39 protein-coding genes and 4 pseudogenes (2 of these 43 cut by a window edge) are annotated in these 57,671 nt (G+C 60.9%); 20 read left to right on the plus strand and 23 right to left on the minus strand.

Annotated elements, in window-relative coordinates:
- Window positions 1–1,631: the 3' portion of an urease subunit alpha gene (gene ureC / locus JBO08_RS19380; protein ID WP_065874314.1), read on the plus strand. It extends 70 nt beyond the left edge of the window; the window shows 1,631 of its 1,701 coding nt (coding positions 71–1,701); the start codon falls outside the window, past its left edge; it ends in the stop codon at window positions 1,629–1,631.
- A 100-nt stretch (window positions 1,632–1,731) separates the two neighbouring features.
- Here the strand turns inward: ureC and JBO08_RS19385 are convergent, their stop codons facing one another.
- From JBO08_RS19385 to JBO08_RS19395, 3 genes are all read right to left on the minus strand, one after another.
- Window positions 1,732–8,742, minus strand: coding sequence for an NEL-type E3 ubiquitin ligase domain-containing protein (locus JBO08_RS19385; RefSeq protein WP_220074861.1), 7,011 nt, complete (start codon window positions 8,740–8,742; stop codon window positions 1,732–1,734).
- Between the two features lie 70 nt (window positions 8,743–8,812).
- Window positions 8,813–15,748: a dermonecrotic toxin domain-containing protein gene (locus tag JBO08_RS19390; protein ID WP_220074862.1), complete on the minus strand. Its 6,936-nt coding sequence runs from the start codon at window positions 15,746–15,748 to the stop codon at window positions 8,813–8,815.
- A gap of 116 nt (window positions 15,749–15,864) precedes the next feature.
- Entirely contained in the window at window positions 15,865–16,803 is a 939-nt protein-coding gene (locus JBO08_RS19395; RefSeq protein ID WP_065874317.1) for a DnaJ C-terminal domain-containing protein, read from the minus strand.
- A gap of 239 nt (window positions 16,804–17,042) precedes the next feature.
- On the opposite strand from JBO08_RS19395, the gene JBO08_RS19400 reads away from it, so the two are divergent.
- On the plus strand, window positions 17,043–18,311 hold the full coding sequence (locus tag JBO08_RS19400) for an Hsp70 family protein (RefSeq protein ID WP_186754648.1): 1,269 nt from the start codon (window positions 17,043–17,045) through the stop codon (window positions 18,309–18,311).
- A gap of 433 nt (window positions 18,312–18,744) precedes the next feature.
- Here the strand turns inward: JBO08_RS19400 and JBO08_RS19405 are convergent, their stop codons facing one another.
- From JBO08_RS19405 to JBO08_RS19415, 3 genes are all read right to left on the minus strand, one after another.
- Complete coding sequence (locus tag JBO08_RS19405) at window positions 18,745–19,758, minus strand: AI-2E family transporter (protein WP_065874318.1); 1,014 nt, start codon at window positions 19,756–19,758, stop codon at window positions 18,745–18,747.
- Window positions 19,759–19,954: 196 nt separating this feature from the next.
- Window positions 19,955–20,257, minus strand: a complete 303-nt coding sequence (locus JBO08_RS19410) for a PsiF family protein (protein ID WP_065874319.1) — start codon at window positions 20,255–20,257, stop codon at window positions 19,955–19,957.
- 70 nt (window positions 20,258–20,327) lie between these two features.
- On the minus strand, window positions 20,328–21,116 hold the full coding sequence (locus JBO08_RS19415; RefSeq protein WP_065909668.1) for a helix-turn-helix transcriptional regulator: 789 nt from the start codon (window positions 21,114–21,116) through the stop codon (window positions 20,328–20,330).
- Between the two features lie 97 nt (window positions 21,117–21,213).
- Here JBO08_RS19415 and JBO08_RS19420 point away from each other — a divergent pair, with 97 nt between their 5' ends.
- Window positions 21,214–22,089, plus strand: a complete 876-nt coding sequence (locus JBO08_RS19420; RefSeq protein ID WP_220074863.1) for a DMT family transporter — start codon at window positions 21,214–21,216, stop codon at window positions 22,087–22,089.
- Between the two features lie 19 nt (window positions 22,090–22,108).
- On the opposite strand, the gene JBO08_RS19425 is transcribed toward JBO08_RS19420, so the two are convergent.
- Both JBO08_RS19425 and JBO08_RS19430 read right to left on the minus strand, forming a co-directional pair.
- Complete coding sequence (locus JBO08_RS19425) at window positions 22,109–22,999, minus strand: triacylglycerol lipase (RefSeq protein ID WP_220074864.1); 891 nt, start codon at window positions 22,997–22,999, stop codon at window positions 22,109–22,111.
- Between the two features lie 100 nt (window positions 23,000–23,099).
- Entirely contained in the window at window positions 23,100–23,741 is a 642-nt protein-coding gene (locus JBO08_RS19430) for an FMN-dependent NADH-azoreductase (RefSeq protein WP_220074865.1), read from the minus strand.
- Window positions 23,742–23,877: 136 nt separating this feature from the next.
- Between JBO08_RS19430 and JBO08_RS19435 the strand changes: the two genes are divergently transcribed.
- From JBO08_RS19435 to JBO08_RS28535, 6 genes and pseudogenes are all read left to right on the plus strand, one after another.
- Window positions 23,878–24,777 carry a LysR substrate-binding domain-containing protein gene (locus JBO08_RS19435; protein ID WP_220074866.1) on the plus strand — a complete coding sequence of 300 codons (900 nt, stop codon included), beginning with the start codon at window positions 23,878–23,880 and terminating at the stop codon, window positions 24,775–24,777.
- 98 nt (window positions 24,778–24,875) lie between these two features.
- Entirely contained in the window at window positions 24,876–25,406 is a 531-nt protein-coding gene (locus JBO08_RS19440; protein ID WP_065874325.1) for a bacterioferritin, read from the plus strand.
- Window positions 25,407–25,882: 476 nt separating this feature from the next.
- Window positions 25,883–26,392: pseudogene (locus JBO08_RS28520) on the plus strand (MCP four helix bundle domain-containing protein); the annotation flags it as partial.
- 609 nt (window positions 26,393–27,001) lie between these two features.
- Window positions 27,002–27,523 (plus strand): annotated as a pseudogene (locus tag JBO08_RS28525) (methyl-accepting chemotaxis protein); the annotation flags it as partial.
- Between the two features lie 160 nt (window positions 27,524–27,683).
- Window positions 27,684–28,370: pseudogene (locus tag JBO08_RS28530) on the plus strand (PAS domain-containing protein); the annotation flags it as partial.
- Window positions 28,371–28,472: 102 nt separating this feature from the next.
- Window positions 28,473–28,907, plus strand: a pseudogene (locus tag JBO08_RS28535) (methyl-accepting chemotaxis protein); the annotation flags it as partial.
- A gap of 86 nt (window positions 28,908–28,993) precedes the next feature.
- Here the strand turns inward: JBO08_RS28535 and JBO08_RS19455 are convergent.
- Window positions 28,994–31,063, minus strand: a complete 2,070-nt coding sequence (locus JBO08_RS19455) for an AsmA family protein (protein WP_065889084.1) — start codon at window positions 31,061–31,063, stop codon at window positions 28,994–28,996.
- 359 nt (window positions 31,064–31,422) lie between these two features.
- Here JBO08_RS19455 and JBO08_RS19460 point away from each other — a divergent pair, with 359 nt between their 5' ends.
- Both JBO08_RS19460 and JBO08_RS19465 read left to right on the plus strand, forming a co-directional pair.
- Window positions 31,423–31,875, plus strand: coding sequence for a hypothetical protein (locus JBO08_RS19460; RefSeq protein WP_065874329.1), 453 nt, complete (start codon window positions 31,423–31,425; stop codon window positions 31,873–31,875).
- A gap of 149 nt (window positions 31,876–32,024) precedes the next feature.
- On the plus strand, window positions 32,025–32,657 hold the full coding sequence (locus JBO08_RS19465; RefSeq protein WP_049710266.1) for a TetR family transcriptional regulator: 633 nt from the start codon (window positions 32,025–32,027) through the stop codon (window positions 32,655–32,657).
- Between the two features lie 5 nt (window positions 32,658–32,662).
- On the opposite strand, the gene JBO08_RS19470 is transcribed toward JBO08_RS19465, so the two are convergent.
- Window positions 32,663–33,160 carry a C40 family peptidase gene (locus JBO08_RS19470; RefSeq protein WP_065879915.1) on the minus strand — a complete coding sequence of 166 codons (498 nt, stop codon included), beginning with the start codon at window positions 33,158–33,160 and terminating at the stop codon, window positions 32,663–32,665.
- 277 nt (window positions 33,161–33,437) lie between these two features.
- On the opposite strand from JBO08_RS19470, the gene ureE reads away from it, so the two are divergent.
- From ureE to JBO08_RS19495, 5 genes are all read left to right on the plus strand, one after another.
- A complete protein-coding gene (ureE, locus tag JBO08_RS19475) occupies window positions 33,438–33,938 on the plus strand; it encodes an urease accessory protein UreE (RefSeq protein WP_010213559.1) in 501 nt (166 codons plus the stop codon).
- Window positions 33,935–34,609 carry an urease accessory protein UreF gene (locus JBO08_RS19480; RefSeq protein ID WP_065874332.1) on the plus strand — a complete coding sequence of 225 codons (675 nt, stop codon included), beginning with the start codon at window positions 33,935–33,937 and terminating at the stop codon, window positions 34,607–34,609. The genes ureE and JBO08_RS19480 overlap by 4 nt, the downstream gene beginning before the upstream one ends.
- Before the next feature lie 12 nt (window positions 34,610–34,621).
- Window positions 34,622–35,236, plus strand: coding sequence for an urease accessory protein UreG (gene ureG / locus JBO08_RS19485; protein WP_065874333.1), 615 nt, complete (start codon window positions 34,622–34,624; stop codon window positions 35,234–35,236).
- 22 nt (window positions 35,237–35,258) lie between these two features.
- Complete coding sequence (locus tag JBO08_RS19490) at window positions 35,259–35,831, plus strand: HupE/UreJ family protein (protein ID WP_065874334.1); 573 nt, start codon at window positions 35,259–35,261, stop codon at window positions 35,829–35,831.
- A gap of 173 nt (window positions 35,832–36,004) precedes the next feature.
- On the plus strand, window positions 36,005–37,114 hold the full coding sequence (locus JBO08_RS19495; RefSeq protein WP_220074868.1) for an AGE family epimerase/isomerase: 1,110 nt from the start codon (window positions 36,005–36,007) through the stop codon (window positions 37,112–37,114).
- A gap of 119 nt (window positions 37,115–37,233) precedes the next feature.
- Here the strand turns inward: JBO08_RS19495 and JBO08_RS19500 are convergent, their stop codons facing one another.
- From JBO08_RS19500 to JBO08_RS19540, 9 genes are all read right to left on the minus strand, one after another.
- Entirely contained in the window at window positions 37,234–38,139 is a 906-nt protein-coding gene (locus JBO08_RS19500) for a cation diffusion facilitator family transporter (protein WP_065874336.1), read from the minus strand.
- A gap of 166 nt (window positions 38,140–38,305) precedes the next feature.
- A complete protein-coding gene (locus tag JBO08_RS19505; RefSeq protein ID WP_049710274.1) occupies window positions 38,306–39,073 on the minus strand; it encodes an SDR family oxidoreductase in 768 nt (255 codons plus the stop codon).
- Between the two features lie 730 nt (window positions 39,074–39,803).
- Complete coding sequence (locus tag JBO08_RS19510; protein WP_065874337.1) at window positions 39,804–40,520, minus strand: ABC transporter ATP-binding protein; 717 nt, start codon at window positions 40,518–40,520, stop codon at window positions 39,804–39,806.
- Window positions 40,517–41,392 carry an ABC transporter ATP-binding protein gene (locus JBO08_RS19515; RefSeq protein ID WP_049710276.1) on the minus strand — a complete coding sequence of 292 codons (876 nt, stop codon included), beginning with the start codon at window positions 41,390–41,392 and terminating at the stop codon, window positions 40,517–40,519. Before JBO08_RS19515 ends, JBO08_RS19510 begins: the two co-directional genes overlap by 4 nt.
- Window positions 41,389–42,666 (minus strand): high-affinity branched-chain amino acid ABC transporter permease LivM, encoded by a 1,278-nt coding sequence (gene livM, locus JBO08_RS19520; protein WP_065879912.1) that lies wholly within the window; start codon window positions 42,664–42,666, stop codon window positions 41,389–41,391. The genes JBO08_RS19515 and livM overlap by 4 nt, the downstream gene beginning before the upstream one ends.
- 2 nt (window positions 42,667–42,668) lie before the next feature.
- Window positions 42,669–43,583, minus strand: a complete 915-nt coding sequence (locus JBO08_RS19525; RefSeq protein WP_048727385.1) for an ABC transporter permease subunit — start codon at window positions 43,581–43,583, stop codon at window positions 42,669–42,671.
- A 235-nt stretch (window positions 43,584–43,818) separates the two neighbouring features.
- Window positions 43,819–44,955: a branched-chain amino acid ABC transporter substrate-binding protein gene (locus JBO08_RS19530; RefSeq protein WP_065874340.1), complete on the minus strand. Its 1,137-nt coding sequence runs from the start codon at window positions 44,953–44,955 to the stop codon at window positions 43,819–43,821.
- Window positions 44,956–45,329: 374 nt separating this feature from the next.
- Window positions 45,330–46,613 (minus strand): FAD-binding oxidoreductase, encoded by a 1,284-nt coding sequence (locus tag JBO08_RS19535; protein ID WP_220074869.1) that lies wholly within the window; start codon window positions 46,611–46,613, stop codon window positions 45,330–45,332.
- 170 nt (window positions 46,614–46,783) lie between these two features.
- The gene (locus JBO08_RS19540) at window positions 46,784–48,274 is read right to left on the minus strand and encodes an aldehyde dehydrogenase family protein (protein ID WP_065874342.1); all 1,491 of its coding nucleotides are present in this window, start codon (window positions 48,272–48,274) and stop codon (window positions 46,784–46,786) included.
- 154 nt (window positions 48,275–48,428) lie between these two features.
- Here JBO08_RS19540 and JBO08_RS19545 point away from each other — a divergent pair, with 154 nt between their 5' ends.
- The 3 genes from JBO08_RS19545 to nadE all read left to right on the plus strand — a co-directional run bounded on the left by JBO08_RS19545 (window position 48,429) and on the right by nadE (window position 51,572).
- Window positions 48,429–49,319, plus strand: a complete 891-nt coding sequence (locus tag JBO08_RS19545; protein ID WP_065874343.1) for a LysR family transcriptional regulator — start codon at window positions 48,429–48,431, stop codon at window positions 49,317–49,319.
- 207 nt (window positions 49,320–49,526) lie between these two features.
- A complete protein-coding gene (pncB, locus tag JBO08_RS19550) occupies window positions 49,527–50,741 on the plus strand; it encodes a nicotinate phosphoribosyltransferase (RefSeq protein ID WP_012721934.1) in 1,215 nt (404 codons plus the stop codon).
- A gap of 3 nt (window positions 50,742–50,744) precedes the next feature.
- On the plus strand, window positions 50,745–51,572 hold the full coding sequence (nadE, locus tag JBO08_RS19555) for an ammonia-dependent NAD(+) synthetase (RefSeq protein WP_065874344.1): 828 nt from the start codon (window positions 50,745–50,747) through the stop codon (window positions 51,570–51,572).
- A gap of 195 nt (window positions 51,573–51,767) precedes the next feature.
- Here the strand turns inward: nadE and azu are convergent, their stop codons facing one another.
- Window positions 51,768–52,214 (minus strand): azurin, encoded by a 447-nt coding sequence (azu, locus tag JBO08_RS19560; RefSeq protein ID WP_065874345.1) that lies wholly within the window; start codon window positions 52,212–52,214, stop codon window positions 51,768–51,770.
- A 332-nt stretch (window positions 52,215–52,546) separates the two neighbouring features.
- Here azu and JBO08_RS19565 point away from each other — a divergent pair, with 332 nt between their 5' ends.
- Complete coding sequence (locus tag JBO08_RS19565) at window positions 52,547–52,729, plus strand: hypothetical protein (RefSeq protein WP_065874346.1); 183 nt, start codon at window positions 52,547–52,549, stop codon at window positions 52,727–52,729.
- A 46-nt stretch (window positions 52,730–52,775) separates the two neighbouring features.
- On the opposite strand, the gene JBO08_RS19570 is transcribed toward JBO08_RS19565, so the two are convergent.
- The 3 genes from JBO08_RS19570 to JBO08_RS19580 all read right to left on the minus strand — a co-directional run.
- A complete protein-coding gene (locus tag JBO08_RS19570; RefSeq protein WP_065874347.1) occupies window positions 52,776–53,666 on the minus strand; it encodes a transglutaminase family protein in 891 nt (296 codons plus the stop codon).
- Complete coding sequence (locus tag JBO08_RS19575) at window positions 53,666–56,152, minus strand: circularly permuted type 2 ATP-grasp protein (RefSeq protein ID WP_065874348.1); 2,487 nt, start codon at window positions 56,150–56,152, stop codon at window positions 53,666–53,668. Before JBO08_RS19575 ends, JBO08_RS19570 begins: the two co-directional genes overlap by 1 nt.
- Window positions 56,153–56,313: 161 nt before the next feature.
- Window positions 56,314–57,671, minus strand: partial view of a DUF2126 domain-containing protein gene (locus JBO08_RS19580; protein WP_065874349.1) — the 3' portion only. It continues 1,933 nt past the right edge of the window; only the last 1,358 of its 3,291 coding nucleotides appear in the window; its start codon lies off the right edge, out of view — the gene reads right to left on this strand; its stop codon occupies window positions 56,314–56,316.

A 57,671-nucleotide genomic window follows, 5' to 3' on the forward strand; every position in this document is an offset into this window, starting at 1 on the left:
ACACTGACCTGTTCCTCGAAGTCGAACAGGACTTCACCGTCTACGGCGAAGAAGTCAAATTCGGCGGCGGCAAGGTCATCCGCGACGGTCAGGGTCAAAGCCAATTACTCGCCCATGAAGTCGTCGACACGCTGATCACCAACGCGCTGATCATCGACCACTGGGGCATCGTCAAGGCCGATGTCGGCCTGAAGAACGGGCGCATCCACGCCATCGGCAAAGCCGGCAACCCGGACATCCAGCCCGGCGTGACCATGGCCATCGGCGCCAGTACCGAAGTGATCGCCGGTGAGGGCATGATCCTCACCGCCGGCGGCATCGACAGCCACGTGCATTTCATCTGCCCGCAGCAGATCGAAGAAGCGCTGACCAGCGGCGTCACCACCATGATCGGCGGCGGCACGGGGCCGGCCACGGGCACAAACGCCACCACCTGCACCTCCGGCCCCTGGCACTTGGCGCGCATGCTCCAGGCCAGCGATTCGTTCCCGATGAACATCGGTTTTACCGGCAAGGGCAACGCCAGCCTGCCGGAGCCGTTGATCGAACAGGTCAAGGCCGGCGCCATCGGTTTGAAGCTGCACGAAGACTGGGGCACCACACCCGCGAGCATCGACAACTGCCTGAGCGTCGCCGACCAATACGACGTGCAGGTAGCGATCCACAGCGACACCCTCAACGAATCCGGCTTCGTTGAAACCACCCTGGCCGCGCTCAAGGGCCGCACCATCCACACCTACCACACCGAGGGTGCCGGTGGGGGGCACGCGCCGGATATCATCAAGGCCTGCGGCTTCGCCAACGTGCTCCCCAGCTCCACCAACCCGACGCGGCCGTTCACACGCAATACCATCGACGAACACCTGGACATGCTGATGGTCTGCCATCACCTGGACCCGAGCATTGCCGAAGACGTAGCCTTCGCGGAAAGCCGCATCCGCCGCGAAACCATCGCCGCCGAAGACATCCTGCACGACCTCGGCGCGTTCTCGATGATCAGCTCCGACAGCCAGGCCATGGGCCGTGTCGGCGAGGTGATCACGCGCACCTGGCAGACCGCCGACAAGATGAAACGCCAGCGCGGCGCCCTGCCTGGCGATGGCCCGGGCAACGACAATTTCCGCATCAAGCGCTACATCGCCAAGTACACCATCAACCCGGCGATCACCCACGGCGTGAGCCATATCGTCGGGTCTATCGAAGTCGGCAAATGGGCCGACCTGGTGCTGTGGCGCCCAGCTTTTTTCGGGGTCAAGCCGACACTGATCCTCAAGGGCGGCGCGATTGCCTCGAGCCTGATGGGCGACGCCAACGCCTCAATCCCGACGCCACAACCGGTGCACTACCGCCCGATGTTCGCCAGCTTCGGCAGCTCCCTGCACGCTACCAGCCTGACCTTTATCAGCCAGGCCGCCCAGGACGCCGGATTGCCCGAAGCCCTGGGCCTGAAAAAGCAGATCGCCGTGGTCAAGGGTTGCCGCTCGGTGCAGAAAACCGACCTGATCCACAACGATTACTTGCCTGACATCGAGGTCGACCCGCAGACCTATCAGGTCAAGGCCGACGGCGTACTGCTGTGGTGCGAACCGGCCGAGGTGCTGCCGATGGCGCAGCGTTACTTCCTGTTCTGAGCCCCCCATGAGCGGGTGGATAACGGAGCACAGGGTGTTGATGCGCCCCTCGCCGAGGGCGTACATGTGCGAGTGACACTCACCGTTGCCCATCATCTGCTCAGGAGAATTGGTTTTTTATCATGCCGTCGGTGTACTGATAATCCCAGCGCAGTTCGACGCCCGCCGGAATGTCTTCGGTCGCAAACGCGGCATTCAACGAAAACGCCTCGCGGGCACCGGAGCGGCTGGTTGCATACACCGCTTCGGCCCGGAAAGGCACCACTTCGACGTTATATCCCCCTTCTGCCTGGCGTATGGGTTTGCCGTCGGCGTCGTATTCAAAGTGGGTGTTCATCCTGGAAATAATGTTGTCACCCACCAGCGTGATCGGCTCGACTTCCGGTGCCTTGGTGTGGCCAACGACCATGCCAAAGGTGCTGCTTGCGTCCGCAACGAGCCCACGAGGGAGAATCGTCCCCCCGTAAACCCCGAGGATTTCACCTTTTGCAATTCGCCGATTCGCCACCACCATGGACTGGCCGATCAACCCCCGTTCACCGGGCACCTTCACATCCTCGGCGGTAAAGGTGCGCAATTGCAGCTTTTCGTCATACAGCGCCGCGACGCGCTCATAGCCTTCGAATTGGATGTAGGGTTTGATTTGCGCCGAGCTATAGCGATGGCCCTCAGCGGTTGTAACCCGACTCTCCAAGCCTCGAATGCGAATCGGCCGGCCCTGGTAATCCCTTAAAGGGTACTTGCCGTTATTGGCACGGTTATACGTGCCCAGGCGGTTGTCCAGGTTGATGAAGTGGGTTTCATGCCGCATGAAATCCAACTCGGCACGGGTGTAGGGTTTGACCTGCATTGATTCCGAAGCCAATTCGAACTCGTCGTCGGGAACGTCCGCTTTCATTCCCCCCGACAAGCCCCTGCGCTTCCAGGCACCGGCTATGTCCGGCTTGGCGACGATACCGGCGCTGACCAATACAAACGGATTCTTCGGGTCCTGGACGCGCAACACATAGTGCAGCCCATCACCGGCATCAGGCAGACTGGCGATGAAGTAAGGCTTGCCCTCGTACTCGATCTTCTCGGCCTCGGAAAGCCGCAACACCAGCGAGGGTTCGGCCAAGGTTTGAATCTCGCCATGGGGCATCAGGTATTCGGCGATTTCCTGGCGACTCAGGCGCTCCATCAAGCTCGCTTCCTCGATCGCCAGTTGCGCCTGCATGTCCTTGGCCCGGGCCTCGTAGTTGCCCTCGGACAGCGTGCCCGCATCGACCCTGTCACGCAGCTGCGCTAAACGTTCCTGGTATGGCAGGCTCTGGGCACCGAATTGCGTACGGTATTTGTGGGTCACGTAGTCCTGCCAGAACTCCCGCGACATCAAGGCCTGGAATTCCTGCGGCGACTCGTTGAGCTGGATGATCCGGTCGTAGGTGGCATCTAGCGTCGCCTGGCTGACCCCGACCATGTTGGTAAACCGTGCGATGTGCGGCTGGCCAGGCAGGTCCAGTTGCTTGGCGCCGGGCGCCTCCGGCCCCTTGAGCCCCATGCGATAGGCCAGTCGAATTTCCACCTCTTCGAGCAGGTCGATCTGGCGTTGCTTCTGGCTGGCGGACAAGCCCTTTGCGTTGTTGATGCGCGCCTTGCGTGCCTCGATATCGGCCAGGGCGGTTTTTTCCACTTCGTCCAGGCGCAACAGGCCCCTGGACAACTTGATCAGCGCCGCCCCCTGGGTTTCATCGGTCGCCAAGGCGCGTGCCCGATACACCATGGCCCTGATTTCCAGGTTGCTGAACGACAAGGCCGCACGATCACAACACGCAGCGCGCCCGGCCCAGTCGAACATCTCCTGGCGCAGTGCATGGGATTCAGCCGTGTTCTCGGTGATGGTATCGATCACCTCCCACACCCGCTGTTGCAGCTCATCGCCGTCACCCTCGGGCCTGATCAGGTCGTCGAGCATCTGGAAAAATCCATCCGAACCTTCTTGCTCGCGCAACGCCAGCCACTGCTGCTGGCGCGCCGCGATTTGCTCGGCGGACAGCCCACGGGTCCAACGCTGGATCCGTGCATCCACGGTCGGCGCCATACGGAAACTTGCGCCCGAGGTCCTGGCAGTCATCACCAATAAGTTGATGTCACTACCTTGCGTGATCCCGGCCTCGTGCAGGCGCTCGCTATAGGTGTTCACGCGCGCCAACGTCTCGGCAGTGAAGGCGTTATCGGTGACATTGGTGATGTTGTTGAGGCGTGCCGATTGCGCCAACTGATCGTCCGGTGGCGCGATCACCGAGTCGGGAATGTTGGTGAGCCTATTACTGCGCAGGTTGATCTTATCCAGCGCCGGTTGCGCCCCCAGGCCGGTGGGCCAGGTGTCAATGCCGGTAGCGTCCAGACTCAGGGAGCGCATATCGGTTATCAAGCTGAAATCCGGGGTCAGGCCCAGTGGATTGTTGTCCATCCATAACGCACGCAGCGTGGTGCGCTGCGCCAGGATCTGCGCGCTCTCAGGGGTCAGGCGGATCAGGTTTTTCTGCAGGAACAACCGCGTCAACCCATGCATCTCGCCCAAGGCCGGCGGCAGTTCGCGAAGGCGGTTGTTGGACAGGTCCAACCAGCGCACGCCGCGAAAGCGCGACAGGAACTGCTCAGGAGAAACGGTCAGGTTCATGTTGTTCAGCTTCAGCGACCCCACATGACCGAAATCGGCTTCCAGCTCCGGCAGGGCCGGCAGGTTCAAGCCGCTGAGGTCGAGCTCCAGGCCGATGGGGGTGCCGTCACTCGCCAGTTTCTGCGCGGTTGCCCGCCGCCAGCAGTTGAGGATACGACTCTTGGCTTCGAAACGATCGATCTGTACATCGGCGTTGAGCCGGCGTTGATAGGCCCGCACATAGGTATTGGGCGCGCGGGCATTTTCATTGGTGCCGGAAAACGCCCAACCGTTGAGTTGCTGGTTCAAGCCGATGAACTCGACTTCGCGTTGTTGCAACTGCTGCGCGGCGTCTTCCCCCAAGGCCCAGATATAGTCCCGGGCCTGGGCAATGCTGTAGTGGGGGTACATGCGCCGCACCTGGGCGATCTGCGGCGTCTCGATGGCAAATGCATCGTCGATGCCGCTGTCAGGCAGTGCCGGTTCACGTCGCTTGAGGCGGCGCCAATACTGGTCGAGTTCGGCAGCCGTCTCGAGGGAAAACGGATTGCCGAGCATCACGGTCACGCCGTTGATGCGGGCAATGCGCTCGAGGTCCTCAGCGGGCGGGTTCAAGTGCTCGGGTGGTATGTTCCTCAACCAATTGTGGCTCAGGTCCAGGCGTTGCAAGGCCGCCTGATCGCGCAGGCCCCGGGGCCACTGGGTGATGCTGGTATGGCTCAGGTCGAGGTTTTTCAAATGCGGCATGCCGCTGACATCCGGCGTGATGCCCAGCGGGTTGCCGGATAGGTCGAGGGTTTCCAACGCACGCATGCCAGCCAGTCTCTGCGCACTTTCAACGGTCAGGCACACGTTATTGGATCGCAACCATAAGTGGGTCAGGTCACCCATGGCCGTGATCGACTCAGGCAGTTCGTTGAGGCTGGCCTCGGCCATACGCAGATGCTTGAGCCGGGGGAAATTGGCCAGGAACCGCTGCCCTGAGGGTGCCCAGGCGATACGGGTCAGTTCGAGTTCGTCGACATGGCTGAAATCGGCGCTCAAGGCCGGCAGCGGCAGGCCTTCACTGCCGCTGATGTGCAGGCTGCGTCCGGTTTCCCGGCGCCAGCAGCGCTTGATCTGGTTCGCCAGGTTGCCCACATACCCTCCCCGTCGATCAAAGGCCGTGGCCGTCATTTGCGGGGCGTGGGTACGCACCCAGCTTTTGAGGTCGTGCTCAAGGCTGGCATATTCGCTTTCCAGGCGCGACAGGCTGCCACGTACATCAGGCCCCAGGTTCTGGATGAAGGCCCCTACATCGGCGTCGCCGAAGGTCGGATACAGGCGCCGTACCCGCACCTCGGGGGTGCGAAACACGTTGGTGGTCGAGGTCACCAGTTGCTGCAGACCGCGCCCGCCACCCAACAGGCGCAACGACGGATCATAGGCCGGTTTGCGGATCGGATTATCCAGCAGCACCGTGCGTAATGCCGCCCGTGGCAATGGCTTTCGCTGGATCGCAGCCTTGAGCTGGGCGCTGTCGGCGATTCCCAGGTTTTGCCGTTCGCTGGCCGACAACAATTGCCAGGCCGCCGTGTAGAAATCCCCGTGTTCATCAAGCACCAGGCTGCGCGCTGCGCCATGGTCCGGGGAGCCGATGGCATCCAGCACCTTGCCTTGGGCCGAGTGGTAGCGCAGTTCCACGCGCGTACCCCGGCGCCAGCCGGGCAGGGTTTCAAGGGTGCGCAGGGCCAGGCGCTGGCTGTCAAGATCGCTGGGGGTACCCAGCAGCACCCCCTCATAGGCGCGCGCGGCGCGGGTTTCTTGTTCGTACCAGCGTACCTGTTCGGCCAATGGCTCGGGCAAGCGTTCGCTGTCGCGAAACAACTGGCGTTCTTCAGGGCTCAAGCGCTCCAGTACCCGCGAGGCGATGGCCGACGGCAGGCTGCGATGCTCGGCAAGCAGGCGCTGCACATCGGGGTCGGCGCTACGGGTGCGAGCCGTATAGCGTTCCTCGACCAGCGCGGCCTTGATAGTTTCGGCGCTTTGCGCGAGATAGCTGCGTAGTTTGCCGGCGCGGGATGCCAGGGCGTCGGCGGACGAACCGGGCATTTCCTTTAAGACGTCAGGGTAACCTTCCAGGCTGAATAGCAACTGATCGAGGGCCTCGCCACGCGCCAGATGCGTCGGGCTGAGCACCACCACATGGCGTTTGAGGGTGCTGGCCGTCGGGTCGTCCCATAGCACCTTGCCGGCGCGGTCCATCACGCGCAGCTTCGGCGCACCGGAAAGCAGGCCACGGCGCTGCATCAGGTGCATCTGCAAAGCCACATCGGCCTTGGCGTACACCGCAGGCTCGGCACTGGCGAGTTGCTCGATAAAGCCCGTCATTTCGCGGTGGATGGCAATACGCTGCAGGCTATCGGCAAGCAATAACGGGACGGACTCATGGTCCACGTGGGCGGCGCGCAACACGTCGGTATCAATCCCGCTGCTGACTTGCGCCAACTGCACGGCATCGCTCGAATAGCCAAGGCGACGCCGTACGGTCGCGTCATCCCAGGTCAACGGTGCTTCACCTTCGTGGTGCCAGGCGCCCTCTTGGTTGTGCTCAAGCCCGGGCGCATAGGCGTCCGGCCGCGTGGGGTGCTGGATACGGTACTCGCCATTATGCGGGTCGTGCTGCACCGCATAATGCTCGCCTTCCAGCGGCAGCAGCGCCTGACCTTCATGGTGATACAGGCCCAGTTCATCGGGTCGCGCGTCGGGGGGCAGCTCGACGTTGGCCTTGTAGGGTGTCAGGTCGTTTTTCCACAGTTTCTGCTCACCGGACGGCAAGGTCACCGGCTTGAGGTTTTCGATCACCGGCGGCGGGCGCAGTACACGCCCGAGCACTGCGCCACCGCCGGCCATCAGCGCCATCTGCGCAAGATTTTCCGCGACGTCAGTGATATGCCCGACCGCGGCTTCGCGATCGCCTTCGCTCCATTCGATTGCGCCGTCAAAGGTCTCATATAGCAGTTGCCCGGCCATCACCCCTAGCATCACCTCGCCCAACACCGGCACGAACATCGACACCAGGTTCAGCCCGAACAGACCCGCCTGCTCAAGCGCGGCGATCTTGCGGGCCCGCGCACGCGCATCCACATCGGCGGTGGGTACCGCGTGCTGGCGGGCATCGGCGATCAGCTTGTCACGCAGCCGGTCGGCGTTGTGCTCCCACAGTGCGACGTTTTCTTCCCACAGGCCGCGCTTTGAAATCACCCGGATGTAGAAATTCGGGTCCTTGATCGGCTCCCGGGGTGCCGGCGACTTGGGCGGCAGCTCTTTGGGCGCGAGCAGGATCGACACGGTGGCCGACACAAAGGGCAGCACGTATTGGTTGATGGCCGAACCGACAGTCGACAGGATTTGAGCCTTGGTGGTGCTGCCCTCCTGGGTCAAGCGACTGTAAAATACCGGCTGGTCGGCATAGGCCAGGAACTGCGCGAAATAGCGCGGGTAGCGGCCAGGCCCCTTGCTGTCGGCGGCCATCAACTGGCGCGTCAACTCGCCTTCCAGGGCATGGGAGTTGGGGTATTTTTTCAGCGGGTGCACGGGATCATGGGGCAGGTAGACCAGTACTTCAGAGGAATACTGGTACTTGTCCACCGGCACGAACACGGTGCATCCGCTCAGGCGCAGGCCCATGATGCTCAGGTCGCTGAACCACACCGGCTTACCGCCTTGCTGCACATCGCGGTGGCCGGCGAGCACTGCTTCGATCACAGCATAATCGCCAGGGCCAATGTCCTGCTGCAGCAGGGCCAGGTAGGCCGCCGCCTGCAGCGCATCTTTTTCGGCGCGGATCACCAATGGCCGCAGCGTCGCTTCGTTGCTGTCGAAGAATGCCTTGAGATGGCGCTGGTACAGGTCGCCAATGTCGACGGCGCGACAGAACCGCAGCAAGCGTTCTACAGACATCGAGGAGGTGACTGCTGCGCTGTTGTCCGCATCGCCGACGCGTAAGCCCGATGAGCTGTCAAAGGCACCCTCCACGCACTCGCGCTCTTCAAAGTTGTGCAAGGCGGCCTGCAGCAGGGTGAGCTTGAGCACGGAATATTCACCGATCTTGATTTCCAGCGCGCCCAGGGCAATCGGTTTGCGCAGGTGCAGCCAGGTGGTGTCCAGATCCAGTTCGATGTTGAACGTTTTCTTGAGCCGTTCGGCCAGTATGGGTTTGGCGAACGCCTCGACCGTCTGCAACGGCGCCATGGCCTGGTCCAAGGCATTTTGCGATTCGGCGCTGGCCTCGTTGTAGCGCTTGAGCTGCTGGCGCTGGTCGTCCGGAAGGCTTACGAGCCACTCCAGGGGCTGGGTGGAGGCGCTCTTGAACGCCTCGCGAGTGGGTGCGGCGGCCTTGATCAACCACTGCGGCGTGTTCTGTTTGATCAGCGCATATTCAGCCGTGAGCGGCTCGGTCTGGGCGGCCGGGGGGGTGCCTGCGGGCATGGTGTCTCTCCAGTTAATGTAAGAGTCACAGCACACCACGCCCGCAGGCAGGTTCAGCGGTAGATAGCTATCAGGCGCCGGTCTCGCGGCGGGACAGCTCGATCAGTTTCTGATTGCGCTGGGTGGACAGCTCGATTTCAAGCGCGTTGGCAGCCTCGCCGTAGGCTTCGTCGATCTGCTCGTGAGCGGCCTCAAGGCTGCTGCGCCGGCGCGTGGTGATCTGGCTCAGGGTGTTGAACTCATCGGGGTATCGCTCCGTCAGGTACTGCACCCAGTAGTCGCGGCTGATCAGGTCCTCGTAGAACGCATCGGTGCCCTCCAGGCGCAGTATTTCGGCCCGGGCTTCATTGAGCAGCTCGCCAGCAATTGGCCGCCCATACGACATGTGGCGGGGTTGAGCGGGCAACACCAGGCCATCCGGCCAGCCGTCAGTCAGGCCTATGCGGTACTCCAGGCGCCTCTCTGCCATATCCACAGAGCCCTCGGTAGTCGCCAACGCCTCGACCTTGCCCAGGCGAAACAGCTGGCGCGACAGGTTCAACAGCGCCTGGCCCTTCAAGTCCAGACGTTCGGGGTCCAGGCCGAGCAACGCATTGTATTCATACACCTTGACCTCAATGCCGCTGAACGTGAGGATGCGCCCGTCGATACAGGTGCCGTGGGTGTTGGCCATGGCGAACAGGATCTCCCGCAACTGGCTGTTGCCGGCGGCGGCGCTTACCACGTCCCACACCCGTCGCGTCAGGTCGGCGCGGGCCACGCGAAACTCCAGGGTGTCCTGCAACCGCGCAAGCAGGTGGAAGAAGGCCTGGTTATCTGGCTCGGCGTGCAACTGCTCCCACAGCTCGATGTGGCCCTGTACGGCGTCGGGGTCGATATTTTCCAGCCATGCGGCGCGTTGTGGCGACTCACCCTGGGCCTCGACGATATCTTCGTCTTCCTCTACGCCACTGTTGCCATTGGCGTCTTCGGTATCGCTGTCCAGATCGTGCAGCAGTTGCTCGATATCGCTACGCGTAAGCCCCAGCGCGCGATCGCGCCGACCAGCCACCAAGTAGTCGCGCAGGCGCTCAAGGCTGTCGAGGGACAAACTCACGTTGTCGGACAGGTCGACCCCATCGAGCAACGTATCGTGCTGACCATTGAGCGCATGATCGGGGATCAACGAGATTTCATTGTCACTGAGGTTCAGGCTGCGCAGGTTCGGGGCGGTCAACACGCCGTCTGGCCACTGCACCAGGCGGTTGTTGCGCAGGTCCAGGGTGTGCAGCGTGTGCAGGTTGTCGACACTGAAGGTTTCCAAGTTGTTGTAGCTCAGGTCCAGCCATTGCAACTGGGTCAGGTTTGCCAATGTGCGATACAAAGGCTCGGGGTCGGCGAGGCTGTTGCTACCCAGTTCCAGGCGTTCCAACTGGCTCATCGCACCCACCGGCGCGGGCAGCAGTTGCAAGCCGTTGCCGCTGAGTTCCAACACGTGCAGTTGGGGGAACGCGCTCAAGAAGCCGTTGGAACCCAGCTCGGTGACGCGCACACCGCTGAGGTCCAGGGTGCCAACGTGGGCAAGTGATACCGGCAGTGGTGGCAAGTCGCCGAGTTGCAACCCGTTGAGGGTCAACACGCTATCGGCCTCGCGACTCCAGGCCAGGATGCCGTCGCGCCAGCAGGCCATGATGCGCCGCGCCGCCATGCCACGACTTTGTGCCGACAGGATCCAGTTGCCCCCGCGAGTCCAATCGATGCCCCGGGTTTCGCGCAGGTACATCCAGCCATTCAAGCGCCGCGTCAGGTCTTCGAAGTCACGGTTCCAGGCATCGACACGCTGATGCAGTAGGGCATCGCCAACCCCATCCTCGCGCAACTTGGCCAGCCACTGCGCGGCGCCATCCTCGTCGAGCGCCGGGCACAGACGATGCAGCCGCTGCTCCAGGGATGCGCCTTGGATTTCGGCAGGCAGCAACGGCAACAAGTGTCGGGCAATGGCTCCCCCGCTCTCCGCAGGAGGGAAATGATCGGGCACCTGATTCTCGGCAAACCGTTGCAAGGTACCTTCGGGCAAGCCACGCGCTTGCTCTACCCGGTGCATGGCCGTCTTCAGCGCGGTGTGCGCCTCGGGTGTCAGCGGCGTATCGGTAAGGTTGGCGTTGAGCAGCACGCGGTCCTGGGCCAGGGCCGAGGCTGGTACGCGGGTGAGCTGGCTGCTGCGCAAATCCAGCCAGGTGAGCTGCGACAGGTGTTCGACGCCGGTCGGCCAGGCTGTCAGTGTGGTTCCCCGCAGACTCAGTGATTGCAAACGCTCCAGGCCGCGCACATCCAAGCTGTGCAGTGGGTTGTTACGCAAGTTGAGGTGTTCAAGGGCTGGTAAATCGCGGGTTTCAAACGGCAGTTGCGTCAGGGCGCTGCCGCTGAGGTCGAGCATCTGCACCGATGGAAACGCCCGGATAAACACCTGGACCTGATCCGCCGGCACCCGCAGGTTGCGCATGCGCAAGGTGCGCACATGGGTAAAGCCCGCCGCAGGCAGATGCGGCAGCGTATCCAATTGCATGTAAGGCAGGTCCAGCACCGAGGAGTCGCTCATGTGCCCGTACAACCGGTCCAGGCTCGGCTCGCCGGTGGATGAACCGTACTGGCGGTAGACGCCATTACGCCAACAGGTTCTCAGCGTGGAGGCCAGGGTGGAGCGTGCATAGCCGCCACCCTCCAGCGTCATCGAATCGCCCACCCAGGCCTCCAGCAGGCCATTGATTTCACGGCATTGCGCACTCAGCGCCTCGATCGCCGCAAACCGCGTTTCGGCGCCCGGCCATTGTTCGGCAAATCGCGTGAACAGGATGTCGGGGGACTGGGGGCCCATCTCGGTCAGGCGCTTGAGTTCGCCACGGCAGTAGTCACTGACCATTTCCTCCAGGTCCATCAAATGTTCAGCGCGGCTACTGACAAACTCATACGCCGGCTTGAACACCTCACGCGGGAACCGCGACCAGTCCAGGGACAACCCGGCAAACAGCCGTTCATGACCGTCGTAGATTCCGCCGGGCAAGGCGTCGATGGCGGTTTGGCGCAGGTTCAGGCGTTCCAGGGCCGGCAGGTCGAGCACGCCGGTCGGCCACTGCTTCATCCAGGGGTCGATGATTTCCAGGCGACGCAGGTGATTGAATGCGCTCACATCCAGCGGCGGGCTGGGCAGCGCCGGTCCGTCGAAGCGCGCCGACACCAGGCTCAGCTCCTCGATGTGGGTCAGGGTGCCGAGCCTGGACAGGATGGGCGGCGTCAGCGGCACCGAAATGCTCAGGCTGCGCAGTTGGCGCAGGTTGCGCACGTGTTCGAAAACACTGTCTAGCTGGTCAGAGCTGCCGGCCATGTGCAGTTTTTCCAGGTTGGGGAACAGGGCCAGCAAGTCATCGGCGCTGGAGGTAACCAGTTGCAGGTCGCGCACATGGGAAAAGTCGGCGCTCAACCGAGGCAGCGGCGGCAGCGAGGAGAAATGGATGATGCGCAACTGCGCGTAGCGTGGGTCTTCGCCGGCCAATGGGGCATTGCGCCAGGAGTCTTTGATGCTGTCGGCCACTGCCCTAGACCCGAAGGACGACGACTGCAGCCCTTGGGGCTGGGGACCGACCCACTGGTCGAGGCTGGCCTCCAAGCTTTGCCATTCACGCGTGCGCGCTTGCAGCAGGCCGTAGATCTGCGCATCGCTCTGCCCGGCCAGGCGCTGCTCGAGGATGAACCCGTTGGCCTGTTGCTCGGTGAGTTGGGGGTAAAGGTCCTGCACCCGCGAGACCAGTGACGGGTCGACGCCGCTGCCGCGGCCGCTGGCGAGGTAGCCCACCTGGCTGGCGCTGATACGTGTCGGCGCCTTGATGCGTTGACGGGTGGCGGCGTGGCGGTCGAGACGTGCGGCCATCTCGCCACGATGGCCCAAGGCATAGTCGATGATCGCGCGGCGCAGGTCGGCGCTCTGGCTGACCTGGGGCATGCCCAGAGCCTGGCGCGCCTCGTCGGGCAAGGCGTGCATGATCGAGGCATAGAAGTTGTCGCCATGGCGCGGCAGGCTGTTGAGGCTTTCACCACGCGCGTTGAAGGCCTGGTAGACCGGGCCGTGCTTGACCAGGTATTTGCGCTGAGGCGCGGTCTCGCTCCCGATGCCATCGAGCAGGGCCCCGCTGATGCTGCCTTCGCGCACTTCCAGGCGCAGTTGATCGGACCAGCCCGGCAGGCGTTGCAGAGCGTGCAGGGCCAGGCGCGTGCTGTCGCCGGCGGCCATGTTTTCCAGGTGCAATCCGGCGTAGGCGTGGCCCAGGCGGCCTTGGCGGGCGTACCAACGGCCTTGTTCCAGCAGCGGCAAGGGCATGCGCCCGGTGCTGTGCAGGCGTGCCAGTTGCTCAGCGTCGGCGAGTTCGATCACGTTACGCGCAGCCGGCTCGCTGAGGCCTGGGCAGAGCCGTTGCAGCTTGGCGATATCCGGGTGCGATGCGGCGTGGCCGTTGTACAGGCTTTCAAAGATTGCCGCCTGGCGGGTGCGTGCGAAGTCGGCGATCTGCTTGCGAAACTCCGTGGGTCGCTCGGCCACCACGCGCGCCGGTTCACCGCCCAACAGCGCGGTAATTTCCGTTTCATTCAGGGCGGCGAGAATCCGCGTCGGCAGCTCGCCGCTGAGCACGTCGGCGCGGCTGATGCGGATCGGTGCCTTGGCCTCGATCCCGGCAAACCACCGCTCGGAGCCGTACTTGATCGAGCGCCCGGTCAATGCACGGCTGTCGAACACTTCGAGCACGCGTCCCAGCGGCCAGCGCGGCAGTTCGGTGATAAGAGGCAAGGTGAACAGGTAGCGTCCGTTGGTCGATTGCCCGGTCCGGATCTGCTCGATGACCTGGTCCACGCCTTGGTCAGCCTCGATCAGGCGCATTGCGTCGGTCAACTCAGGCGCAGGTGACCGGTTGTCCATGTGCATGCGGCGCAGTTGGTTATCGGTGACGCCGCTGATGTCGGCGGCCTTGAGCAATTGCGCATCGGTAAACCCTTGGGTGCTGTGGCCCATGCGGCGCAGCAGGGTCAGGCGGTCCCAGGCCAGTGGCCGCTCCAGGCTATGGCGCCATGCGCCCTGGCCGTTGTGGCTGAGCAGCGGTTGATAGGCACTGGCGTCGCTGGGGTGCGCGATGCGCCAGCGTTGCACAGTGGCGTCGTAGCGCTGCTCATAGGCCTTGTCTCCCTGGCGAATGTAGGTCTTGCCGCCCTTGAAATACTGGCCCTGGGCATTCGGTGAGCCTTCAAGCAGCACCGGGCTTTCGTAGCCACGCAGGTCGGCTTTGCCCAGGCGGACCTGGCCGTCAGGCAGGCTGACCGGGTGCAGGTTTTCTATCACCGGCTCGGCCTTGGCCGCCGTCAATTTGGCCAGGGCCTTGCCGCCGGCGACCATCAATGCCAGCACCGCGAGGTTTTCCGCCACATCGATCAAATGGGCCTTAGCCGCCCGGCGGTCGCCTTCACTCCATTCGATCACACCGGTGAAGGTCTCGTGCAACAGTTGGCCGGCCATCACGACCATCATCACCTCCCCCAGCACCGGGACGAACATCGACACGGCGTTGAGCACCAGCAGGCCGATGTTGAGCAACGCACTGAATTTTTCCGAGCGCACCCGCGCATCCACATCGGCAGTGGGCACGGCGTGGCTGCGTGCGTCATTGATCAGTTTGTCGCGGTACTGTTCGAACAGGTAAGTCCACAGGTCGATGTTCTCTGCCCAGATGCCATGGCCCTTGCGCGACAGCGCCGTGGCGTCAATGTAAGGATCCAGGTTGGCGACCTTGGGCCCGGGTGGCGCTGGCGGCAATTCACGCGGGGCGACGAGCAGGATAAAGGGATTGATGCCCTTGAGCCCCTGATTGGCCAGCGGCGCATAGGGTTGCAGCGCCTCGCCCAGGGAGGCGGCAGGCGCGTTTTCAGTGAACTGGCTGAAAAAGTACGGGCGATCGGCATAGTCGACGAACTGGCTGAAAAATCGCTGATAGCCAGTGGGGTTGCCGTTGGCTTCGGCAGCGTTGTCACGGGCGGTGAAATGCTGTTTGAACGCAGCGCGCATGCCTTCGAATGTGTAGCGCTTGAGGGGGTGAAGGGGGTCGTTGGGGATATAGAGAATCAGCTCGTCCGAGTAGCGATACTGCTCACTCATCACAAATACCACGCAGCCGGTCAGGCGTTTTTTCATCATGCCCAGATCGCGGAACCACACCGGTTTGCCGCCCAGGCGCGGGTGGCGTTCACCGTTGATCACGTCCTGGATCATCCGGTAGTCAGCGGGCCGGATATCCTGCTGCAACAACGCCTGGTCCGCCGCCACGGAGAGGGCGGCTTTCTGCGCAGCAATGAAAGCCTGGCGCAGGGCCTGGTCGTCCTGCGGCTTGAGGAAGCGCTCAAGGTAGGCCTGGTAGAGCGCGCCGATATCCAGGGTGCGGCACAGGTGAATGAATTGGGGCACGGTCAACGCTGTCGTGATGGGGTCGAAAGTGCCTGGGGTCTGGGTTTCGCGCAGGAAACCGGATTGCCGATGAAAAGCGCTGGGCTTGGCTTCCGCTTCTTCGAAGTTGTGCAGCGCAGCCTGCAGCAGCGGCAGTTTCAGCACATCGAAGCGGTCGACCTCGACGGCGAACACGCCCAGCTCCACCGGCTTTTGCAGGTGCAGGTAGGTGGTGTTGACGTCCAACTGCAGGTTGAACTGATCCTGCAACGCCTTGCGCAATAGGGGTTCAGCGAACTGGTCGACGCTTTGCAGCGAGGCCACGGCCTTGTCCAGCGCGGTTTGCGCATTGAAGCTGGCAAGCACGCGGTTGTTCAGGGCCAGGCGCTGGACGGGGGTGGCGCGGGTGTACCAATCCGGCGCGGTGGTGCGGGCCTCCTTGAGGGTGGCGCGGCGTTCGGGGGTGGCGTTGATCAGCCAGTCGGGAATGCTTTGTTCGAGAAAGGGGCCGTGGATACTGGCGGACGCGGGGGGTTGCGGGTTGGGCATGGCGGATCATCCGTGACTGATGGGAAAGCCATCAGCCTAATGATCGGTGCCTGGGGACGAGGGCTAACTATGTAGGCGCGAGCCTGCGATGCAGAGCACGTTCGCGCCTACAGGTGTCAGAAGTGCTCGCGTGGGTTGAACGCGGCTTTCTGCGCCAGTTCCTGCCACAGCGCCTTCACCTCATCGTCGCTGCTCTTGGGCATTACCGCCTTGAGCTGCACGAACAGGTACCCGCGCTGCCCCGCCTTGTTCAACAGGCCATGGCCCTTGGCGCGCATGCGCTGGCCGTTCTGGCTGCCGGCGGGCACCTTGAGGTTGATCTTGCCGGTCAGTGTCGGCACGGCGACTTCCGCGCCCAGGGCCAGTTCCCACGGTGCCAGCGGCAGGTTGATGATCAGGTTTTCACCGTCCACCTCGAATTTGGGGTGCGGCGCGAACTTGATGATCAGGTACAGGTCGCCATTGGCCCCGCCGCCGATCCCCGGTGCGCCCTGCGCCTTGAGGCGGATGCGCTCACCGTCGGCCACGCCGGCGGGGATCTTCACGTTCAGGCTCTTGGTGGTATTGCTCACATGCCGGCCCGAGGCGTCGTAGTGCGGCACCTGGAAGCTGATCGGCTTGGATTCGGTCGACAGCGTCTCTTCAAGCGACACCGTGAGGTGCATCTCCACATCCTGGCCCTTGCGCCCGGCAGGACGACGCTGGCCGCCACCAAAGGCATCGCCGCGCGAGCCGAAGATGGAGCTGAAGAAGTCCGAAAAATCCTCACCGCCGCCACCACCGCCATAGCCACCACGGCTCTGCCAGCCCGGCGGGCCCTGGAATGGCTGGCCATGTTGGCCGTATTTGCGCAGCTCGTCGTATTCCGCGCGCTTATCGGCGCTTTTAAGCGCTTCATAGGCTTCGGACGCGTCCTTGAACTTGGCTTCAGCGTCTTTTTCCTTGCTCACATCCGGGTGATATTTGCGTGCAAGCTTGCGATAGGCGGCCTTGATTTCCTTGTCATCAGCACTCGGCTCGACACCCAAAATCTTGTAATAGTCTTTGAAATCCATCGGCGGTTCACCATCCTTCAATCGAGATCGCACAGCCCGGGGCACAACGTGCGCTGGTTTGCACTTGTTGAGTCTTGTGGCCTGGGGGTGCGTCAAAGTGTTATCGGCACTTGCCGTATGCAGCAGATGTGGGGGCAAATCCCCAGGATTCAAGCACGATTTAACGGATGGTCGGCCTACGCATCCGCCTTCGACTGGCATACACTGCGCGGCCGTTTTTCAACCGGAACCCGATAGACATGAAAAACCCATCCCCAGCCCGTGCCTGCGGCATCGACTTTGGCACGTCCAACTCCACCGTCGGCTGGATCCGCCCCGGCATGGAAACGCTTATCGCGCTGGAGGACGACAAGATCACGTTGCCGTCGGTGGTGTTCTTCAACTTCGAGGAGCGTCGCCCGGTGTACGGCCGCCTGGCCCTGCATGAGTACCTGGAAAACTACGAAGGCCGGCTGATGCGCTCGCTCAAGAGCCTGCTGGGTTCCAAGCTGATCAAGCACGACACCAGCGTGCTCGGCACGGCGATGCCGTTCACAGACCTGCTGGCGCTGTTTATCGGCCAACTCAAGAGCCGCGCCGAAGCCAACGCCGGCCGTGAGTTCGAAGAAGTGGTGCTGGGCCGCCCGGTGTTTTTCGTCGATGACGACCCGATGGCCGACCAGGAAGCGGAAAACACCTTGGTCGACGTTGCGCGCAAGATCGGCTTCAAGGACATCTCGTTCCAGTACGAACCGATTGCGGCCGCCTTCGACTACGAGTCCACCATCGAAAAGGAAGAGCTGGTACTGATCGTCGACATCGGCGGGGGTACTTCAGACTTCTCGCTGGTGCGCCTGTCGCCAGACCGTCGTCACAACGACAACCGCCACGATGACATCCTCGCCACCGGCGGCGTGCACATCGGCGGTACCGACTTCGACAAGCAACTGAGCCTGCAAGGCATGATGCCGCTGTTCGGTTACGGCAGCCGCATGAAAAGTGGCGCCTACATGCCCACCAGCCATCACATGAACCTGGCCACCTGGCACACCATCAACTCGGTGTACTCACAGAAATCCCAGCTGGCGTTGGGCAGCATGCGCTATGACATCGAGGACACCGGTGGTATCGATCGCCTGTTCAAGCTGATCGAACAGCGCGCCGGGCACTGGTTGGCGATGGAAGTGGAAGAAACCAAGATCCAGCTGACCCATGAAGACAGCCGCCATGTAGCGCTGGACCGGGTTGAGCCGGGGCTGAGCGTAGCGCTGAGCCGAGCACTGTTCGAGTCGGCCATCGATGGCTTGCTGGAGCGCGTGCGCGGCAGTGTCACGCAGTTGCTCAACGATGCATCGGTCAGTGTGGCGCAGGTGGACACGGTGTTCTTTACCGGCGGTTCCAGCGGGATTCCGGCACTGCGCCATAGCATTTCGGCGATGTTGCCGAATGCGCGGCATGTGGAAGGAAATATCTTTGGCAGCATCGGCAGTGGGTTGGCGATTGAGGCGAGCAAGCGATACGGCTGCTGATCTGCCCCTTTGTCGCCAACACAGCATGACTAATGTGGGGGGGGGTTGCCCGCTCCCACATTTTGATCTGCGTCCATCGCGCACCAGACCTAGAAAATGTAGCAACTTCCGGTATTTTCCGTCTCATACCGCCAGGACTTGACCACCCTGTTTTCATCCACCCAAACGGAATAACGGCAGTCACGTATCCACGTGATGTAGTAGCGCTTGCCCTGACCCTCTTCCACAACGCGGTCAAACACTCGGTTCTGATTGACGGGCGACCAGAACGAATCCGAGCATTTCCCAGGTGATTGGGAGCAGATAGTACGGATATGTGAGTCCATCGGGGTGCCATTCGAGCCATCTCGACTGGATACCCATGCGGAATGCGAGGGCGCACACCCGGCAAGCAGCGCCAGTGCAACGAACACCAAGCCTTTGGACAGCATTCCTAGACCATCCCGCCCAGCTTCAGCTCACTCTTCAAATACGCATAATAAATTGGCCCCGCCACCACCCCCGGCAAACCAAACGCGGCTTCAAACACCAGCATCGCCAGCAACAGTTCCCACGACTTGGCACTGATTTGCCCACCCACGATCCGCGCGTTGAGGAAGTACTCGACCTTGTGGATAACAATCAGATACCCCAACGCCGCCACTGCCACCCAGATCGACAGCGACAGCGCGACGATGGTGATCAGGGTGTTGGACATCAGGTTGCCGATCACCGGCAGCAAGCCGAGCAGGAAGGTGAGCACGATCAGGGTTTTGGTCAGTGGCAGGTGAATCCCGCACAGCGGCAGCACCACGGCGAGGAACACGGCGGTGAAGGCGGTGTTGAGTGCGGCGATTTTGATCTGGGCGAAAACAATGTTGCGAAAGGCCTGGACCAGCAAGTGCAGGCGATCAAACAGGGCGGCGGCCAGGGGTTTGCGTTTGGTCAGGTCGGGCACGCGCTGCAAGGCGATGATCGCGCCGAGCACCATGCCGATCAGCAGGGTGACGAACATATGCGCGGCATCCTTACCAACAAGCTGCAGTTCGCTCAGGTGTTTGCTCAGCCAATCGCCGATGGCCACGCGGAATTCGGCGGCGCTGGCGGGCAGGTAAGCATCGAGAAACGGCGGCAGTTGGCCGCGCGCGCGGTCGACCACGCCCATGAATTTGTCGAGGGAAGCTCCGGGATTTTCCGCTTCGTGGAGCAGGAAGCTGATGGCGCCAGCAAAGATCAGGGTCAGCACGCTGACGATCAGGGTGCCAAGCAGAGCCACCGCCAGCCAACGCGCGCGCCGGCCTTCGATCAGCCGTTGCAGTTGGGGGGTGAGCATGTTGACCAGTTCAAACACCAACAGACCCGCCAGCAGACTGGGCAGCAATTTGAGCGGCAGTACCAGCAGCAACCCGCCGAAAATGATGATGTAGCTGGCCAGCAGCAACACATGACGCTGAGAAAACGTTGGCATACAGCCTCAAAAACGAACGGCGTTAAAGGATGGGCAGTCTGCCAGCCTTGGGGAAATCAAGCGAGAGGTCTTAGTGTTGTGAACACGGTCAGTGTGGGAGCGGGCTTGCTCGCGAATGCGGTGGTTCAGTCACTGATGTGTTGAACGAAAAACTGCTTTCGCGAGCAAGCCCGCTCCCACAGGGGGATTCGCGCACTCAGCTGCCTTTCAGGCAAGTACTCATGTAGGTTTTACGCGCATCGCCCGTCAGCGCCTTGGTTTTCGCCGATGCATTGCAATCCTTCATCTTCTGCTGCTGCGGGGTCAGGGTCTTGGCGTCGTTGGCCGCCGGGGCCGACAGGCAGGTTTTCATGAAGGCCTTGCGCTCGTCGCCCTTAAGCGTCTTGGTGGAGGCTTCAGCGTTGCAGGTGGTCATTTTGTTTTGCTGGGCGGTGGCGGCAAAGCCCTGGGAACACAGCAGCAGGCCCATCATCAACAGCGGAATTCGCAGCATCTTCATGGAGTTTTCTCCCTGTTACCGTGCCGGAGGGCACGGCCTTCCAGCAGTGTAGTCAAAACCTGTTACATCTTCACCGACTGCGTATATGCGTCCGCCGATACTGCTCCGGGGTACAACCCGCCTGGCGTTGGAACATGGCGATAAAGGCCGAGGCGGTGCTGTAGCCCAAGTCGAATGCCACATGTTGCACGCTGCGCTCGCTGTCGAGGGCTTCGATGGCCGCCAGGTAGCGCAGGCGCTGGCGCCATTCACCAAAGCTCATGCCGAGTTCGCGCACAAACTGACGCGCCAGGGTGCGTTCGCTCACGTGTACCTGCTCGGCCCAATGCGCCAGGGGGCGGTTGTCTGCGGGGTCGGCCTGCATGCCTTCCAATACGCCGAGCACCCCAGGGTGGCGGGCGTAGGGCAGGAAGCACTCGTGGATCGGCGCCTGTTTGAGCTGGTCCACCAGCACTTGGGCCAGGCGGATATCGGATGCGCTCTGCGGCATATTTACGTCGCGCTGTGCGAAGTCGCGAAGGATGGCCTTGAGGATATCGCTGATGGCCAGGGTGCAAGGCTGTTGCGGCAGTTCCTCGCAGAGTTCCGGGGCAAGGCCCACCGAGTGGTAGACAATCGCCTCGGCGTTGTAGGAACTGTGTTCGGTGTGCGGCGGCACCCACACCGCGTATTGCGGCGGTGACATGAAGCGGCTGCCGGCCACTTCCATGCGCATCACGCCGCTGGCGGAGTAATCCAGCGAGCCCCAGAAATGCTGGTGTGGGGTGCATTCGGTGTCCGGGGCGAAATCCGAATAGCGGAAGTACACCGGACTGGGCAGTTGGGGGAAATCCTGAAGGCGTACGTTGTGCTTGGCCATATTGTCTGGATACAGAGGTCATTTGTCTGGATCGCAGTATAAGCTTCAATCCAGACAAGGGATAATCCTGCCTCATCAACACGCCTGGTTTCTTTCGATGCAATACGCTTATCCCCTGCTGGCCATTTTTATCTGGGCCGGCAACACCGTGGTCAACAAGCTGGCGGTGGGTTCGATCTTCCCCGCTGAAATCGGGTTTTACCGCTGGTTACTGGCCGCGCTGCTGTTTACGCCGTTCATGCTCAAGCCGGTGATTGACAACTGGCCGTTGATCCGCCCGAACCTGGGCAAGATCTTCATCCTCGGCGTGCTCGGCATGGCGGTGTACCAGAGCCTCGCGTACTACGCCGCCTCGCTAACCACCGCCACCAATATGGGCATCATTCTGTCGCTGATGCCGTTGATGGCACTCACGGCGGCCATCATCAGCCTTGGCCAGCGCCTGACCTACGGCGCATTGACCGGTGCCGTGCTGTCGTTTGCCGGCGTAGTCGTGGTGGTGTCGGCGGGCAGCCTGGGCGCACTGCTGCAACACGGGGTCAACCTGGGTGACGGCATGATGCTGGTCGCCACCCTGGCCTACGCGGTCTACAGCACCCTGCTGAAAAAATGGCAACTGCGCTTGCCACCGCTGGTGTCGCTGTATTTGCAGGTGCTGGTGGCCGTGGTGGTGCTGTTTCCGCTGTTCCTGTTCTCGGCAAAAGCCGGCCTTGGCTGGGCGAATATTCCGCTGGTGCTGTATGCGTGCCTGCTGGCCTCGATGCTGGCGCCGCTGGCGTGGATGCATTCGGTGAAGACCTTGGGCCCGAGCCGCACCACGCTGTTTTTCAACCTGCTGCCGTTGATTACCGCGCTGATTGCAGCGGTGGTGTTGAAGGAAGAGTTGGCGCTGTACCACCTGGTGGGCGGCTTGCTGACGTTGGGCGGGGTGATTTTGTCGGAGCGTTGGACTACCCCCGTCAGTACTGCCTGAACACAGCCTGCTCCCACAGTTACACCCCAGCAGCCTTAAGCCTTTGTGCATGCTCGACAAACAACCGAATGGGCTCGGCCCCCTTACCCACCAGGCCCAGCGATTGGTTGACGATATCGAAATGGTCCAAGGGGTAGTCATCACCAATCACCACCCCCAGGTGTGAGCTGTAGCGCCCGACCATGCCATCGCACTGGCCCTTTTCCCGCACAAAGCTGCGGGCGAACAAACGGCAACTGCGGTGCGTACCGTCGAACAGGTTACGGCCACGGTCAGTGATGCCCGGCTGCAAGGTGCCGGACCACGAGTAATAGCGCACCCCATTGACCTCTTCGGCGCCCTGCCCGCCCCAGGTCTCGGGCAATCCTTGTGGATATTGCTGATTGAACAGCGCCACCCCCGCGCTGGTCAGGGACCTATGGGACGCCTGCAGATCCGCCTTGAAGCGCGGACCGCGATAGCCGGTTTCCAGCACGCCCATCACCCAGGCGACCAGGTGAAACAGCGCGCTCATGATCCGGCCCTTGGCGCCGTCGACGGGATAATGGGTGTGGATATGGTCGGCCAGCTCCGAGCCATGATTAGGCCCAGCCACCGACGTCACCGACGCCACCCACTCCGGTCGCTTGGCCGCCGCATATCGCGCGGTGAGCGAGCCCTGGCTGTGGCCGATCAGGTTGACCTTGTCGGCCCCGGTCTCGCGGCGGATGCGCTCGATCCGCACCAGCAATTGCTCGCCGCGCACTTCACTGGAATCGAGCGGTGCCACCTGCACGGGATACACCTGGGCGCCACCCGCACGCAGTGCCGGGACGATACCGTACCAGTACGGGAACAGCCCCAGGCGCACGAACCCGAGCATGCCAGGCACCAGCACCAGGGGATAACGCGTGGCAAGGGAGTGGGGCATGGAGCAGACATCCTGGTCTCAGTACGATAAATCCATCCTAGACCAACACTGCATAAATCGACATGACCGCACCATGACCAATCCGTGACACGCGGGCTCTTTAAAAATGCCCGGCCAGATCGTGCAACTGGCGTTCGGCCTCCTCGCAGGCACGCAGGAAAACGCTCTTGTCCGACTCTTCACCCTCGGCGGCGATCACCCGCACATCGTCAATACCGATATAACCCAGCACGGTGCGCAGGTGCGGATCGGCATGGTTCATCCATTCATATTCGCCGCCCGGGCCAAACCCATTACCGCCTCGGCTAGTAATGATCAATGCACGCTTGCCTTTGAGCAAAGGCTGGTACTGCGCGATACCTTGGCTGTCTTGAGTGATGTCAAAGGTCAGGCCCATGCGCACGATCTGGTCAATCCAAGCCTTGAGACCGCTGGGTACGCCAAAGTTATACAGGGGCATGGAAATCACCAGGATTTCATGGTCGATCAACTCGTCGACCAGTTCATCGCTCAGCTGCAGGTCAGCTTTCATGACCCGGGGCAGAGAGTGCGGTTCGGGGTAGAAATTCGCCGCCACAAACGCTTCGTTGACGTGGGGAATGAAGGCCCGGCCGACTTCGCGACGGGTGATCTGCGCACCAGGGTTGGCGGCCTGCCACACGTCCAGGAACGATTCAGCCAGGCGCCGGGAGTGAGAGCGTTCGCCCCGGGGACTGGCATGGACAACTAGCATTTTTTTCATCTGTAGGACCTTCGCGCATTAGACTCAGGCAACCTGTATGGCCGCTGCTCTTGCCTGCAAATCTAGTGCTGCGCGCAGCTTCCAACAAATGAGCAATAGTTGATCTGGATGAATTGAATTCATCCATGGAGCCAGAATGTTTGCCTCGTTGCCCCTCACTGCCCTGCGCACCTTTGAATCGGCGTCGCGTCTGCTGAGCTTCAAGGCGGCGGCCCAGGAGTTGTCGGTCACGCCCACAGCGGTGTCCCACCAGATACGCAGCCTGGAAACCTGGCTAGGGGTGCCGCTGTTCGAGCGCCTACCGCGCCAGGTACGCCTGACGGCGTGTGGCGAACGGCTGTTCCACAGCCTGCACGGCGCCTTGCTGGATGTGGCACAAAGCGTTGACACCTTACGCCCACAACGCAGCGCTGGGCACCTTACCCTGTCCACCACGCCGGCCTTTGCCGCGTTATGGCTGGTGCCGCGGCTGGGACGTTTTTATGCCGCTCATCCGGGGATCAACCTGCGCCTGGATACCCAGTGCGATGTCGTCGACCTGCAGCAAGACGCCAGCGTCGATCTGGTAATCCGCTACAGCCTCGATGACTACCCCAACCTCTACGGCCTGTGCCTGTTCGATGAGCGATTTGCGGTGTACGGCTCCCCCGAACAAGTGGCGCTGGCCCACACGCAGGTGCCGACGCTGATCAGCGTGCGCTGGCACAACTCCAGGCTCTATGCCCTGGGGTGGCAAGCCTGGTGTGAAAAGGCCGGGGAACGCTGGTTGGAGGACGCGCCGGCACTGCGTGAATACGACGAAGAACACTACGCGCTGCAAGCGGCCATCGCCGGTCAGGGCTTGGTCCTGGCCAGCAATATTCTGGTGTCGGAGAGCATTGCCACGGGCTTGCTGGTGCCTTTCCAACCACAGATCAGCGTAGGCGGTGCCGGTTACAGCGCGCTGTGTGTACAGGGCCGTGAGCGTCACCCGCCGGTACGGGCGTTTTTCCAGTGGATGCAGGAGGAAGTCAGGCTGTCCGGGCACGCCTTGTGAAATCCGATAAAACTTTTTGCTTCAGCCAACACTCACAACTTGGAGCGATCACGCCGGTAGAGCGTGGCGTAAAACCGGATTAGCACCAGGAGATTGAGATGACTGAAGCAAACTTGACTGACGTAGCAACCCTGCGCCAACGCGCCCGCCAGAACGTCGAAAACGGTGCCGTGACCGAAGGCTACGACGCCGACCGCGAAGAAATCATCCGCTTGCTCAACGGCTCGCTCGCGACCGAACTGGTCTGCGTACTGCGCTACAAGCGCCATTACTTCATGGCCAGCGGCGTCAAAGCCCATGTAGCCGCAGAAGAGTTCCTCGAGCACGCCACCCAGGAAGCCGAGCACGCCGACAAACTCGCCGAGCGCATCGTGCAGTTGGGCGGCGAACCGGAGTTCAACCCGGATCTGCTGTCGAAAAACTCCCACGCTCAATACGTGGCAGGTAACAGCTTGAAGGAAATGGTCTACGAAGACCTGGTGGCCGAAAGGATCGCGGTGGACAGCTACCGTGAAATCATCCAGTACATCGGTGACAAAGATCCGACCACGCGCCGTCTCTTCGAGGAAATCCTGGCCCAGGAAGAAGAGCACGCCGACGACATGGCGGATATTCTCGAAAGCCTGTAATACCAAAAAAACCGGAATACCAAAAAGGGCGCGCTGGATAACCAGCGCGCCCTTTTTGTCTGTGTGGGCGGTTACCGTGACGCATCAGAAAGTGCCACTACAGCGAGGCTGACGCCACATCGCCGCGCAACTGATTCTCGAGCGCAAAGTGGGCACTCACCATCAAAATAAAGCGTCAGTGGTCACCGCTAATTCTTGTACAATGATATGCATCCTGTATAAGTTTAATGGCACGATAGGCTCAAAATCCATCGCTGACAACGGGCACCCACGCCGCTGTGAATTTAGTTTTTTGATGGAGCCTGCTCGGCGACCCTGCCCGATAGCACATAGCTATCAATGCAGTGAGTATTGCTAACTGGATGGCCCTTATTGCACCGACGTATCGTCAATGAACTCAACGTGAGCGGCTAATAGCGCCATTCGCGTCATCCGCATCAACTCAGCCCAGTGCAGGGCGAATTTCCGAGCTAGCCATGAAGAAAACGCTTTCGTTGGCCACACGTATAGGGCTTAGCTTCGCGGCCATCCTGGCGCTTCTTGTAGTGATCACTGCCATCGGCATTCAGCGCGTGGCGTTTATTGATTCCACCTTGGGCGACGTCAGCGAAAACGCTGCGAAGGTACAGCGCTACGCAATCAATTTCCGCGGCAGCGTGCATAACCGAGCCATTGCGATCCGGGATGCAGTGCTGGTGGCGAACAACGCGGACCTGGAAAAACACTTGGATGAGATTCGAGCCCTGGAAAAGGCCTACTCCGACTCGGCGGCCCCTATGGACCAGCTGTTCAAGGGCACCCGCGTCACCGCCGAAGAGGTTCGATTACTGAGCGCCATCAAGGCCATCGAACAACAAACCCTGGCATCTACCCAGGCCATAATCTCCCTGCGCCAAGCGGGCGATATTCCGGGCGCCCAAGCGCTGCTGATGCGTCAAACGTCTTTGGAATACAGCGAGTGGCTCAAGCGCGTGAATGCGCTGATCGACTATGAAGAGGCGTCAATCAAGGCGAAGCTTGGCGCGGTGCAAGCAACCGCCAGCCAGTTCAGTACGCTGATGATCATCGCGACCGGCATTGCCCTGTTGTTGAGCATTGTGTTGTCGGCGGTAATTATTCGCTTCGTCAACTCCACGCTGGGCGCAGAGCCTACGGAAGTTGCATTGGCCATCGCGCGGTTGGCAGCGGGTGATCTGAACCAGACGATAGCCACGAAGTACCCCAATAGCGTGATGGGCGTATTGAAAGACGCACTTAGCCACCTGGCAGAGACTATCCAGCAAGTGCGCAGGGCGGCCCAAGAGGTCAATCACTCGTCGACTCAATTGTCTGCCACTTCATCGGCCAACAATGACCAGATCAGCCTGCAAACCCGTGAAGCCGAGCAGGTGGCCACCGCCATTACTCAAATGGCGGCAACGGTGAATGAAGTCTCAGGGTATGCCGCGCAGGCAGCTGAGGCATCCCGGTTGGCTGATATAGAAGTGGAAAGCGGCAATCGACTGGTGGCTAGCACCACACTGGCCATCGAACAACTGGCCGTCACGCTGGAGCAGACCACAGGCACTGTGAACCAGGTGTCCAAACACAGCGAAAAGATCGAGTCAGTGATCGATGTTATCAACTCCATCGCTGCGCAAACCAACTTGCTGGCCCTGAACGCCGCCATTGAGGCCGCGCGGGCTGGAGAGCATGGGCGCGGGTTTGCGGTAGTCGCCGATGAGGTGCGCTCGCTGGCCAACCGGACTCAGCGGTCGACCGAGGAAATTCGGGAGATGATCAGCACGCTGCAAGTGGGCACTGAAACCGCCTCGCAAACCATGCGTGACAGCTGCGAGCTGGCAAGCCAAACCGTGGCGCAAACCCGTAGGGCGCAGAGTGCGTTAGCCAAGATCAGCGAGCAGGTGGGTGCGATCAGCGACATGAACGCCCAAATCGCCAGTGCCTCCTCGCAGCAGAACAGCGTGGCCGAAGACGTGGCGCAAAACATCAACCGTATTCACGGATCCACCGTGCAGTCCGCCACTGGCTCACGCCAAGTGGCAACGGCGAGCATGGAACTCGCGCAGTTGGCGGATCGCCTTACTGCGAAAGTTGCGTTCTTCAGCGCTGCTTAGGCGTCGCAAAGGACCAACAAGCTGCTGACTTTGCCGATAGCCTTATCAAGACCCAACAGGCGGTTTTCCCATGTTCAATACCAAAATCAAGAACCAGCTTCAATCTCAGACAGCCGAGCTGGCGCAGCTGCGCCAACTGCGTGATGGACTCAGCCATGAAATGCTGACGCTGAGTATCGATTCGACATTTAAAATTACCGCCTGCAACGACAATTTCGCACAGGCCTTGGGCTACACCCAGAATCAGCTTCTGGGCCGTGCCATGGCCGATATCGTTCCCCAGTACGTCTCCAAGCTGCCGTGCTTTCACAACTTTCGAGCCGCCGTCGCCGCAGGTAAATCGATCTCTGACGAATACCGTTACCTGCATGCTGACGGTTCGTTAGTGTGGATTCATGCTCATTGGCAGCCCATAACCGAGGCGACTGGCCGGTTAAGTCATATCGCTTGCTATGCGACCAACATTACGTCCCGCGTAGAAAAAGCCTCGGAAAACGCCTCGTTCATTGACGCGCTGCTGCGTTCGACGGCGGTGATCGAGTTCGATCTATCCGGGCATGTGCTCATGGCGAATGAGCAGTTTTTAAAAGCCATGGGCTACAACTTGAGCCAAGCGAAAGGCAGTCACCACCGTATTTTCTGCAAGCCAGAAGAAGCTTCGTCGCAGAACTACAAGGATTTTTGGTCAACGCTGAACAAGGGTGAATTTGTTGCTGGCCGCTTCGAACGAATGGACAGTCGCGGTCAGACTGTATGGCTGGAGGCGACTTATAACCCGGTGTACGACACCGAAGGCACACTCTGCAAGGTCGTTAAGTTTGCGACGGTGGTCACCGACCAGGTGGCCCGTGAACAAGCCGTCAGTGAAGCCGCCCAAACTGCATTTGAAATCTCCCAGCAGACTGACGTGACGGCTCAGCGCGGCGCCGTCGTGGTTAACGACACGATGCACACCATGCGTAAAGTCGCCGTTGATATGCAGGCGGCCTCTGGCGGCGTTGAAGCGCTCGGCAAGCAGTCATTGTTGATCAGCTCGATCATCCAGACGATCAGTAGTATTGCCCAGCAAACCAACTTGCTGGCATTGAACGCTGCGATTGAAGCCGCGCGCGCAGGTGAGCAGGGGCGCGGTTTTGCGGTCGTGGCGGATGAGGTTCGGCAATTGGCTGGGCGTACCAGCACGGCTACCGAAGAAATTGCATCGGTTGTCTTGCAGAACCAGAAGCTGGTGGATGAGACCGTCGCCGAGATGGCAAACAGCAAATCCCAGGCAGAGCAAGGCCTTGAACTCGCCACCCAGGCGGGCCACGTCATTGTTGAGATTCAGGATGGCGCCAAACGAGTGGTCGATGCGGTGGGCAGGTTTGCGACCCAGATTGCCTAGGGTCGCAACACCGCTGGCGCAGAATGTTCGCTAGCGCTGTTGCGACACATCGTTTGATTAATGGGCAAGTGGGTGATTTTCAGCAATCACCCTTTGACTGTTTTCGGTGCTTTGCCTTCCCGCATCTGTTGCAGCAAAGGTGCGCACTGGTTAGGCGCGTCGGCGCTGGGTGCGATCAATGCCAGCAAACCGGCCGCAGGCCCTGCGATCACACCCAGCGCCACCATGCCCGCGCCACGCAGCGCCAGAGGAATGGCTTTCACACCGGCATTCGGCTTGATAAACGGCCCGTTGACGTACAGCGGTGAACGCAGGGAGAACAGTCGGAAACCTTTCGATTCGGGGTTGATGGTCAAGTCCAGTTGCTCCGTGGCCATGTTCGCCGTGCCATCGATATAGATAATGGCGTTCTCGGTATCAAACACAAACAACCGCGTCGTCGCCAGGCCAGTCTTGATGCCGAAGTCCGCCGCGGCGCAATTGATCTTCACTTCCTTGTCGCCAAACAGTCGGCCCACCACGTAGTTGCCCACATTAAGCCCGGCGATTTCCATCAGGCCACGGCTGATGGCGCCGTCGTTGATCAGCATCTTCAGGTCACCATTGGAGGTGCCCAGCAGTGCCGCCACGGAGTTGCCGCGACCGGAAATGTCGGCGTCGCCGTTGAGCTCACCAAAGCTGGTTTTCATCGGTTCGAATGTCGGGAACAACTGCTTGAGCTTGAAGTTACGCGCAGTCAGTTTGGCGCGACCTTCCATCGGTGCGGTGCGCCCGTTCAGGCGAATCTGTGCATCCAGCTTGCCGCCGGCCACGCCGAAACGCAGGGGCTCCAGGCTTAGTTCGCCGTCATTGAGCACCACATGGGTGTAGAGGTCGGTGAAGGGCAGATCGGCACTGTGCACGATGCGCTTGCCGGTGAACTCCACATCGGCATCCATGACACGCCAGCGCTCGGTGCGGAACTCTTCCACCGGCAGCACTTTGGTCGCGGGTTGTTTGCTGTCGCCGCCACGGGCTTTTTGCTTGGCATTCGAGTCGGCGCCGATCAGGGGCGCGAGGTCGGTCATCAGCAGTTGGTTGGACACCAACGCGCCGCTGAGTTTGGGGCGCGGCTGGCTGGCGACGTAGCCAAGGCTACCGTGAATATCGCTGTTACCGATCTTGCCGTTGAAGTTTTCGTAGCGGAACGAGGCGCCGCTGGCTTCGTGCAGCTTGGCGATCAGGTGACCATCGGTGGAATAGGCCGGCGAATCCGGCAGGGTCACGCCGGTCAGTGGGTAGAGGTTGCCCAGGCTGGAACCTGCGAGTTTCAGGCGCAGGTCTAGGGCACCCAGATTCAGCGGATCCGTGAGGGTGCCGGCCAGGGCGATGCTGGTGTCGGCAATCTTGACCTGAGCCTGCAACGGAAACGGCTTGGCCGCGTCTTGCAACGCCAGCAGGCCGCCGATTTTGCCGGTGCCGTCGAGTTTCTGGCCGTGGTACTGGCCTTTGACCTTGAGGCCAAACGCATAGTCCTGCGGCGCCGAGCCTTTTTCCAAAGCCTTCTTGGCATCGGCGTCGCCAACGATTTCACCAAAGGGCACGGGTTTGCCCAGCGGGTCGATGATGACATCCAGCTGGGTCTTGAGGGTCTGGTCGTCGAGGGTCACGTGGCCTTTGTCGAAGCCGATGGCGCCGATGTCCACCACCCAGTTGGAGGGTTCGGCGTTCGGGTCCTTGGGGTCGAACTTGAAGGTCCAGTTGGCGCGGCCGTCGGCCAGACGCTGCAATTGCGCACTCGGCTCAGTGAGGTCAATGCGCGGGATCACCACGCGCTGCACCAGCAACGCCAGCGGCGAAATGCGCAATTCGACCTTTTTAAGCGTGACCATTTGCGGGGTTTTCGACCAGTCGGGGTTGCCCAGGGTCAGGTCTTCGGCAATCACATGGGGCCACGGCACCCAGGCGCGCCAACCGCCTTCGTCGGGCTCACGCGCCCACACCACCGCCAGGTTGCCGTTGATGGCAAACGGTCGATGCAGCTCTTCGGAAACCTTGGCATTGAGGGGCGGCTTGATGCGGTTCCAGTCGAAGAACACCAGAACCAATACCACAACGGCGATTAACAGAACGAAGCTGGCGCAGCACCAAGCGACGATTTTACGAGTGCGCGTCATTGCACAGGACTCCTGAATACGACTGGCTGGGTCACAGCCTTTATGGACAGCTTATACGACTACGACTGGCAAACCGCTTGGGGGTTTAACCCAATCGGCCATTTGCCGGGAAAAACCTCAATTTCTGACCACTTCGACAGAATCCCCCTACGACAGCGCACCATTGTTACCCATGTGCGTGTCGAAAATACCCACACCGGTGCAAAACCGCGTGCTTGAGAGGCCCGATCTAGAGCCTCCGCCCAGAACAATCAATTCTGTTGATTATTACCATTGTGTTTATGAACTTTTATATCGACTTATCGAGAGTAGCATTAGCCCTGTACCCACTTTATCGCCCTCCCAAGGAGCAACCCATCATGAAACGCCAAGTACTCGCTACCGTCCTGTTGTCCATCCTGGCTTCCAGTGCCTTTGCCCTGCCAGCCGTTGAACAGGCCACCCCACAAGTCAAAGCCGACGCGGTGCATTTCAGCCAGACCGTAGCGCGCAGCGGCTCGCAAGAAGAAGAGAACCGTGACTACGCCAAAGGCGCTGTTGCTGAAAATGGTTCGGAGCAAGCCAACAAACGCGCTTACACCGAAGGCCTGACCGAAAATGGCCGCGACCGCCTGGAACAGAAAGGTCTGGTTGAAGGTGGTGCGGATCGCCTGCTGGAACGCAATGCTGTCGCCGAAGGTGGCCGTGATCGCCTGGAACAAAAAGGCCTGGTTGAAGGCGGTGCTGAACAAGCCAACGAACGCGCCTACACCGAAGGTGTTGCTGAGGGCGGTGCTGACCGTCTGCAAGAACTGCATCAAGCACAGAGCTAACCCGTGGTGGCCCAGAAAAAAGCCCGATCCGTCGATCGGGCTTTTGCTTTCCTGTAGATCGCGTCACGTACTTCCCCGCCAAGTTCGACGCCGGCAAAGCTGTTTTGCTAGAGTGCGTCGCTGTACTTGCCAACAAAGCCTGCCCGCCCATGCTGCCCCGCGCCGAACAAAAGCAACAGACCCGCCTCGCCTTGATGGACGCAGCCCGCCATCTGATGGAATGTGGCCGTGGGTTTGGTAGCCTGAGCCTGCGCGAAGTGGCGAAGACAGCTGGCATCGTGCCCACCGGTTTTTATCGCCATTTTGCCGACATGGACCAGCTTGGCCTCGTGTTGGTGAGTGAAGTCGGCCAGACCTTTCGCGCTACGATCCGCCTGGTGCGCCACAACGAATTCGTGATGGGCGGCATTATCGATGCCTCCGTGCGGATCTTTCTCGATGTGGTTTCGGCCAACCGTTCGCAATTCCTGTTCCTCGCCCGCGAGCAATACGGCGGCTGCCTCGCCGTGCGCCAAGCCATCGCGGCGCTGCGCGAAGACATCACTCGCGACCTGGCGGCTGACCTCACTTTCATGCCCAAACTGCAGCACCTGGACGCTGAAGGCTTGCACGTGATGGCGGACTTGATCGTCAAAAGTGTGTTCGCCACCCTTCCCGACATCATCGACCCGCCAGCCCACGCCCTGCCCGCCCACCTCACGCCGCAGGCGAAAATCACCCAGCAATTGCGCTTTATCTTTATCGGTTTGAAGCACTGGCAAGGCCTGGGCAGCACCGAATAACGCAATTAGCCTGCCGAATGGAAACGCTTGGCCGTGGTGTAGTGCTTGTTCCAATAGCGGTTGCTCAGCGAATCGATACGGATGTTTTTGCCGCTGCGCGGTGAATGGATAAATTTGCCCTCGCCTATATAAAGGCCCACATGGCTGACCTGGCCGCTACCGTTTCCTTTGAAAAACACCGCATCGCCGGGCTGGAGCGAGTTGCGCTTGATGGTCGCGGCCGTCGAACGTTGCATTGCCGCCGTGGTGCGCGGTATTCGGATATTGGCTTGAGTCTTGAACAGATACACCAGCAGGCTGCTGCAATCGAAACCCTGCTCTGCCGAGGTACCGCCCCATTTGTAAGGCGTACCCAACAGTTCGTGGGCACGGTCGACCACATCCTCGATAGACGCTTCTTTGGGTGACGCGGTGAAAGAGGGATGGGAGTTCAGATTGGCCGAAGCCGATGAAAGAGCGAGAGACAGACTGACAATAACCAGACAACAAAATGACTTGAACATGATGAACGTCGCGGTAGATTAAACACGGCGCACAGGCTAATGATCTTGCAGGTAACTTGATGAACGCCGAATCCTCATACCCTGTAGGGAAAATCTGAAAACGCCCACCACGCGTGCAACCTATAAAAATACGCACCACTTTGGCGCACACAGAGAATTGCTCCTCGCTCCATTTAGTGGCGCCATCGTCCTTGCCTACAGGCAATTCCTACTCTCTATCGACATTGGCAAGGCCCTTGCTCTAGCTGTTTCATCGCTCATAGCTGGAAGCTTCCTGATGCTGGTGATCCACCGACGAATCGCCCCTCAAGCCCTCTGGGCCGCCGAGTTGCTGCTGAATTTCGAAGCACGCAGCAAAAGTCGCCTGCGCTGTTTCAGTGCCGACGGTGAAGACGTCGGCCTTTTCCTGGAGCGCGGCCAGCCGCCGCTGCACGATGGCGAATTCCTACAGGCTGAAGACGGACGCGTCGTACGCGTATGCGCCCGGCCTGAACATCTGCTGCACGTCACCTGCAGCAGCGCATTTGAACTGACTCGCGCGGCGTATCACCTGGGTAACCGCCATGTGGCGTTGCAGGTAGGGGACGGCTGGCTGCGCCTGCTGGACGACTATGTGCTCAAGGCCATGCTCGAACAGCTGGGCGCGCAGACCGCAACTATTGAAGCGCCATTCCAGCCGGAGCACGGCGCTTACGGCGGCGGCCACCATCACTCGCGCCATGGCGATGAAGATTTCAACTACCCACCCAAGCTGCATCAGTTCGGCGTGCGTCTATGAACCCAGCCTGGGCGCTGCTGCGTCTGGCCAGTCCGCAATTGCCGATTGGCGGCTACAGCTATTCCCAGGGCCTGGAAATGGCGGTGGAGAACGGTCGCGTCAATGATGCGGCCACTGCACGACGCTGGATCAGCGATCAGTTGCTGCTCAACCTCGCGCGTTTCGAAGCACCGTTGCTGCTCGCGCACTGCCAAGCGGCCTTTGATGAGGATTGGCCGCGCCTGGCGCAATGGTGTGATGAGCATCGCGCCAGCCGCGAGACCCGCGAGCTGTATCAGGAGAGCCGGCAGATGGGCTACTCGCTGCAGCAATTACTCAGCGGATTGCCGGAACTGGACGACGCCGCCCGCGCATTTCTTGAGCGGTGCACCGAGCCGCATCTGGCCCTGGGCTGGGCCCTGGCCGCCCGCGCCTGGAGCATCAGCCCCGCCGATGCCCTCGCCGCGTGGTTGTGGAGCTGGCTGGAAAACCAACTGGCCGTGCTGATGAAAACCCTGCCCCTGGGCCAGCAAGCCGCCCAGCGCCTGACGAGCGAACTGCTGCCGCTGCTGCAACAAGCCCAGCAGGACGCCAGCCGCATCGACCCTACCCATTTCGGCAGCGCCGCTTTCGGCCTGTCCCTGGCGTGCATGGCCCACGAGCGCCAGTACAGCCGCCTGTTCCGTTCCTAGGAGAACACCTACATGAACTCACAACCTTTGCGTGTTGGTATCGGCGGCCCGGTGGGCTCCGGCAAGACGGCCCTGACCCTGGCGCTGTGCCTGGCGCTGCGTGACCGCTACAACCTGGCAGTAGTCACCAACGACATCTATACCCGCGAAGACGCCGATTTCCTGGTGCGTAACCAAGCCTTGGCACCCGAGCGCATCATCGGCGTGGAAACCGGTGGCTGCCCGCACACGGCGATCCGTGAAGACGCCTCGATCAACCTCGAAGCCGTGGATCAGCTCAACCGCCGTTTCCCCGGCCTGGACCTGATCCTGGTGGAGTCCGGCGGCGACAACCTTTCGGCCACCTTCAGCCCCGAGCTGTCGGACCTGACCATCTACGTAATCGATGTGTCAGCCGGCGACAAGCTGCCACGCAAGGGCGGGCCTGGTATTTGCAAATCCGACCTGCTGGTGATCAACAAGATCGACCTGGCACCGCTGGTGGGCGCCTCGCTGGAGTTGATGAACAGCGACACCCAGCGCATGCGCAACGGTAAACCCTTTGTGTTCAGCAACCAGAAAACCGGTGTCGGCCTGGATGACATCGTCGCCTTTATCGAACGCCAAGGCCTGCTGACCGCCGCCTGACCAACCCCCAAGGAGCCCGTTTATGAGCCTCAAGAAACTTTTCACCGCCGCCGCCCTGCTGCTGGCCCCCGCCCTCGCCTTCGCTCACCCGGGCCACGGCGACAACGGCCTGGTGGCCGGCATCAGCCACCCCCTGGGTGGCATTGACCACTTGTTGGCCATGGTGGCCGTCGGCTTGTGGGCCGCCCAACAAAAAGGCGCCGCCCGCTGGGCACTGCCGTGCACTTTTGTGGGCACCATGCTGATTGGCGGCGTGCTGGGTTTTGAGGGCTTGGCATTGCCGGCGCTGGAAAGCGGGATTGCCGCGTCGGTGCTGGCACTGGGCCTGGCGGTGGCGCTGGCGGTGCGACCGCCGTTGTTTGTGGCGGTGGGGGCGACGGCATTGTTCGCGCTGTTTCACGGCGTCGCGCACGGTTTGGAGCTGCCGGACATGTCCAACCCTTGGGCGTATGCGGCTGGTTTTGTAGGCGCAACGGCCGTGTTGCACGCGGCGGGTTATGCAGTAGTGCGCTTCCTGCCGGCGGCTGCGGCGCCGTTGGTGCGGGTTGCAGGGGCGGCGTCGGCGGCGACTGGGGTTTGGCTGCTGGCGGGCTGAATTTTGTTGCGTTTGTAAGGGCCTCTTCGCAGGCAAGCCAGCTCCCACGTTTGATTGGGTTCGCACATCAAACTGTGGGAGCTGGCTTGCCTGCGATGGCGGTCTCAAAGACACCACACAACCCAAGCCTGATACCATGCGCGCCTACACCCCTGCCGTGACGACGCCAGCCAATGCCCAGCGCTTCCCAACCCTCCTTGAACACCGTGCTCACGCACTTCCACAGCCTGATCGTACCGCTCTGGCAAGGCCCGGGCTGGAACGCCGAGCTGGCACTGCCCTATGAGGCGCTGGATGCCGATCACCGGCCGCTGCCCCCACAACGCTACCGCGCCATGGCCTGCGCGCGGCAGCTGTACCTGTTTGCCAGCCTGATCGGCGAGCCTGGCGCAGCCTTCGCCGAGGAGCGCGCAGCGGTTCTGTTCCGTTCACTGCAACAGCACTTCCATGACGCCGAGCACGGCGGCTGGTTCTACAGCATTGATCCCGCCGGCCAGCCGCTCGACCAGCGCAAAGACCTCTACACCCACGCCTTCATCATCTTCGCCTGCGCCCATTACTGGGCCAAGGTGCGTGCGCCGCTGGTGGAATCGGTGCTCAATGCGGCCCTGGAAGTGGTCGCCGAGCGGTTTTCCACAGGCGACGGCCTGTATGAAGCCGTGCTGGAGCGCAACTGGTCATCGCTTGAATCCGGCCCGCTGCAAAACCCATTGATGCACTTGGCCGAAGGGTTCCTCGTCACCCTCGCGGTGCGTGAAGACGCCCGCGTGCAGGCAGCCCTGCTGGCACTGGCGACAGCCATGCAACAGCGCTTCATCGACCGCCAGCACGGCGTGATGATGGAAAAACCGCTGGGCGCTGTGGATAACTGGTTCGAACCGGGACACCAGTTCGAGTGGTTCTTTTTGCTGGAATCGTCAGATGTACTGCGCGGTACGCCGCTGCATGCGTCGCTGACCCGGGCTTTCGCCTACGCCGAGCAACAGGGTGTGGATAACGTAAGCGGCGCGGTCAGCGGCATGCTGGCGCTGGACGGCACGGTACGCGACGGCACTCAACGTATCTGGGCCCAGGCCGAATACCTGCGGGCACTGACCTTGCGGCCAGGCAGCGAAGCGGTGCTACAGCGCCAACTGCTCGCGCTGCAACAGCACTTCTTGCATGAAAAGGGTTGGAATGAATGCCTGGATGCCAAGGGCGTCGTGAGTCGACGGGATATGCCGTCGACTACGCCTTATCATTTGGCGACTTGCTATCAGGGTCTGATCCGGTCTCTCGGCTGATTTTCAGGGCCTCTTCGCGAGCAAGCCCGCTCCCACACTTGACCGTGTTCCAACATGTGAATGCGGTCGAATGTGGGAGCGGGCTTGCTCGCGAAGGCTTCACCTCGGTCTAACTGCCCTCACGCAATCCACTTACGATCCCCCGTAAAACTGATCGTCAGCCAGCGCGCCGCATCCGGCGTGCCGAGCCCTGTGGATATCTCTTCGCGCAGCCCGTCCAGGGTCGCAACGTTATCCACCGGATAATCCGCCGGCAGCACCACATGAATCTCGATAAACCGCGCCCGCCCGTGTTTTTGCACGTAGGACACGTAGTCGTCGAAACCATGCTTGGCCTGTGCCGCGTCCATCACTTCGCGCACTTTGTCATCCAGGTGGTCCGGGGCAATCCCCAGCACCTCGCGCAACGCCGGGCGCAGGATCTTGAACGCCGGCGCCAGCATGCTCAGGGCCAGCAGGATCAGGATCAACGGGTCGACATACACCGCCCACTCGCCATAGCCCTGGGACTTGAGCAGCAGTGCCGCCAGAAAGCTGATCAGCAAGCCCACCGAGAGCATCGCGTCCACCAGCCAACTGATGTTGTCGAACTGGATCAGCGATGATTTCAGCGTGCGATTGCGATAGCGCACGTAAAAGAAGTAGGCGAATTCGACGACGGTAAACACCGCCGCGTAGAGGATCACCAGCCCCAACTCGATCTCACGCCCGCCATTGATAATGCCGAACACGCCGTTGAGGAACGCATAAATGGCGATCAGCAACAGGAAACTGCCTTCGATCAGCAACACCATGGGCTCCAGATGCCAATAGCCGAACTGGAAGCGCTCGTTGCTTTTCTTGGCGATCAGCTTGGCCGTGATCAGCATCAACACCTTGATGGCGGTGGCGATCAGCGAGAAAAAGCCGTCGAACAGAATGGATTGGGCGCCAGATACCACACCCGTGACAATCCCGGCGATCGCTACCGCGAACATCAGGATGGTCGATTGTTTGAGCAGTGACTGCTCACCTCGGTTACTCACATTTCCTCCTGTCAAAACCTTAAAACCGCACAGTGCGGAGGGGTTTTCAGAGGTGGAGTGTACCTTATGCCGTGTTTTGGCCGATTTGCTGCCTATTTGGCGGCTGACAATGAAATGTGTAGTGAGCGAGCATGCCTCGCGCGGGGCAAGCCCGCTCACTACAAAATCAGGCTTTAGCGCCGCGCTCAATCGCAAACCCAGCCCATGTTTGGCTCACCGGCATCAACTCCAACCGGTTGATATTCACATGCGCCGGCGTATTCATGACCCAGAAGATCGTGTCCGCAATATCCTGCGGCTGAATCGGCTCGGCACCGGCATACGTCGCGTCATACCGCGCCTGGTCACCACCAAAGCGCACCAACGAAAACTCGCTCTCGCACAGGCCTGGCTCGATGTTGGTCACGCGCACGCCGGTACCTTGCAGGTCGCAGCGCAGGTTCAGCGAGAACTGCTTAACAAACGCCTTGGAGCCGCCATACACATGGCTGCCCGGGTACGGGTAGCTGCCGGCGATGGAGCCCAGGTTGATGATCCCGGCGCCACGGCCATGCGCGATCAGGCGCGGCAGCAGCAGGCTGGTGGTGGTCAACAAGCCCTTGATGTTGGTGTCGACCATGGTTTCCCAATCGTCGAGGCTGCACTTGGGCGCCGGGTCAGTGCCCACGGCCAGGCCGGCGTTGTTGATCAGCCCGCGCAGCTTCGCGAACGACGGCGGCAGGTTGGCGATGGCGTCTTCCATGCCCTTGCGGTCACGCACGTCCACAACCAGGCCATGCACTTCGGTCTGCTTTGAAAGCTCTTCGACCAGCGCATTCAGGCGGTCGGCACGCCGGCCAGTCAGCACCAGTTTCCAGCCAGCGTCGGCAAAACGACGAGCACAGGCTTCGCCGAAACCTGAGGTTGCGCCAGTAATAAACAGCGTGTCGGACATGGTGTTCTCCTTGCGGGCATCGGGAAAAAAGTTGCCAGCAGAATGCCCTTACGCCGCGGTGGCGGCAACCGCTAAGCGCATAACTTCATGTGCAGCTGATCACTTTTTAACCATTGCACGCAAAGCCTTATGAACCGTGGCGTGCAGCCATATGCACGCAGGTTATCCACAACTGCGCCCACAGTCTTTGGGGGCAAGTGCAAAAAGCTCCAGGCCTCTGTACACAAGGGTTACAGGGGGTTTTAGAAAGTTTTTTGCTTGACCTTAGACGGGCCGTATGTAGACCCATCGACAGGCGGGAAATCAGAACGATGGCTCCAGGCCAGTCATTCCGGCCTCTGCGGCCGTCTTTCCAGAGTTTAGTCACAGACTTATCCACAGGCTGGCGGGACATATTTCGGTCATATACCTGTGTCTTTAAACAGGTTGACAAAGCCCTCGGGCGGTCGCGAAAAAGCCGCTGATCAAAAAACAACCGACTCGCTACAAGCCACGGTTTTAAAGGCTTTCAGCCAGCTACTCCCACGTTACCCACAGCCGGTTCCACAGTGGATGGGGACAAGTCAAAACTGTGACAAAACAGGGATTTGCGGCGGCTATATGTCGCGCTTTAGAGGGCGGCTGGATTTGTTTTCCACAATTTCCAGAACGGTCTGTGGATAGCACTAAAAAGACTGCGGGAGCCGCTTTTATGTGGGCTCCCACAGTGGGTGCTGCGTCGTTATTTAGATCAGTGGCCGCCGAGGTAGGCGTTGCGCACTTCCTCGTTGACCAACAATTCCTTACCAGTACCCGTCAGACGAATCTCACCGTTAACCATCACATACGCCCGATCCGACAGACGCAGCGCATGGTTGGCGTTCTGCTCCACCAGGAAAATAGTCATCCCGGTCGCCGCCAACTCGCGCAGGGTCGAGAAGATCTGCTTCACCACAATTGGCGCCAGCCCCAGGCTAGGTTCGTCCAACAGCAACAACTTTGGACGGCTCATCAACGCGCGGGCGATGGCGAGCATTTGCTGCTCGCCACCGGACATGGTCATGGCCCGCTGGGTACGCCGTTCCTTGAGCCGTGGGAACAGCTCGAACATGCGCTGCATGTCTTCCTGGGCGAACTTGTCGCCAATCGGGATGGTGCCCATCAGCAGGTTTTCCTCGACGGTCATGTCGGGGAACACCCGCCGCCCTTCCGGCGACTGCGCAATACCATTGGAGGCAATGTAGTGGGACGACTTGTGGGTAATGTCGACGCCGTTATAGAGGATCTGCCCTGACTCGGCCCGTGGCTGGCCGAAAATCGACATCAGCAGCGTGGACTTGCCCGCGCCGTTGGAGCCGATCAGGCTGACGGTTTCGCCTTCGTTGATATGCAGCGAGACTTTTTTCAGGGCCTGGATCGGACCGTAGTACACGTCCAGGTCCTTCATTTCGAGGATAGGTCCGCTCATACCAGCTCCTCTTCGTCGGCGCCCAGGTAGGCGGCAATCACTTTCGGGTCGTTGCGGATCGCTTCCGGCCCGCCTTCGGCGATCACGTTGCCGTGGTCCAGCACCACGATGTGGTCGGAAATACTCATCACCATGCCCATGTCGTGTTCGATCAGCACGACCGTGAGGTCGTGTTCGTCGCGCAGCAGGCGAATCATCGCGCTGAGGGCTTCGGTTTCCTGGGGGTTGAGGCCCGCTGCCGGCTCATCGAGGCAGATGATCTGCGGCCGCGTGCACATGGCGCGAGCGATCTCCAGGCGGCGCTGCTGGCCGTAGGAAAGTTCGCCGGCCAGGCGGTTGGCACAGTCCACCAGGTCCACCACTTCCAGCCAGTAGAAAGCGTGGTCAAGGGCATCGCTTTCGGCTTTGCGGTAGCCCTTGGTGTTGAGGATACCCGCGAGCATATTGCGGTTGACCCACATGTGCTGGGCCACCAGCAGGTTTTCCACCACCGACATTTCCTTGAACAGGCGAATGTTCTGGAAGGTTCGCGCCAGGCCAGCACGGTTCACCAGGTGGGTGCCGCCGAACATCTTGTAGTACACCCGACTGAGGAAACTTTTCGGCGACACAAAGTCGACGGCTTTGAAGCGCTCGCCGAGCAGTTGGATCACGTTTGTCTGCTTACCACGCACATTGAGTTCAATCTTGCCGCCGCTGGCTTTGTAGAAGCCGGTGAGGCAGTTGAATACCGTGGTCTTGCCGGCGCCGTTGGGGCCGATCAGGGCGAAGATCGAGTTGCGTTCCACCTTGAGGCTCACATCGCTCAAGGCTTTGATGCCACCGAAGTGCATCATCAAGTGCTCAACGGAAAGGACGACTTCCTTGCTCATGGCGCCACTCCTTTACGTGGTGTCACACCGGTACGGCTGATGCGGATCAAGCCGCGCGGTCGCCAGATCATCATCACCACCATCAACACGCCAAACAGCAGCACGCGGTATTCGGAGAAGCTGCGCAGCAGTTCGGGCGCGACGGTCAATACGAAGGCCGCAATCACCACGCCGACCGTCGAGCCCATGCCACCCAAGACCACGATGGCCAGGATCAGCGCCGACTCGAAGAAGGTAAACGAGGACGGGTTGACGAAGCCCTGGTAGCTGGCAAAGAACACCCCGGCCAGGCCCGCAGTCGACGCACCGATGGTGAACGCCGAGAGCTTGACCAGTACGTGGTTCAGGCCCATGGAACGGCAGGCGATTTCATCTTCGCGCAGCGCTTCCCAGGCACGGCCGACCGGCATGCGGGTCAGGCGATGCTTGATGTACAGCACCAGCATCACCACGATGAACAACACGATGTAGATAAACATGAACTTGAAATTAGGGTTGTAATCGATGCCAAAAAACTCATGAAAGGGCACCCCGCCATCCTTGGCCTTGCGCACGAACTCCAGCCCCATGAAGGTCGGTGACGGCACGGGCATGCCATTCGGGCCGCCGGTAAACGACAGCCAGTTGTTAAGCACCAAGCGGATGATTTCACCGAACCCCAGGGTCACGATAGCCAGGTAGTCACCGTGCATTCGTAATACCGGAAACCCGAGGATGCACCCCGCCAGCGCCGCCGCAATGGCCGCCAGTGGCAGCACCGTCCAGAAACCCAGGCCCAGGTATTGATAACCCAGCGCCAGGCCGTAGGCACCGATGGCGTAGAACGCCACGTAGCCCAAGTCGAGCAAGCCCGCCAGGCCTACCACGATGTTCAGGCCCAACCCGAGCAACACGTAGATCAGCCCGAGGATCACCACGGTCAGCAGGTACTTGTTGGCGAAGATCGGGAACACGATGGCGATCACGATGAGTGCCGGAATGATCCAGCGCAGCCGCGATTTATAGTCCGGTTTCTGTACGTGCACGCCGGAGCCGCTGCTCTCGAATCCCTGCAGGATTCTTATACCCTTGGGCGTTTGCAGGAACAGGCTCATGGCGAACCGGCCGAGCATCACAATCGCGACCATCACGCCGACGCGGGTCGGTTCCAGGTTGAAGCTGTAGCCATCGAGGACAACGCCAACGATGGGCCCGAAGATGATCAACGAAATCAGCCCGGCGAGGACTGCATCGACCACACTTTTCTTGATATCGATTGGTTTGGCAGCAGACATGTTTACACCTTAGCCACGAGTGGGCGACCAAGCAGGCCCTGAGGACGGAAAATCAGAATCACCACCAGCAGGGAGAAACTGAACACGTCTTTGTAGTCAGAGTTGATCAACCCCGAGAACAGCGACTCGGAGATACCCAGGATAATCCCGCCCAACATCGCCCCTGGCAGGGAGCCGATGCCGCCGAGTACCGCCGCGGTAAACGCCTTGATGCCGATGATGAAGCCGGCATAGAAATCGAAGGTGCCGTAGTTGAGGGTGATCAGCACGCCGGCCAGTGCAGCCATGGCGGCACCGATGACAAACACATAGGAGATCACCCGGTCGGTGTTGATGCCGAGGATCGAGGCCATCTTGCGGTCTTGCTGGGTCGCGCGGCACATGCGGCCGAGCTTGGTGTATTTGATGATGTAGGTCAGCAACGCCATGCCGGCAAACGCCGCCACGAGGATGAACACCTTGGTGTACGTGAGCTGCACGAACCCGGTGCCGATGTCGACACGCCAGGCCCCTGCCAGCAAGGTTGGAATACCTTGTTGCTTGGCGCCCTGGGCGATCTGCGCGTAGTTCTGCAGGATCAGGGAAATCCCAATGGCGCTGATCAGCGGTGCCAGGCGGGTGGAGTTACGCAGCGGTTTGTAGGCGACACGTTCGATGACCCAACCGTAAACGCCGGTGACGACGACGGTGAAGACCAAGGTGCCAAGAATGAGCAGCGGAAAGGATTCGATGCCGAAGTAAGCCAGCAGTGCCAGACTGATCGCCGCGAGGTAAGCGGAAATCATATAAACCTCGCCGTGGGCGAAGTTGATCATGCCAATGATGCCATAGACCATTGTGTAGCCGATGGCGATCAGGCCATAGACCGACCCGAGGGTCAGGCCGTTGACCAGTTGCTGCAGGAAAATACCATCCATAACGCAATCTCACGCGGTGAGCACCTGCACACCGGTGGGTGTGCGGCGCTTCTGGAGGAAAAGACAGATCTTGTTGCCTGACACGATGGGACTGACAACTGCGATCCATTGTGGGAGCTGGCTTGCCTGCGATAGCGGTTTCAGATTCAACACACGTGCTGACTGCCAGTCCGTCATCGCGGGCAAGCCCGGCTCCCACATTGGCTCTGTGTTGCCGGAGTGATCGTGTTTACGCTTATTTCTGTTTTTCCAACTGGTGGTATTTGCCTTCCTTGTCCCACTGGTAAACCACATAGTCGGAGACTTTCAGGTCGCCCTTGGCGTCCCAGGTCTTCTCGCCCATCACGGTTTTCACAGGGTTGGCCTTGAGCCACTTGGCGGCGTCTTCGCCTTTGTCGGACTTGGCACCGTTGAAGCCGGCGGCCAGGGCCTGGAGCGAGGCGTAGGCGTACAAGGTGTAGCCTTCAGGCTCGTAGCCGGCTTTGCGGAACTCTTCCACCACGGCCTTGCTTTCGGGCAACAGGCGCGGGTCGGCGCCAAAGGTCATGTAGACGCCGTCCACGTATTGCTTGCCGCCTGCGGTGGTGACCAATTCGTCGGTCACTACGCCGTCATCGGACATGAACTTCACATCTTTCAGGCCGGCTTCACGCAGTTGGCGAACCAAAGGACCGGCTTCCGGGTGCAGTCCGCCGAAGTACACGACGTCAGCGCCGGTAGAACGGATTTTGGTGACCAGAGCACTGAAGTCTTTCTCGCCACGGGTCAGGCCTTCTTCCAGCACCGGCTTGACGCCGCGCTTGGTCAACTGGGCAGCAGTGGCGTCAGCCAGGCCTTTGCCGTAGGTGTCTTTGTCGTTGATCACGGCAATTTTCTTGCCCTTGAGCACGTCGACGATATAGTCGCCGGCCACGATGCCCTGCTGGTCGTCACGCCCGCACATACGGAACATTGCGCTCATGCCGCGCTCGGTCACTTGTGGGTTGGTGGAACCTGGGGTGATGGCGATCACGCCCGCGTCGTTATACACCTCGGACGCCGGGATGGTGTTCGACGAGCAGAAGTGCCCGACCACGCCGATCACTTTGTCCTGGTCGACCAGCCGGTTGGCCACGGCTACGGCCTGCTTGGGTTCGCAGGCATCGTCGCCGGCGACCAGCTTGATCTGCTCACCGTTAATGCCGCCGGCCTTGTTGATCGCATCGGCTGCCGCTTGGGCACCCTTCATGTACTGCTCACCGAAAGAGGCGTTGGCGCCAGTCATCGGCCCCGCAACGCCAATCTTCACATCAGCTTGAACAAACGCAGAAACACCCAGCGCCGCTGCAACGGCGAGGGCCAGGAAACCTTTCTTGTAAAACGTCTGGGACATGAGTGGTGCTCCGATATTTTTGATTTTTGGCACGACAACTTGCGTTCAAACTTTTCACTGAAAGCTCAGAGCAAGGCGCGTGCCACTACGTTTTTATTCTTCAAAAAGACACGGTGTCATTCTTATTGCAGGCGTTTCAGCGCCCATCGCAAGGACGTGCAACCGTCTAACATCAGAAGGTGCAACCAATGGATCGAAAAAGTACAACCTCGACAGGTCGCACCTGCAACCAACCCCATAAACGACAGTTCCTACCGCTGTAACAAACGGCGTAACGGAACTGCACATTTACAGTGCGTGACTGCTACGACTTGCACCAATACAGATTAGTAGCCCGCTAAGAAAATGCCGGCTTTTGAGCGGTATTTCGCTGATCAGATCACGATCCTCAGGCATTGGCCCGCGTGATACAGCGAAAAACCGGCTTCATAAAGACAGCTGCGCAGGCCCACCCCAGCCAGCGGTTGCATAGGCGCGAAAGGAATCGGCAAGGCCTGTGGATTCTGGTGACACACGTAGTCGGCGAACGCCTTGCCGACCACGCTGCCGGTGGTCACGCCGCGCCCGTTATAGCCCGTTACTGCCACCAGGCCGGGGGCGGGCTCGAACAGGCGCATCAAGTGGTCCGGAGTGAAGGCAATGCAGCCGGTCCAGGTGTATTCCCACTGCACCGATTTGAGGTACGGGAAGTAATGCTGCTGCACCCGATCGGCCCACGCCTCGAGGAACCAAGCCGGTTTCTGGTTTCCGTTGCCCAGGCTACCGAGCAACAGGCGGCCATCGGCATCGCGGCGAATGCTGCTCAGCACCTGGCGCGTATCCCACGAACCTTGGCCGCCGGGGAGGATTTGCTGGGCGGCGTCCCCCGTCAGCGGGGCCGACGCGACCTGGTAGTAGTAACCGGGGAAGAAATTGCGCCGCAGCTCGGTCCATTCGCCTTCGGTGTAGGCATTTGAGGCGATGACCACCTGTGCAGCCTGCACTGAGCCCTGGGCAGTCTGCACCGACCAGTGCGCACCTTGGCGTTCGAGCTGGGTGACTGGGGAATGGTCGAACAACTGCCCACCAAGGCCGACAGCCGCATTCGCCAAACCACTGGTGTAAGCCATTGGATTCAAGGTGCCGGCGCGCCGATCCAGCAAGGCGGCAGCGATTTTCTTAGTGCCAGTGGCTTGCTCGCAGGCTTGGCCGGTGAGCAATTCCACCGGCGCGCCCCGGCGTTTCCATTGTTCTTCACGACTGCGCAAATCCGCTTCGCCACGGGCGTTGTGCGCCATGTGCAACGTGCCCTCGCGGCGCAATTGGCAATCGATGTTGTATTTGTCGATCAGGCTGAACACCAGCGACGGCGCCGCCCCCAGCATGCGGTTGAGCTGGCTGCCCACCGCCTCGCCGAAACCGGCCTCGATCTCATCCGGCGGGATCCACATCCCGGCATTGACCAACCCGACGTTGCGCCCCGAACCGCCGTGGCCGGTGCGATGGGCCTCCAGCACGGCAACGCTTTTACCCTGTTCCAGCAAGTGGATGCCCGCCGACAGCCCGGTGATCCCGGCGCCGATCACGCACACATCCACCTTGACGTCGCCCTTGAGCGCGGCGCGGTCTGGCCGGCCAGGGGTGAGGTGTTCCCACAAACATGTTTCGCGCAGTGCCATTGCCAGACTCCGATGAGACCTAACAAACAACAGTTTCAGGGTTGTAAACCCAATCAACGGTGGGAGCTGGCTTGCCTGCGATGCAGGCACCTCGGTGTATCAGCTAGACCGAAGTGATGCTATCGCAGGCAAGCCAGCTCCCACATTCTGACCTCACTCCGACTGAGAGATCAGTCGAAGGTAATACCCTGGGCCAATGGCAGTTCCAACGAGTAGTTCACCGTATTGGTCTGCCGACGCATATACCCGCGCCACGCATCCGAACCCGATTCACGCCCACCGCCCGTTTCTTTCTCACCGCCAAACGCGCCGCCGATTTCCGCGCCGCTCGGGCCGATGTTGACGTTGGCGATGCCGCAGTCACTGCCCACGGCCGACATGAACTGCTCGGCTTCGCGCACATCGGTAGTGAAGATGCATGACGACAAACCTTGAGGCACGGCGTTGTTCAGACGCAGGGCTTCAGCGAAATCGGTGTAGCCAATCACGTAAAGAATCGGCGCGAACGTTTCAGTGCACACCACGTCGCTTTGCTCGGGCATTTCCACGATGGCCGGCGACACGTAGTAGGCGTTAGGGAATGTGTCTTGCAGTTGGCGCTTGCCGCCGAACACCTTGCCGCCTTCGCTCAAGGCTTGCTCCAGGGCGTCCTGCATGTTCTCGAAGCCGTGTTTGTCGATCAGTGGGCCGATCAGGTTGCCTTCCAGCGGGTGGCCGATGCGCACCTTGGAATAGGCGGCCTTGAGGCGGGTGACGATTTCCTCCTTCACCGACTCGTGGGCGATCAGCCGGCGTAGGGTGGTGCAACGCTGGCCGGCCGTGCCGACCGCGCTGAACAGGATGGCGCGCACGGCCATGTCCAGGTCGGCGCTTGGGCCGAGGATCATTGCGTTGTTGCCGCCCAGCTCCAGGATGCTGCGGGCAAACCGTGCGGCGACTTTCGGTGCCACTTCGCGGCCCATGCGGGTGCTGCCGGTGGCGCTGATCAACCCGACGCGCGGGTCATCCACCAGCGCGGCGCCGGCGTCGCGGCCGCCGATGATCACTTGGCTGAGGTACTCGGGCGCGCCGTCGAATTTCTTCAACACACGCTCGAACAGCGCCTGGCAGGCCAAGGCGGTAAGCGGGGTCTTTTCCGAGGGTTTCCAGATCACCGCGTTGCCGCACACCAGCGCCAGGGTGGTGTTCCACGCCCACACGGCGACCGGGAAGTTGAAGGCGCTGATCACGCCGACCACGCCCAGCGGGTGCCAGGTTTCACGCATATGGTGGCCCGGGCGTTCGGAGGCGATGGTCAAACCGTACAGCTGGCGCGACAGGCCGACGGCGAAGTCGCAGATGTCGATCATTTCCTGCACTTCACCCAGGCCTTCCTGGGTGATCTTGCCGGCTTCCCAGGACACCAGCTCGCCGAGGTCGGCCTTGTACTCGCGCAACACATCACCGAACTGACGCACCAGTTCGCCGCGGCGTGGTGCCGGCACGTTGCGCCAGGCCTCGAATGCATGCTCGGCGCGACTGACCTGTTGCTCCACCTCGGCGGCACCTTCCCAGTTCACGCTGCCGATACGGCTGCCATCGATCGGCGAATGCACGGGTTGTTTCCCCGACTGGTACAGCGCCGGGTTTACCCCGAGACGATCAAGCAATGCGGCAACCATGGGTCACTCCTTCAATCTGCAAACAGAAAATTGCGCCGCCGACAGACACGGCGATCCAGAGCTTATTTGTAGCTGGCCGAAGACTTGCCAACAAACGACGATTAGGCGAGATATCATTCCGTTTATTCATGCAAAGAATAAAAAGAGGCGTGCCGTGCTCAATAAAAGACATTTGCCCTCGATCACTGCCTTGCAGTGTTTCGAAGCCGCCACCCGCCACCTGAGTTTCACCCGCGCCGCCGAGGAACTGAACCTCACGCAGAGCGCGGTGAGCAAGCAGGTGGCGCAGTTGGAAGAGTTGTTGCAACACCTGCTGTTTCGCCGGGTGCGCCGCCGCTTGCAGATGACGCCAGCGGGCGACCTGTACCTGGTGGAAGTGCGCAAGATCCTCACGCAGGTGGAGATGTCCACCCACTACCTGCGTTCCTACGGCGGCGAGACCGAAGTGTTGCGGGTGTCTACGCCCTACACCTTTGGCGCGCGCTGGCTGGTACCGCGCCTCAAGGGCTGGCGCCTGCGTCATCCGCAGATCCACCTGGACCTGTGCAACGAGCAGGAGCCGGACGAGCTGCTGCAAGGCAAGGCCGACATGGCCTTCTACTTTGGCCAGGGCTCACGCCCCGGCACCGAGAGTCTGAAATTGTTCAGCGAAGAGCTGGTGCCGGTGTGCGCCCCCGAAAGCCTGCCCGCGCAGCCGTTCACCGATCCCACGCAACTCAGCGACCTGGTCCTGCTGCAAAACGCCTCACGGCCCCAGGGGTGGCATGACTGGTTTGCCAGCCAGGGCTTCCACACCGAGCACAGCTATCACGGACCGCGTTTTGACACCTTTTATATGTGCATTCGTGCGGCCCAGGTCGGCTGTGGCGTGGCCTTGCTGCCGCGCTTTCTGGTGGAAGAGGAACTGGCGGATGGCAAGCTGGTGATCCCTTGGCAGCACGCAATGCCGAGTCAGGATGCGTATTTCCTGGCGTATCCGGAGCATTCGGCGGAAGTGCCCAAGGTGCGCGAATTTGTGAAGTGGATGATGGAGCAGGTTATTTAGTGCCTGGTATATCGCTTTCGCGAGCAAGCCCGCTCCCACACTTGGAATGCATTTCAAACTGTGGGAGCGGGCTTGCTCGCGAAAGCGCCGGTGGCCTTGGCAAAAAAATCACTGGCAAAACAACACAGGTCTATGCGCCACTAGCCCTCTTCCCTAATTGTGCGTAAAGGTCGGCGCCCATTGCCGACCCGTCTGGAGATTCCCGTTATGAGCGAGAGTGTGTTTGCCGATCGCATCGTGCAGAACTTGCTCGACACCGACTTCTACAAGCTGACCATGATGCAGGCGGTGCTGCACAACTACCCCAACGTGGAAGTTGAATGGGAGTTTCGTTGCCGAAACAGCGAAGACCTGCGCCCGTACCTGGCGGAGATCCGCTACCAGATCGAACGCCTCGCCGAGCTGAGCCTGAGCCCGGACCAACTGGGTTTCCTCGAACGCATCAGCTTCATGAAGCCGGATTTTTTGCGCTTTCTCGGGCTGTTCCGCTTCAACCTGCGCTACGTGCAAACCGGCATCGAGAACGGCGAATTGTTCATCCGCCTGCGCGGGCCGTGGCTGCATGTGATCCTGTTTGAGGTGCCAATGCTGGCCATCGTCAGCGAAGTGCGTAACCGCTACCGCTACCAGACCGTGATCCTCGAACAGGCCCGCGAGCAGTTGTATCGCAAATTCGACTGGCTGACGGCAAATGCCAGCAGCGATGAGCTGTCAGAGCTGCAAGTGGCCGACTTCGGCACGCGCCGGCGCTTCTCGTACCGCGTGCAGGAAGAAGTGGTCAGCGTGCTCAAGCATGATTTCCCAGGGCGTTTTGTCGGCACCAGCAACGTGCACCTGGCCCGCGAATTCGATATGAAACCGCTGGGCACCATGGCCCACGAATGGATCATGGCCCACCAGCAACTCGGCCCGCGCCTGATCGACAGCCAGATCGCCGCACTCGATTGCTGGGTCCGCGAGTACCGTGGGCTGCTGGGCATTGCCCTGACCGATTGCATCACCACCGACGCGTTCCTCGGCGACTTCGATTTGTACTTCGCCAAGCTGTTCGACGGCCTGCGCCATGACTCCGGCGACCCGGTGCAATGGGCGGAAAAAGCCATCGCCCATTATCATAAGCTGGGTATCGAGCCGATGAGCAAGACCCTGGTGTTCTCCGACAGCCTGTCATTGCCCAAGGCCCTGGAGATATTCCGCGCACTGCGGGGTCGGATCAATGTGAGCTTTGGCATTGGCACCAACCTGACCTGCGACATTCCAGGTGTCGAGCCGATGAGCATCGTGCTTAAAATGACCGCCTGCAATGGCCAGCCCGTCGCGAAGATTTCCGATGAAGCGGGCAAGACCCACTGCACCGACCCGAATTTCGTCGCCTATTTGCGTCATGTTTTCAAAGTACCTGCCATCTCTAGCAAGGAGTGAATCATGCAAGCCGTACAGCGTGAGATTGCTGAACAGCTCAAGGTCCAAGCGCCGTTCAAAGACCCGGCAGCCCTCGAGGCCGAGGTTGCCCGGCGCGTGACCTTTATCCAGGACTGCCTGCGCAATTCCGGGCTCAAAGCGTTGGTGCTGGGCATCAGCGGTGGCGTCGACTCCCTGACCGCCGGCCTGTTGGCCCAACGCGCGATGCAGGAACTGCGCGCCAGCACCGGGGATGACGCCTACCGTTTTATCGCCGTGCGCCTGCCCTACGAAACCCAGTTCGACGAAATCGACGCCCAGGCCTCGGTGGACTTTATCGAACCGGACGAGCGCCACACCGTGAACATCGGCCCAGCGGTGAAAGCCCTGGCCAATGAAGTGGCAGCGTTTGAAGGCAAGGCTTCGGTGTCCCGCGATTTCGTGCTGGGCAACACCAAGGCGCGCATGCGCATGGTGGCGCAGTACACCATCGCCGGCGCGGCCGGTGGGCTGGTGATTGGCACCGACCATGCGGCAGAAGCGGTGATGGGCTTTTTCACCAAGTTTGGTGACGGCGCGTGCGATCTGGCGCCATTGAGCGGGCTGGTGAAGAACCAGGTGCGCGCGATTGCACGGCACTTTGGTGCGCCTGAGTCGTTGGTGGAGAAAGTGCCGACGGCGGACCTGGAAGACCTCTCGCCGGGCAAGCCGGACGAAGCGTCACATGGCGTGACCTACACCGAGATCGATGCGTTCCTGCACGGCGAGCCGGTGCGCGAGGAAGCGTTCCGGATTATCTGTGAGACGTATCGCAAGACTGAGCACAAGCGGGTGATGCCGTTTGCGCCGTGAGGTGAGCCAGATAGGCTTGTGTTGACTGTTAGACCGCTATCGCAGGCAAGCCAGCTCCCACAGTTGACCGGGTTCCAGCATGAGAATGCGGTTGAATGTGGGAGCTGGCTTGACTGCGATGAACGATGACTCGGTTCAACTGACCGCCCACAAAAAAGCGCCCTTCGGGGCGCTTTTTTTTCGACCGGCGTCGGCTTACTTAACGGTCACAGTACCTTTCATCATCGAGATGTGGCCCGGGAACGAGCAGAAGAACGCGTAATCAGTACCGGCGGCCAGCTTCGACACGTCGAAGGTTACCGCGTCTTTCTCGCCAGCACCGATGATCTTGGTGTGGGCGATGATGCGATCGTCACCTGGCTTCAAGTAGTCTTTGTCGATGCCGGCGGCCATGCCGTCAGTGGCAACTGGCTGCATGTTGGCGGCACTGGTCAGCACCCAGTTGTGGCCCATGACGTTTTTCGGCAGGTTGCCGGAGTGAGTCAGCTCGACGGTGAAGGTCTTGCAGCTCTTGTCAATTTCGATGGCTTTGGTATTGAAGGACATCTGGTCAGTGGAGTCGACGGTGACCTTGCACTCTGCAGCAAGCAACTGGCCGCTCGCCAGAGTGAGCAGGGAAACAGCAACGAGTTTGGCAAACATGTGAATCTCCAAGGCAGGGTTTAAAAAAAGCGTATTGCGACAAGGGTGCCTCAAGCAGGCCGAAATTCTTATGATCTGAATCAACAGATTGTATACAACTTTAGGCTATCAGACCTATCAACACAATCTACCAGCCAAAGTACCGGCACCTGCCTATGATCGGCTCATTCCCCTTGGAGCCTACGCCATGCACCTCAACCAACTGTTCAACGGCCTGCTGGCTGCCTACGCCTGCGGTAAGTGAGGCCCAAGCGCGCTGCTAAGCTGCTACCATAGCGACCCAAGGCAGCTGCGCGCCGCCCACCCTCACCTTCGACCTTAGAGGATCGCCCATGGCCAAACCTAATTACTCCTTCGCCAAACGTCAGAGAGACTTGGCCAAGGAACAGAAGAAAGAGGAAAAACTGCAACGCAAGAAAGCCGCTGCTGACGAAGAAGCGGGCGCACTGAACCCGGATGCGGAAGGTGAAGTGGCAGTAGACGAAACGGAAACACCGAAAGATCCGGCTGAATAATTTCCTTTGTGCTGAGCCGGCCAGACCGGCTCGGCACAATCCACCTCTACTCCAGCGGCATCACCGTCACCCGAACCTCCGGGTCATGGCTCCCTCCCCCCAGAATCACCCCTCGCAACGGCGACACATCGGAAAAATCCCGGCCCCAGGCCAGGGTGATGTGCTCCAGAGCCGGCTGCACATTGTTTGTCGGATCAAAATCCACCCAACCTGATACCGGGCAATACACCGAGACCCACGCGTGGGACGCATCGGCGCCGATCAGCCGTGGCTGGCCGGGGGGTGGCTGGGTGAGCAGGTAGCCACTGATATAGCGCGCCGCCAGGCCCCGCGAGCGCAGGCACGCCAACATCAGGTGAGCAAAGTCCTGGCACACACCGCGCCGGCGCTCCAGCACTTCCACCAACGGCGTCGCGACCTGGGTCGCCTCGGCATCGAAGGTGAATTCGCTGAAGATCTTTTCCATCAGCGCCTGCACGCCCAGCAGCAACGGCTGACCAGGCGGGAAACAGCTTTCGGAGAACTCCACGAACGTTTGCTTCAAGTGCACGTAGGGCGATTCGAAGCGATAGCGGCAGGCTTCGATCAACTCAAGGGACATGGGATGGCAGCTGTAGGTCAGGCTGTCGCGGGTCTGGTCCCAGGCCGGCGATTGTTGGAAATCCAGCACCGGTCGCGCCAGCACTTCCACGGTCAGCCCGGCATTCACCAGCAATTCATCATGGGGACGTTCGAACGCAAGGCGGGTGATCGGGTTGCCGAACACATCCAGTTCATCGCGGCGCGACGTCGGCTCCGGGCTGATCTCCAGCTGCTGCGAGCTGCAACGCTGCCAGGCGCACGGCCGTGGCCACAGATGCGCCAACTGCTGGGCCAAGGACACCGGGCTGTCGTAGTGATAATGGGTATCGTGGAAAATCTGGTAGCGCGCACTCATCACACCGACACCGTTTGTTGGCTGACATCATCCACATGGGCAAAGTGGCGCAAGGCCAGGCGATCCGACACTTGGCCACTTTCATCGGCCACCGCTTGCAGCAGGTCGGCCAGGCCATCCAACGCGGCACGCACGCTGGATTCGCCAAACAGGGGGTTCTCCAGGCAGCCCAGGTCGAAACGCGACAGGCGCTCCACCAACGGCGCGAGACCTGTTTCCCGGGGTACACCGAAATCGTCGTTGAGACGTCGCAGGGTACGGCTGACCAGTTTGAGCTGGAACAACACCGCATGCGGGTTCTGCTCGTCCAGCAGCAACAGGTCGAGCACCGGGATCAACTGCGGCACCGCCAGGTAGCGCGAGCGATAGGTGATGCTGCTGTTGCCCAGCTCCAGCAACCACTCCAGCCCGGCCTGATCGAACACCGCCACGCCCCGCAAGAATGCGGCAAGGCTGCTGCTGAGAAATTGCAGACGCTCGATGCGCCGGCCCATCATCAAAAAACGCCAGCCTTCATCGCGGGTCATGTCGTCCAGGGCAAACCCGGACAGCGCCGCCAGGGACATCACCAGGCGGTTGAGGAAGTCCAGCAATTCACCAAAGTCCGGCGCCTCGCTTTCCAGCTCCAGGGCTTCGCGTTGCAGCTCTACCAGCGCCTGCCAGTTTTCCCGGGACAACTTGCCGCGCACTTGGGACGCCGCCCACTGCAAGCGTTGCAGGTTGGCGCGCAGGCTCGAGGGCCAGTCATCACCGAGCAAGGCCGCGAGCAGTCGTTCTGGCAATTCGCCCTCTTCCGGCAGCAGGCGCAGGTTTTCACCCAATTCCACCGCCGCCTGCAAGGCCAGCGCGTCATCGCCATCGACATACCGCGCCAGCACCACGCGCAACCAGCGCGCGCTGTCATCGCAGCGCTCGCAGTAACGACCAAACCAGAACAGATTTTCCACCACCCGCGACGGCAGATACGGATCGCGGCGCACCAGGTCATGGGCACCAATGGCGCGTTGCGCACGCCAGTGTTCGCTACCGGCCGCGCGTTCGCCGAGCACCCAGGTGTCTTTGCTGGCGCCTCCGCGTTGCATCGACACCACTTCGGCATCGGCCTCGGCGGCCACGCGGGTCAGGCCGCCGGGAAGCACGCGATAACCGTCGGCGCTGGCCACGGCATAAACACGCATGCCGATGGCGCGATGTTGCAGGTGGTCATCCACGGTGTGCCACACCGGCGCCTGGGACAGTTGCGCCAGTTCCTGGGCGACGTAGGCGTACGGCCGCGCGCGCATGCGTTCGGCCAGGGCTTGGCGCTCTTCGTCGTTCAGGTCACGGCCGAATACCGGCGCGAAACTTTGCGACGGGAAAGCCGGTTTTATCAGCAGCTCCGGCAACTTTTCCAGAGCTTCGGCCAGCACCGGCGCTTCACCGCACCACCACGTGGCAATGGACGGCAGGATCAGTGCTTCACCGAACAGAAATTCGTTGATCTTCGGCAGGAAGCCGAGCAAACCGGGCGACTCCAGCACACCGCTGCCCAACGCATTGGCCACCAACACATTGCCTTGGCGCACCGCATCGAGCAGACCGGGGACGCCAAGGGCTGAGTCGGTGCGCAGCTCCAGTGGGTCGCAGAAGTCGTCGTCGAGACGACGCATGATTGCGTGCACCCGGCGCAGGCCGCTGAGGGTTTTCAGGAACACCGTGCTGTCACGCACGGTGAGGTCGCCGCCTTCCACCAGCGGGTAGCCGAGTTGGCGGGCGAGGTAGAGGTGTTCAAAGTAACTTTCGTTGAATCGGCCCGGCGTGAGCAGAACGATCAGAGGCTGTTGATCATCCCCGGGCGCCTGTCGGACCAAGGTTTCCTGGAGCGTACGGAAGAACCCCGTGAGGTGCTGCACTTGCAGATCACGGTACAGGTCCGGGAACGCGCGGGACACGATGGTGCGGTTCTCCAGCGCGTAGCCCGCACCCGACGGCGCCTGTGTGCGGTCGGCGGTGACCCACCAGCGGCCATCCGGGGTGCGCGCCAGGTCCACGGCGTACAGGTGCAGAAACGCGCCGTCCGGCGGTTGAATGCCTTGGCACGGCCACAGGAAGTTGTTGTGCCCAAACACCAGCTCGGCCGGCAGCAAGCCTTCCTTGATCAGGCGCTGCGGGCCATAAAGGTCGGCCAGCACGGCATTGAGCAGCCGTGCACGCTGGGCAATACCGGCCGACAGGTGCTGCCACTCATCGGCTGCGAGCACGTGGGGCAACAGGTCAAGCTCCCATGGGCGGTCGGCGCCCTTGGGGTCGGCGTAGACGTTATAGGTCACGCCGTTTTCCTGGATCTGCCGGGTCAGCAGCGCCTGGCGTTGGGCCAGTTGCGCGGGTGTGCTGCGTTGCAGGTGGTCGAGCAGGCGCTGCCAATGCGCACGCACCGCGCCGCCGTCGTCCAGCAGTTCGTGATAGGTGCCCGCGGTCAGCGGGTAACGGTCGAGCAAATCGGACATGGAACGCTCGGCAGAGGCAAGGGGGCCACAGTTTAATTCAAATTCACTACGATCTAATGTGGGAGCTGGCTTGCCTGCGATGGCGGTGGTTCAGTCGACAGTGTTGGTGACTGATAAATCGCTATCGCAGGCAAGCCAGCTCCCACATTCTGGACCGGCGTTTAGTCATTTTTATTGGGGAAACGCCGCAAGTCCAAGGTCATCGGCAACTCATCGTTGATGACGACTGCCGGCACCGGAAGCGTCCCAGGGCTATGCCCCAACCGGAAAAACCTCGCCATGCGCCGGCTTTCCGCTTCATTGGCATTCACCGGCAAGCTGTCGTAATTGCGCCCGCCCGGATGGGCGACATGGTACTGGCAGCCGCCCAGCGAGCGTTGCATCCAGGTATCCAGCAAATCGAACACCAACGGCGCATGCACCGCGATGGTCGGTTGCAGGCAGTTGGCCGGCTGCCAGGCGCGATAACGCACGCCGGCCACAAACTCGCCGACTCGCCCGGTGGGTTGCAAGGGCACCGGAATGCCGTTGCAGGTCAGCAGGTAGCGTTGCGGCGGCAGCCCGGTCACTTTCACCTGAAGGCGCTCAAGGGACGAATCGACATAACGCACCGTGCCGCCCACGGCGCCCTCCTCGCCCAGCACATGCCAGGGTTCCAGGGCCTGGCGCAGCTCCAGTTCGATACCACTGACGGCATAGTCGCCGACTTTGGGGAAACGGAACCCCAGATGCGCGGCAAACCATTCGGCGCGTAGCGGGTAACCGGCGGCGTTGAGTTCGACGATCACGTCGGCAAAGTCTTGCTCGATGAAGTGCGGCAACAGGAAACGGTCGTGCAGCTCGGTGCCCCAGCGCGCCAGTTTCGGCGGCGCATAGGGTTCGCGCCAGAAACGTGCGACCAAGGCGCGCAGCAGCAATTGTTGGGTCAGGCTCATGCGCGCATGGGGCGGCATCTCAAATGCACGCAATTCCAGCAGGCCCAGGCGGCCGGTGGCGCCATCCGGCGAGTAGAGTTTATCGATGCAGAACTCGGCGCGGTGGGTGTTGCCCGTCACATCGATCAGCAGGTTGCGCAGCAGGCGGTCCACCAACCAGGGCGGGCACTCTTCGCCGGGCTCCGGCATTTGCGCGAAAGCGATTTCCAGTTCGTACAGCGCGTCGTTGCGCGCCTCGTCCACCCGTGGCGCCTGGGAGGTCGGGCCTATAAACAGCCCGGAAAACAGGTAGGACAAGGAGGGATGGTTATGCCAATAGCTGATCAGACTGCGCAGCAGGTCGGGCCGGCGCAGGAAGGGTGAGTCCTTGGGCGTGGCGCCACCGAGCACAAAGTGGTTACCCCCACCGGTGCCGGTGTGGCGCCCGTCGATCATGAATTTCTCGGTGGTGAGCCGAGTTTGCCGCGCCTCTTCGTAGAGGAATTCGGTGCGTTCCACCAGCTCATCCCAGGTGGCGGATGGCTGCACGTTGACCTCAATCACACCTGGGTCCGGCGTGACGCGGAAGTTGCTCAGGCGTGTAT

The sequence above is a fragment of the Pseudomonas sp. LAP_36 genome, from assembly GCF_019456785.1.
In the GTDB taxonomy this organism is placed as follows: domain Bacteria; phylum Pseudomonadota; class Gammaproteobacteria; order Pseudomonadales; family Pseudomonadaceae; genus Aquipseudomonas; species Aquipseudomonas tritici.

Bases quoted from the DNA above. Each gene is read 5' to 3' on its own strand.
- JBO08_RS19385 (WP_220074861.1), bottom strand. From the start codon at position 8,742: ATGCCCGCAGGCACCCCCCCGGCCGCCCAGACCGAGCCGCTCACGGCT.
- JBO08_RS19390 (WP_220074862.1), bottom strand. From the start codon at position 15,748: ATGCCCAACCCGCAACCCCCCGCGTCCGCCAGTATCCACGGCCCCTTT.
- JBO08_RS19395 (WP_065874317.1), bottom strand. From the start codon at position 16,803: ATGGATTTCAAAGACTATTACAAGATTTTGGGTGTCGAGCCGAGTGCT.
- JBO08_RS19400 (WP_186754648.1), top strand. From the start codon at position 17,043: ATGAAAAACCCATCCCCAGCCCGTGCCTGCGGCATCGACTTTGGCACG.
- JBO08_RS19405 (WP_065874318.1), bottom strand. From the start codon at position 19,758: ATGCCAACGTTTTCTCAGCGTCATGTGTTGCTGCTGGCCAGCTACATC.
- JBO08_RS19410 (WP_065874319.1), bottom strand. From the start codon at position 20,257: ATGAAGATGCTGCGAATTCCGCTGTTGATGATGGGCCTGCTGCTGTGT.
- JBO08_RS19415 (WP_065909668.1), bottom strand. From the start codon at position 21,116: ATGGCCAAGCACAACGTACGCCTTCAGGATTTCCCCCAACTGCCCAGT.
- JBO08_RS19420 (WP_220074863.1), top strand. From the start codon at position 21,214: ATGCAATACGCTTATCCCCTGCTGGCCATTTTTATCTGGGCCGGCAAC.
- JBO08_RS19425 (WP_220074864.1), bottom strand. From the start codon at position 22,999: ATGCCCCACTCCCTTGCCACGCGTTATCCCCTGGTGCTGGTGCCTGGC.
- JBO08_RS19430 (WP_220074865.1), bottom strand. From the start codon at position 23,741: ATGAAAAAAATGCTAGTTGTCCATGCCAGTCCCCGGGGCGAACGCTCT.
- JBO08_RS19435 (WP_220074866.1), top strand. From the start codon at position 23,878: ATGTTTGCCTCGTTGCCCCTCACTGCCCTGCGCACCTTTGAATCGGCG.
- JBO08_RS19440 (WP_065874325.1), top strand. From the start codon at position 24,876: ATGACTGAAGCAAACTTGACTGACGTAGCAACCCTGCGCCAACGCGCC.
- JBO08_RS19455 (WP_065889084.1), bottom strand. From the start codon at position 31,063: ATGACGCGCACTCGTAAAATCGTCGCTTGGTGCTGCGCCAGCTTCGTT.
- JBO08_RS19460 (WP_065874329.1), top strand. From the start codon at position 31,423: ATGAAACGCCAAGTACTCGCTACCGTCCTGTTGTCCATCCTGGCTTCC.
- JBO08_RS19465 (WP_049710266.1), top strand. From the start codon at position 32,025: ATGCTGCCCCGCGCCGAACAAAAGCAACAGACCCGCCTCGCCTTGATG.
- JBO08_RS19470 (WP_065879915.1), bottom strand. From the start codon at position 33,160: ATGTTCAAGTCATTTTGTTGTCTGGTTATTGTCAGTCTGTCTCTCGCT.
- ureE (WP_010213559.1), top strand. From the start codon at position 33,438: ATGCTGGTGATCCACCGACGAATCGCCCCTCAAGCCCTCTGGGCCGCC.
- JBO08_RS19480 (WP_065874332.1), top strand. From the start codon at position 33,935: ATGAACCCAGCCTGGGCGCTGCTGCGTCTGGCCAGTCCGCAATTGCCG.
- ureG (WP_065874333.1), top strand. From the start codon at position 34,622: ATGAACTCACAACCTTTGCGTGTTGGTATCGGCGGCCCGGTGGGCTCC.
- JBO08_RS19490 (WP_065874334.1), top strand. From the start codon at position 35,259: ATGAGCCTCAAGAAACTTTTCACCGCCGCCGCCCTGCTGCTGGCCCCC.
- JBO08_RS19495 (WP_220074868.1), top strand. From the start codon at position 36,005: ATGCCCAGCGCTTCCCAACCCTCCTTGAACACCGTGCTCACGCACTTC.
- JBO08_RS19505 (WP_049710274.1), bottom strand. From the start codon at position 39,073: ATGTCCGACACGCTGTTTATTACTGGCGCAACCTCAGGTTTCGGCGAA.
- JBO08_RS19510 (WP_065874337.1), bottom strand. From the start codon at position 40,520: ATGAGCGGACCTATCCTCGAAATGAAGGACCTGGACGTGTACTACGGT.
- JBO08_RS19515 (WP_049710276.1), bottom strand. From the start codon at position 41,392: ATGAGCAAGGAAGTCGTCCTTTCCGTTGAGCACTTGATGATGCACTTC.
- livM (WP_065879912.1), bottom strand. From the start codon at position 42,666: ATGTCTGCTGCCAAACCAATCGATATCAAGAAAAGTGTGGTCGATGCA.
- JBO08_RS19525 (WP_048727385.1), bottom strand. From the start codon at position 43,583: ATGGATGGTATTTTCCTGCAGCAACTGGTCAACGGCCTGACCCTCGGG.
- JBO08_RS19530 (WP_065874340.1), bottom strand. From the start codon at position 44,955: ATGTCCCAGACGTTTTACAAGAAAGGTTTCCTGGCCCTCGCCGTTGCA.
- JBO08_RS19535 (WP_220074869.1), bottom strand. From the start codon at position 46,613: ATGGCACTGCGCGAAACATGTTTGTGGGAACACCTCACCCCTGGCCGG.
- JBO08_RS19540 (WP_065874342.1), bottom strand. From the start codon at position 48,274: ATGGTTGCCGCATTGCTTGATCGTCTCGGGGTAAACCCGGCGCTGTAC.
- pncB (WP_012721934.1), top strand. From the start codon at position 49,527: ATGAGCGAGAGTGTGTTTGCCGATCGCATCGTGCAGAACTTGCTCGAC.
- nadE (WP_065874344.1), top strand. From the start codon at position 50,745: ATGCAAGCCGTACAGCGTGAGATTGCTGAACAGCTCAAGGTCCAAGCG.
- azu (WP_065874345.1), bottom strand. From the start codon at position 52,214: ATGTTTGCCAAACTCGTTGCTGTTTCCCTGCTCACTCTGGCGAGCGGC.
- JBO08_RS19565 (WP_065874346.1), top strand. From the start codon at position 52,547: ATGGCCAAACCTAATTACTCCTTCGCCAAACGTCAGAGAGACTTGGCC.
- JBO08_RS19570 (WP_065874347.1), bottom strand. From the start codon at position 53,666: ATGAGTGCGCGCTACCAGATTTTCCACGATACCCATTATCACTACGAC.
- JBO08_RS19575 (WP_065874348.1), bottom strand. From the start codon at position 56,152: ATGTCCGATTTGCTCGACCGTTACCCGCTGACCGCGGGCACCTATCAC.